Annotated in this window: 54 protein-coding genes and 1 tRNA gene; 27 read left to right on the forward strand and 28 right to left on the reverse strand. The window is 63.6% G+C overall.

Annotated features, from left to right (window positions below; translation table 11 throughout):
• Positions 1 to 216: 216 nt before the first annotated feature.
• Together aroQ and RBB42_RS10040 are read left to right on the forward strand one after the other, a co-directional pair.
• Positions 217 to 657, forward strand: coding sequence for a type II 3-dehydroquinate dehydratase (gene aroQ, locus RBB42_RS10035; protein WP_305971414.1), 441 nt, complete (start codon positions 217 to 219; stop codon positions 655 to 657).
• Positions 657 to 1421, forward strand: a complete 765-nt coding sequence (locus RBB42_RS10040) for a helix-turn-helix transcriptional regulator (protein WP_305971413.1) — start codon at positions 657 to 659, stop codon at positions 1419 to 1421. Before aroQ ends, RBB42_RS10040 begins: the two co-directional genes overlap by 1 nt.
• Before the next feature lie 519 nt (positions 1422 to 1940).
• On the opposite strand, the gene tsf is transcribed toward RBB42_RS10040, so the two are convergent.
• From tsf to RBB42_RS10110, 14 genes are all read right to left on the reverse strand, one after another.
• Positions 1941 to 2816, reverse strand: a complete 876-nt coding sequence (gene tsf / locus RBB42_RS10045; protein ID WP_305971412.1) for a translation elongation factor Ts — start codon at positions 2814 to 2816, stop codon at positions 1941 to 1943.
• Positions 2817 to 2941: 125 nt separating this feature from the next.
• Positions 2942 to 3718 (reverse strand): 30S ribosomal protein S2, encoded by a 777-nt coding sequence (gene rpsB, locus RBB42_RS10050; protein ID WP_305971411.1) that lies wholly within the window; start codon positions 3716 to 3718, stop codon positions 2942 to 2944.
• Between the two features lie 175 nt (positions 3719 to 3893).
• Positions 3894 to 4466: a hypothetical protein gene (locus tag RBB42_RS10055; protein ID WP_305971410.1), complete on the reverse strand. Its 573-nt coding sequence runs from the start codon at positions 4464 to 4466 to the stop codon at positions 3894 to 3896.
• 108 nt (positions 4467 to 4574) lie between these two features.
• Positions 4575 to 5264, reverse strand: a complete 690-nt coding sequence (gene phoB, locus RBB42_RS10060) for a phosphate regulon transcriptional regulator PhoB (protein ID WP_305971409.1) — start codon at positions 5262 to 5264, stop codon at positions 4575 to 4577.
• Between the two features lie 4 nt (positions 5265 to 5268).
• Positions 5269 to 6009, reverse strand: coding sequence for a phosphate signaling complex protein PhoU (phoU, locus tag RBB42_RS10065; protein WP_305971408.1), 741 nt, complete (start codon positions 6007 to 6009; stop codon positions 5269 to 5271).
• Complete coding sequence (gene pstB, locus RBB42_RS10070) at positions 6009 to 6806, reverse strand: phosphate ABC transporter ATP-binding protein PstB (RefSeq protein WP_305971407.1); 798 nt, start codon at positions 6804 to 6806, stop codon at positions 6009 to 6011. The genes phoU and pstB overlap by 1 nt, the downstream gene beginning before the upstream one ends.
• Before the next feature lie 30 nt (positions 6807 to 6836).
• Positions 6837 to 8168 (reverse strand): phosphate ABC transporter permease PstA, encoded by a 1332-nt coding sequence (gene pstA / locus RBB42_RS10075; RefSeq protein WP_305971406.1) that lies wholly within the window; start codon positions 8166 to 8168, stop codon positions 6837 to 6839.
• Positions 8168 to 9640, reverse strand: coding sequence for a phosphate ABC transporter permease subunit PstC (gene pstC / locus RBB42_RS10080; protein WP_305971405.1), 1473 nt, complete (start codon positions 9638 to 9640; stop codon positions 8168 to 8170). The genes pstA and pstC overlap by 1 nt, the downstream gene beginning before the upstream one ends.
• 106 nt (positions 9641 to 9746) lie before the next feature.
• Positions 9747 to 10787 carry a substrate-binding domain-containing protein gene (locus tag RBB42_RS10085; protein ID WP_305971404.1) on the reverse strand — a complete coding sequence of 347 codons (1041 nt, stop codon included), beginning with the start codon at positions 10785 to 10787 and terminating at the stop codon, positions 9747 to 9749.
• A gap of 306 nt (positions 10788 to 11093) precedes the next feature.
• Positions 11094 to 12134 carry an ATP-binding protein gene (locus RBB42_RS10090; RefSeq protein WP_305971403.1) on the reverse strand — a complete coding sequence of 347 codons (1041 nt, stop codon included), beginning with the start codon at positions 12132 to 12134 and terminating at the stop codon, positions 11094 to 11096.
• A complete protein-coding gene (locus RBB42_RS10095) occupies positions 12134 to 13312 on the reverse strand; it encodes a trans-sulfuration enzyme family protein (protein WP_305971402.1) in 1179 nt (392 codons plus the stop codon). The genes RBB42_RS10090 and RBB42_RS10095 overlap by 1 nt, the downstream gene beginning before the upstream one ends.
• Before the next feature lie 253 nt (positions 13313 to 13565).
• Entirely contained in the window at positions 13566 to 14087 is a 522-nt protein-coding gene (locus tag RBB42_RS10100) for a gamma carbonic anhydrase family protein (RefSeq protein ID WP_305971401.1), read from the reverse strand.
• Positions 14084 to 14734, reverse strand: a complete 651-nt coding sequence (gmk, locus tag RBB42_RS10105) for a guanylate kinase (protein WP_305971416.1) — start codon at positions 14732 to 14734, stop codon at positions 14084 to 14086. Before gmk ends, RBB42_RS10100 begins: the two co-directional genes overlap by 4 nt.
• Positions 14735 to 14742: 8 nt before the next feature.
• Entirely contained in the window at positions 14743 to 15621 is an 879-nt protein-coding gene (locus tag RBB42_RS10110) for a YicC/YloC family endoribonuclease (protein ID WP_306043524.1), read from the reverse strand.
• A 251-nt stretch (positions 15622 to 15872) separates the two neighbouring features.
• On the opposite strand from RBB42_RS10110, the gene RBB42_RS10115 reads away from it, so the two are divergent.
• Positions 15873 to 16538, forward strand: coding sequence for a PAS domain-containing protein (locus RBB42_RS10115; protein ID WP_305971399.1), 666 nt, complete (start codon positions 15873 to 15875; stop codon positions 16536 to 16538).
• Between the two features lie 109 nt (positions 16539 to 16647).
• On the opposite strand, the gene RBB42_RS10120 is transcribed toward RBB42_RS10115, so the two are convergent.
• Complete coding sequence (locus RBB42_RS10120; protein ID WP_305971398.1) at positions 16648 to 18018, reverse strand: class II 3-deoxy-7-phosphoheptulonate synthase; 1371 nt, start codon at positions 18016 to 18018, stop codon at positions 16648 to 16650.
• Between the two features lie 178 nt (positions 18019 to 18196).
• On the opposite strand from RBB42_RS10120, the gene RBB42_RS10125 reads away from it, so the two are divergent.
• Entirely contained in the window at positions 18197 to 19207 is a 1011-nt protein-coding gene (locus tag RBB42_RS10125; protein WP_305971397.1) for a GlxA family transcriptional regulator, read from the forward strand.
• Positions 19204 to 19698: a GNAT family N-acetyltransferase gene (locus tag RBB42_RS10130; protein WP_305971396.1), complete on the forward strand. Its 495-nt coding sequence runs from the start codon at positions 19204 to 19206 to the stop codon at positions 19696 to 19698. The genes RBB42_RS10125 and RBB42_RS10130 overlap by 4 nt, the downstream gene beginning before the upstream one ends.
• 1 nt (position 19699) lies before the next feature.
• Here RBB42_RS10130 and RBB42_RS10135 read toward each other — a convergent pair whose 3' ends face one another.
• Positions 19700 to 20575 carry a bifunctional helix-turn-helix transcriptional regulator/GNAT family N-acetyltransferase gene (locus tag RBB42_RS10135; protein WP_305971395.1) on the reverse strand — a complete coding sequence of 292 codons (876 nt, stop codon included), beginning with the start codon at positions 20573 to 20575 and terminating at the stop codon, positions 19700 to 19702.
• Positions 20576 to 20688: 113 nt separating this feature from the next.
• Positions 20689 to 21801 carry a PQQ-dependent sugar dehydrogenase gene (locus RBB42_RS10140; RefSeq protein ID WP_305971394.1) on the reverse strand — a complete coding sequence of 371 codons (1113 nt, stop codon included), beginning with the start codon at positions 21799 to 21801 and terminating at the stop codon, positions 20689 to 20691.
• Between the two features lie 179 nt (positions 21802 to 21980).
• Here RBB42_RS10140 and RBB42_RS10145 point away from each other — a divergent pair, with 179 nt between their 5' ends.
• From RBB42_RS10145 to RBB42_RS10180, 8 genes are all read left to right on the forward strand, one after another.
• Positions 21981 to 23165, forward strand: a complete 1185-nt coding sequence (locus tag RBB42_RS10145) for an ABC transporter substrate-binding protein (RefSeq protein WP_305971393.1) — start codon at positions 21981 to 21983, stop codon at positions 23163 to 23165.
• 96 nt (positions 23166 to 23261) lie between these two features.
• Complete coding sequence (locus RBB42_RS10150; RefSeq protein WP_305971392.1) at positions 23262 to 24047, forward strand: ABC transporter ATP-binding protein; 786 nt, start codon at positions 23262 to 23264, stop codon at positions 24045 to 24047.
• Positions 24044 to 24871, forward strand: a complete 828-nt coding sequence (locus RBB42_RS10155) for an ABC transporter ATP-binding protein (protein ID WP_305971391.1) — start codon at positions 24044 to 24046, stop codon at positions 24869 to 24871. Before RBB42_RS10150 ends, RBB42_RS10155 begins: the two co-directional genes overlap by 4 nt.
• 4 nt (positions 24872 to 24875) lie before the next feature.
• Complete coding sequence (locus tag RBB42_RS10160; RefSeq protein ID WP_305971390.1) at positions 24876 to 25247, forward strand: hypothetical protein; 372 nt, start codon at positions 24876 to 24878, stop codon at positions 25245 to 25247.
• Positions 25247 to 25630, forward strand: a complete 384-nt coding sequence (locus tag RBB42_RS10165; RefSeq protein ID WP_305971389.1) for a hypothetical protein — start codon at positions 25247 to 25249, stop codon at positions 25628 to 25630. Before RBB42_RS10160 ends, RBB42_RS10165 begins: the two co-directional genes overlap by 1 nt.
• 76 nt (positions 25631 to 25706) lie before the next feature.
• Entirely contained in the window at positions 25707 to 26717 is a 1011-nt protein-coding gene (locus RBB42_RS10170; RefSeq protein WP_305971388.1) for a branched-chain amino acid ABC transporter permease, read from the forward strand.
• On the forward strand, positions 26714 to 28006 hold the full coding sequence (locus RBB42_RS10175; RefSeq protein ID WP_305971387.1) for a branched-chain amino acid ABC transporter permease: 1293 nt from the start codon (positions 26714 to 26716) through the stop codon (positions 28004 to 28006). Before RBB42_RS10170 ends, RBB42_RS10175 begins: the two co-directional genes overlap by 4 nt.
• Positions 28007 to 28179: 173 nt before the next feature.
• Complete coding sequence (locus RBB42_RS10180; protein WP_305971386.1) at positions 28180 to 28413, forward strand: hypothetical protein; 234 nt, start codon at positions 28180 to 28182, stop codon at positions 28411 to 28413.
• 5 nt (positions 28414 to 28418) lie between these two features.
• On the opposite strand, the gene RBB42_RS10185 is transcribed toward RBB42_RS10180, so the two are convergent.
• Positions 28419 to 29039: a helix-turn-helix domain-containing protein gene (locus RBB42_RS10185; RefSeq protein WP_305971385.1), complete on the reverse strand. Its 621-nt coding sequence runs from the start codon at positions 29037 to 29039 to the stop codon at positions 28419 to 28421.
• Between the two features lie 81 nt (positions 29040 to 29120).
• Here RBB42_RS10185 and RBB42_RS10190 point away from each other — a divergent pair, with 81 nt between their 5' ends.
• The 7 genes from RBB42_RS10190 (at position 29121) to RBB42_RS10220 (ending at position 36900) form a co-directional block, all read left to right on the forward strand.
• On the forward strand, positions 29121 to 30644 hold the full coding sequence (locus RBB42_RS10190; RefSeq protein ID WP_305971384.1) for a class I adenylate-forming enzyme family protein: 1524 nt from the start codon (positions 29121 to 29123) through the stop codon (positions 30642 to 30644).
• Between the two features lie 54 nt (positions 30645 to 30698).
• Positions 30699 to 31343: a DsbA family oxidoreductase gene (locus tag RBB42_RS10195; RefSeq protein ID WP_305971383.1), complete on the forward strand. Its 645-nt coding sequence runs from the start codon at positions 30699 to 30701 to the stop codon at positions 31341 to 31343.
• The gene (locus RBB42_RS10200) at positions 31340 to 31708 is read left to right on the forward strand and encodes a potassium channel family protein (RefSeq protein ID WP_305971382.1); all 369 of its coding nucleotides are present in this window, start codon (positions 31340 to 31342) and stop codon (positions 31706 to 31708) included. Before RBB42_RS10195 ends, RBB42_RS10200 begins: the two co-directional genes overlap by 4 nt.
• Before the next feature lie 141 nt (positions 31709 to 31849).
• Positions 31850 to 33064, forward strand: coding sequence for a multidrug effflux MFS transporter (locus tag RBB42_RS10205; protein WP_305971381.1), 1215 nt, complete (start codon positions 31850 to 31852; stop codon positions 33062 to 33064).
• A gap of 162 nt (positions 33065 to 33226) precedes the next feature.
• Entirely contained in the window at positions 33227 to 34441 is a 1215-nt protein-coding gene (locus tag RBB42_RS10210; protein ID WP_305971380.1) for an NADP-dependent isocitrate dehydrogenase, read from the forward strand.
• 89 nt (positions 34442 to 34530) lie between these two features.
• The gene (locus tag RBB42_RS10215; RefSeq protein WP_305971379.1) at positions 34531 to 35151 is read left to right on the forward strand and encodes a YitT family protein; all 621 of its coding nucleotides are present in this window, start codon (positions 34531 to 34533) and stop codon (positions 35149 to 35151) included.
• Between the two features lie 222 nt (positions 35152 to 35373).
• On the forward strand, positions 35374 to 36900 hold the full coding sequence (locus tag RBB42_RS10220; protein ID WP_305971378.1) for a peptidoglycan-binding protein: 1527 nt from the start codon (positions 35374 to 35376) through the stop codon (positions 36898 to 36900).
• A 98-nt stretch (positions 36901 to 36998) separates the two neighbouring features.
• Here RBB42_RS10220 and RBB42_RS10225 read toward each other — a convergent pair whose 3' ends face one another.
• The 8 genes from RBB42_RS10225 to pdxH all read right to left on the reverse strand — a co-directional run bounded on the left by RBB42_RS10225 (position 36999) and on the right by pdxH (position 46627).
• Positions 36999 to 37253: an EF-hand domain-containing protein gene (locus RBB42_RS10225; RefSeq protein ID WP_305971377.1), complete on the reverse strand. Its 255-nt coding sequence runs from the start codon at positions 37251 to 37253 to the stop codon at positions 36999 to 37001.
• A gap of 475 nt (positions 37254 to 37728) precedes the next feature.
• Positions 37729 to 38019: a hypothetical protein gene (locus RBB42_RS10230; protein ID WP_305971376.1), complete on the reverse strand. Its 291-nt coding sequence runs from the start codon at positions 38017 to 38019 to the stop codon at positions 37729 to 37731.
• An 11-nt stretch (positions 38020 to 38030) separates the two neighbouring features.
• Positions 38031 to 41690 carry a vitamin B12-dependent ribonucleotide reductase gene (locus RBB42_RS10235; RefSeq protein WP_305971375.1) on the reverse strand — a complete coding sequence of 1220 codons (3660 nt, stop codon included), beginning with the start codon at positions 41688 to 41690 and terminating at the stop codon, positions 38031 to 38033.
• Between the two features lie 587 nt (positions 41691 to 42277).
• Positions 42278 to 44230, reverse strand: coding sequence for a DUF4214 domain-containing protein (locus RBB42_RS10240; protein ID WP_305971374.1), 1953 nt, complete (start codon positions 44228 to 44230; stop codon positions 42278 to 42280).
• A 171-nt stretch (positions 44231 to 44401) separates the two neighbouring features.
• Positions 44402 to 44478 (reverse strand) — tRNA-Pro (locus RBB42_RS10245).
• Between the two features lie 54 nt (positions 44479 to 44532).
• Complete coding sequence (locus tag RBB42_RS28105; RefSeq protein ID WP_371931809.1) at positions 44533 to 45357, reverse strand: DUF192 domain-containing protein; 825 nt, start codon at positions 45355 to 45357, stop codon at positions 44533 to 44535.
• Positions 45333 to 45860 carry a cold-shock protein gene (locus RBB42_RS10255; protein ID WP_305971373.1) on the reverse strand — a complete coding sequence of 176 codons (528 nt, stop codon included), beginning with the start codon at positions 45858 to 45860 and terminating at the stop codon, positions 45333 to 45335. Before RBB42_RS10255 ends, RBB42_RS28105 begins: the two co-directional genes overlap by 25 nt.
• Before the next feature lie 161 nt (positions 45861 to 46021).
• Positions 46022 to 46627 (reverse strand): pyridoxamine 5'-phosphate oxidase, encoded by a 606-nt coding sequence (pdxH, locus tag RBB42_RS10260; protein ID WP_305971372.1) that lies wholly within the window; start codon positions 46625 to 46627, stop codon positions 46022 to 46024.
• 159 nt (positions 46628 to 46786) lie between these two features.
• Between pdxH and fabI the strand changes: the two genes are divergently transcribed.
• From fabI to trpE, 6 genes are all read left to right on the forward strand, one after another.
• Positions 46787 to 47593: an enoyl-ACP reductase FabI gene (fabI, locus tag RBB42_RS10265; RefSeq protein ID WP_305971371.1), complete on the forward strand. Its 807-nt coding sequence runs from the start codon at positions 46787 to 46789 to the stop codon at positions 47591 to 47593.
• A 125-nt stretch (positions 47594 to 47718) separates the two neighbouring features.
• On the forward strand, positions 47719 to 48321 hold the full coding sequence (locus tag RBB42_RS10270; protein WP_305971370.1) for a LysE family translocator: 603 nt from the start codon (positions 47719 to 47721) through the stop codon (positions 48319 to 48321).
• A 69-nt stretch (positions 48322 to 48390) separates the two neighbouring features.
• On the forward strand, positions 48391 to 48909 hold the full coding sequence (gene gpt, locus RBB42_RS10275) for a xanthine phosphoribosyltransferase (RefSeq protein ID WP_305971369.1): 519 nt from the start codon (positions 48391 to 48393) through the stop codon (positions 48907 to 48909).
• Positions 48910 to 49043: 134 nt separating this feature from the next.
• Positions 49044 to 50240, forward strand: coding sequence for an aminotransferase (locus RBB42_RS10280; protein WP_305971368.1), 1197 nt, complete (start codon positions 49044 to 49046; stop codon positions 50238 to 50240).
• A 30-nt stretch (positions 50241 to 50270) separates the two neighbouring features.
• Entirely contained in the window at positions 50271 to 52115 is a 1845-nt protein-coding gene (locus RBB42_RS10285) for a peptidyl-prolyl cis-trans isomerase (RefSeq protein ID WP_305971367.1), read from the forward strand.
• A gap of 5 nt (positions 52116 to 52120) precedes the next feature.
• Positions 52121 to 53635 carry an anthranilate synthase component I gene (trpE, locus tag RBB42_RS10290; protein ID WP_305971366.1) on the forward strand — a complete coding sequence of 505 codons (1515 nt, stop codon included), beginning with the start codon at positions 52121 to 52123 and terminating at the stop codon, positions 53633 to 53635.
• 46 nt (positions 53636 to 53681) lie between these two features.
• Here trpE and RBB42_RS10295 read toward each other — a convergent pair whose 3' ends face one another.
• Positions 53682 to 54086: a SufE family protein gene (locus RBB42_RS10295; protein WP_305971365.1), complete on the reverse strand. Its 405-nt coding sequence runs from the start codon at positions 54084 to 54086 to the stop codon at positions 53682 to 53684.
• A 127-nt stretch (positions 54087 to 54213) separates the two neighbouring features.
• On the opposite strand from RBB42_RS10295, the gene RBB42_RS10300 reads away from it, so the two are divergent.
• On the forward strand, positions 54214 to 54720 hold the full coding sequence (locus RBB42_RS10300) for a hypothetical protein (RefSeq protein ID WP_305971364.1): 507 nt from the start codon (positions 54214 to 54216) through the stop codon (positions 54718 to 54720).
• A 28-nt stretch (positions 54721 to 54748) separates the two neighbouring features.
• Here RBB42_RS10300 and rnd read toward each other — a convergent pair whose 3' ends face one another.
• Complete coding sequence (gene rnd, locus RBB42_RS10305; RefSeq protein WP_305971363.1) at positions 54749 to 55906, reverse strand: ribonuclease D; 1158 nt, start codon at positions 55904 to 55906, stop codon at positions 54749 to 54751.
• Between the last annotated feature and the right edge of the window lie 232 nt (positions 55907 to 56138).

A 56138-nucleotide genomic window follows, 5' to 3' on the forward strand; every position in this document is an offset into this window, starting at 1 on the left:
CGCCCACGGTTGCTCAGAGCAGGTCGGTCGAAACGATACTCGATCTTGCCATCCCAAAATCTGATAATCAGTATTATGTAAATAATAAGCGTTCCGAGACGTCCCCCAAGCGTCCGCAGCGCAACGATTATCCGATAATCCAACCCGAAACCGATGCCGCGCTGGACAGAGACGCCGCAAATCTCATACCCGGACGTAAAGCTTCCGGAGTTGCGTATGACCTCGATCCTCGTCCTGAACGGACCGAACCTGAACCTACTGGGCACCCGTCAGCCCGAAATTTACGGCCACACGACCTTGGCCGATGTCGAGGCGATGTGCGTCGAACACGGCAAGGCGCGCGGGATCGACGTGACCTGCGCCCAGTCGAACCATGAAGGCGCGCTCGTGACCCACATCCAGGAGGCCCGCGGCACCCATGCGGGCATCGTCCTGAACGCGGGTGCCTACACGCATACCTCGATCGCGATGATGGATGCCATCAAGGGCGCCGAGATGCCGACCATCGAATTGCACCTCTCCAATGTCCATGCGCGCGAGGAATTCCGGCACAAGTCATTCATCGCACCTGTTGCAATCGGAGTGATAGCGGGTTTCGGCGCAAACGGGTATAAACTGGCTATAGACGCGCTGCTCGGCTTTCTGGAGACCCGGTGATGACACCTGAACTAAGAGACTACCTGATCGAGGTCACGAATGCCGAAGAGGTCCAGGATCTCTGGGAAAAGCACTGTGCCAAGATGGACAGTTACGGCTTCGACAGGCTGCTCTACGGGTTCACGCGGTTCCTGACGGCGACCAGTTTCGGCGATCCCAATGACTTCATCGTCCTGACCAACCACACGCCTGCCTACCGCAAGGGCTTCGTCGAAGACGGGCTTTACCGTCACGCCCCAATGGTTCGCTGGGCGCTGGAAAACGAAGGCCACTGCAGCTGGCGCGTCATGGCCGAACAGATCAACAAAGGCACGCTGGACGACAAGGCCGCCAAGGTGGTGGCCTTCAACCTGCAGCACAAGGTGCACGCTGGGTACACGATCAGCTTTCAGTCGGTCTCGCACCGGGCCAAGGGGGCGATCTCTCTGACCACGCGCGCCGAGATGAACCAGGATGAAGCAGACGCGGTCTGGGCCGAGCACGGTCAGGATATCGTTCTGCTGAACAACCTCGTACACCTCAAGATCCTCACCCTGCCCCTGCCCCTCGCTGGCCAGAACCTGACACCACGTCAGCGCGAGGCTCTGGAATGGGTTGGGGATGGCAAGACCATGCAGGACATCGCGCAGATCATGGGACTCACGCAGGCAACGGTGGAAAAGCACCTGCGTCTGGCGAGAGAGACCCTGAATGTGGAAACAACCGCCCAAGCCGTCGCCAAGGCCGCGTTTCACAACCAAATGTACATTCTTGAGGCACAGTAGCCACAAATGTCGGGAAATGGTGCACGGGCAAGACGTTAGCGACGTCTGTCCGCGTGATTCCCGCGTGAATTTTTCGCCTTTACCCTTTGGTCAGGAAATCCGTACTTCCCTAACCCAAGGTAAATTGCGATTGTTCACATGTTCCGTGAGTGGTGGCTTTGGCCATGGAACGAAGGAACCGTAACCCGCGTATTACCGGGCCCTGCGGAACCTCCGGTGTAAACCGGGCGCTGGTACGACGGAGGCAATTAGCGCCTTCCGTCGGCCAGCATCCTTTCGGGGTCCCTGGATCTCATCCCCAATGCCTCAACCGGGGACCCCGAATTCATCTCAAACTCAACCTATGCGGGATCTGACTCGGGCGCAAGCACGACACCAGTCCGATATTGAACACCGGCAAAGTCCCGCCTATCTCGCCCTGAAATCCCAGAAAACAAACAAGAAAAAGGCGCCGACCTTCGGTCCGGCGCCTTTCTCGATTCGCAACCGGCAGGGAGCCCCTGCCCTTTCAGGAGTGACTTAGCCCTGGGCGGCCTTGGCCACTTCGGCTGCGAAATCCTCTTCTTTCTTCTCGATGCCTTCACCGACCTGCAGGCGAACAAAGCCGACGATCTCTGCGCCGGCGTCCTTGGCGGCCTGCTCGACGGTCTTGTCGGTGTCCAGAGCGAAAGCCTGGCCCAGCAGCGTCACTTCGGCCATGAACTTCTTCATGCGGCCGACGATCATCTTTTCGATCACGGCGTCGGGCTTGCCCGATTCCTTGGCGATATCGATCTGGACCTGCTTTTCCTTCTCGACCACGGCCGGATCCAGCGAGGCTTCGTTCAGAGCGGCGGGGTTCATGGCCGCGATGTGCATGCCAACCTGCTTGCCGAACTCTTCCGAGCCGCCCTTCATGGCGACCAGAACGCCGATCTGGCCCATGCCGTCAGCGGCCGCGTTGTGGACATAGGCGGCCACGACGTCGCCTTCGACGGATGCCATGCGGCGCAGCGACATGTTCTCGCCGATCTTGGCGACAGCGTCGGTGATGCGTTCGTTGACGGCCTTGCCGCCCATGTCCGCGTCTTTCAGCGCCTCGACGTCCGCCACGTTCAGCGCGGTTTCGGCGATGCCGGCAACCATCTGCTGGAACTCGGCGTTCTTGGCAACGAAGTCGGTTTCCGAGTTGACCTCGACGGCCACGCCCTTGCCGCCGTCGACCTTGACGGCGACGAGGCCCTCTGCCGCGGTGCGGCCGGATTTCTTGGCCGCCTTGGCCAGGCCCTTGGTGCGGAGCCAGTCGATGGCCGCGTCAAAGTCGCCGTCCGTTTCGGTCAGCGCCTTCTTGGCGTCCATCATGCCTGCGCCGGTCATTTCGCGCAGTTCTTTCACCTGTTTTGCAGTGATCGCCATGTCTTGGCTCTCCTCATCGTCTCTTTGCAGGAGGTCGGGTGGCCCCGGCCGCCGGGGATCCCCCGGGCCTTGGCCACCCCTCATGTCACGGACCTGTATCGTTTTTGCGACACAGGCCCCGGGGATCAGCCCTCGGCGTTCTCGCCCGCGTCGGCCAGCAGTTCCTCGGCCGGTGCTTCCTCGAGCGCGCCCAGGTCGACGCCTGCCGCTTCCATCTGGCCGGTCATGCCGTCCAACGCGGCGCGGCTGACGAGATCGCAGTACAGCGCGATGGCGCGGGCTGCGTCGTCGTTGCCGGGAATGATATAGTCGACGCCCTCGGGCGAGCAGTTGGTGTCGACGACGGCCACAACCGGGATGCCCAGCTTGTTGGCTTCGGCAACGGCCAGTTGCTCTTTCTTGACGTCGATGACGAACAGCATGTCCGGCACGCCGCCCATTTCGCGGATCCCGCCCAGCGATGCCTGCAGCTTGGCCTGGTCACGCTCCATGTTGAGGCGCTCTTTCTTGGTGAGGCCTTCGGCGCCACCTTCCATCTGCTCGTCGATCTCGCGCAGGCGGTTGATCGACTGCGACACGGTCTGCCAGTTGGTCAGCGTGCCGCCCAGCCAGCGGTGGTTCATGTAGTACTGTGCACATTTCTCGGCGGCTTCGGCGATCGGCTGGGCAGCCTGACGCTTGGTGCCGACGAACAGCACGCGGCCGTTCTTGGCCACACATTCGCGAATGGCGTTCAGGGCAGCGTCCAGCATCGGGACGGTCTGCGTCAGGTCCATGATGTGGATGCCGTTGCGCGCACCGTAGATGAACTCGCCCATGCGGGGGTTCCAGCGCTGCGTCTGGTGGCCAAAATGAACGCCAGCTTCCAGCAGCTGACGCATGGTGAACTCGGGAAGAGCCATGCCTTCTATCCTTTCCGGTTTCAATCCTCGGCGGGGGATCAAGGCAACTGCCTCAACCGGTGGACCTTTGGGGATGTCTGTCCAATAGGCCCGCCCCCGCCTGCGGGGTTCGTGCCGCGCGCATTACAGCGGTTTCACAAGGGGCGCAAGGGGCAAAGGGCCCGGGTGGCCAAGGTCAGCGAAAGATCCCGTCCAGAAAGCCCCAACCGCTGTCATCCTCGATGTCGATGGGATCGGAATATCCGCCCGTCAGGTAACCGGTAAACCCTTCCTCCACATCCATCTGGCGCAGAATCAGCGTGCCATATTCAGACGGCCAGCCAACGCTCAGGGACTGTGCACCGTCAGGCAAAGTGCCGGCAAAGAACAGCCGCGATTCCCGAGGCAAAGAGACGTCCACGACCTCGTCCACCTGGATCTCTGTCACGCGGAGGGGCACCGTTTTTCCGTCGACCCGGATCGTCACCCTGTCCAGAACGTCCCCGGTTTCCGCCTCGATCCGTTCCTTGAATTCCTCTGCGGGCAGCGCGCGCAACTGGTCGACGGCATCGGAACGGTCGGTCTCGTTGGTATCCTCGACACCTTCGAGGTCGATCCCGGCCAGGACCGGTTCCATGCTCATGCGCAGGACAAGCGTGATCCGGCCATCCGGTGTCTCAAGATCGGCGATTGCCGGACGCACCTCATGCGCCTCTACCGCGCCAAGCGGAACCACGAAGGCCAGAACTGTCAGAAAGCCGCGTATCACGGAATGCATCCTCACCTGCTGCACAGCAGATAAGATGACGCGTTCACTTCGCAGATCAAGCGGTCAGTGGCGAGGACGGAGAAAAGGACACCGCCCTGCCCTTTTGCATCACCCCAAAGCATAACCGGCGCCGCGCACCGTGCGCAGCGGATCGTTTCCGCCATGCTGGCACAACGCCTTGCGAAGGCGCCCGATATGAACATCCACGGTGCGGGTGTCGACATAGATGTCGCGCCCCCAGACCCGGTCAAGCAACTGTTCGCGCGACCAGACCCGGCCGGGCTTTTCCATGAATGTCGTCAGCAGACGGAATTCCGTCGGCCCCAGTTTCAGCGCCTTGTTGTCACGCGTCACGCGGTGGGTTTCGCTGTCGAGCACGATGTCCTCGTATTCAAGGCGCAACCCGGCAGCGGCCGGACGCGCGCGCCGCAGCTGTGCGCGCACCCGAGCCATCAGTTCGATCACCGAGTAGGGTTTGACCACGTAGTCATCCGCCCCGGTTTCAAGCCCGCGCACCCGGTCCACCTCTTCGGACCGGGCCGAAAGCATGATGATCGGCACGCTGCGGGTGTCGGGGCGGGTCTTGATCTGGCGACAGACCTCGATCCCCGAGACGTTGGGCAGCATCCAGTCCAGCACGATGATGTCCGGGCTTTCCTCGTCGATCAGCACCAGCGCTTCTTCACCGTTCTCGGCCCGCGCGACGCGGAACCCCTCGGCTTCGAGATTGTAGGTCAGGACCTCCCGTTGCGCGGCTTCGTCCTCGACCACCAGGACTGTCGGCTGATCTGCGGCCATGTGATCAATCTCCGTTCTGATCCGCATCCGGCGCCAGGGCGGCGTCGGTCGATGTGCGGTCCGCCTTTTCCCGAGGCTCTTCCGGCTTGCGGCCGGTCGTCAGGAAAACGACCTGCTCGGCGATCGAGGTCACATGGTCGCCCATGCGTTCGATGTTCTTGGCGATGAAATGCAGGTGCATGCAGGCGGTGATGTTGCGCGGATCTTCCAGCATGAACGTCAGGAATTCGCGGAACAGCGTGTTGTACATCTGGTCCACGTCCCGGTCGCGCTCGATCACGTCCTCGGCCAGGGCTACGTCGCGCTGGATATAGGCGTCGAGCGCGTCCTTGAGCATCAGTTCGACCTCGCGCGCCATGCGGCGCAACGAGGGCGCCGTGCCGCCGATGGCCTGCATCTGCACCAGCACGCCGGTCCGCTTGGCGATATTCTTGCTGAGGTCACCCATGCGTTCCAGGTTGGCCGACATGCGCATGACCGACAGGACGATGCGCAGGTCCGATGCGGTCGGCGCCCGCAAGGCGATCACCCGGGCCGCCTCTTCGTTCAGGCTTTCCTCCAGCGCGTCGATGGCGGCATCGTTGCGGCGCACCAGATCGGCCAGTTCCTCGTCGCGGGTCTCCAGCGACTTGGCGGATTGCATGATGGCGGCCTCGACAAGCCCCCCCATCTTCATGATCTGGGCCTGGATGCCTTCCAGATCGCGGTCGAAGGCGCTGGCGATATGTTGATTGAGGTCTGACATTAGCCGATCCGTCCCGTGATGTAGCTTTCCGTCCGGCTGTCCACCGGGTTGGTGAAAATCTTGCCGGTGTCGCCAAATTCCACGAGGTTCCCCAGGTGGAAGAAGGCGGTCTTCTGGCTGACGCGCGCGGCCTGCTGCATCGAGTGGGTCACGATGACGACCGAGTAGTCCTGCCGCAACTCGTCGATCAGTTCCTCGACCTGGCTGGTCGCGATCGGGTCAAGCGCCGAACAGGGTTCGTCCATCAGCAGGACCTCGGGTTCGGTGGCCACGGCGCGGGCGATGCACAGGCGCTGTTGCTGGCCGCCCGACAGGCCGGTGCCCGGCGCGTCCAGACGGTCCTTGACCTCGTCCCAGATGGCGCCGCGGCGCAGGCTTTTCTCGACGATCTCGTCGAGATCCGCCTTGGACTTGGCCAGCCCGTGAATGCGCGGGCCGTAGGCGATGTTGTCATAGATCGACTTCGGGAACGGGTTCGGCTTCTGGAAGACCATGCCGACCTTGGCGCGCAGTTGCACCGGGTCGACCCGTTTGTCGTAGATGTCCTCGCCGTCGATCATGATGTCACCTTCGACGCGGCAGACGTCGATGGTGTCGTTCATCCGGTTCAGGCAGCGCAGGAAGGTGGACTTGCCACAGCCAGACGGGCCGATGAAGGCTGTGACGGTCTTGTCCTCGATGTCACAGTCCACGTCTTTGATGGCATGGGTGGTGCCGTAATAGACCTGCACCTTGCGGGCGCTGATCTTGATGTCCTGCTGGTCCACGTCTCTCTCCGTATGCGGTGCGTCGTACATTGTTACTCTCCTAGATCCGCTGCCCGGGCCTTACCAGCGGCGCTCGAAACGGCGGCGCAGAATGATTGCGATGATGTTCATGGTCAGCAGGAAGATGAGCAGGATGATGATACCGCCCCAGGCCTTTTCGTAAAACGCCTGATCCGCGCGCGCAGCCCAGGTGTAGATCTGCGCGGGCATGGCCGAGTTCGGGTCGGTGAAGCCGCTGATGAACCCATCCGGATAACCGCGGGCGACAAAGCCCACCATGCCGATCAGCAAGAGCGGCGCGGTCTCTCCCAGCGCCTGCGCCAGGCCGATAATCGTGCCGGTCAGGATGCCGGGCATGGCCAGGGGCAGAACGTGGTGGAACACCGCCTGCATCTTGGAGGCGCCCACACCCAGCGCCGCGTCGCGGATCGAGGGCGGCACCGCCTTGAGCGAGGCGCGTGTCGAGATGATGATCGTCGGCAGGGTCATCAGCGTCAGGACCAGGCCACCGACCAGAGGTGCCGATTGCGGCAGGTGCATGAACTGGATGAAGACGGCCAGACCCAGGATGCCGAAGACGATCGACGGGACGGCTGCAAGGTTCGAGATGTTCACCTCGATCATGTCGGTCCAGCGGTTCTGCGGCGCGAATTCCTCGAGGTAGATCGAGGCCGCGACACCGATGGGCAGCGACAGCAACAGCACCACCAGCATCATGAAGAACGAGCCCACCACAGACGCCCCGATGCCGGCGCCCCCGGGGTTGTCCACGCCGGAATCCGCACCGGTGATGAACCCCCAGTCAAACGCGGTGTGGATGATGCCGGCCTCGGCCAGCGCGTCCACGAGATCGAGATCGGCCAGCGTCAGGAAGCGGCTGTCCTGCAGGGTCTCGCGCTGCACGCGGCCTTTGAAATAGCCGTCCACGCGCGAGGCGGCGTTCAGCTTGAAAGCCACTTCCTCGCCCAGCTGATCGGGGTTTGCGGTGTAGTATTCCCGCAGCGTGCTGCCGATCTTGCCCATGATCCGTTCGATGGCCGCCTCGTCAAAGGCCACCTGCACATTCTCCGTCTCCAGCTTTTTCTGCAGGGCAGAGATGAAGTAGCCGGAATAGGCCTTGGTCTTGAACAGCTGGCCCTCGGCCTCGTCGAACTCTTCCTGCGTCAGGGTGAAATTGACGTCGACAACGGTCGTGGTGAAGGCCGGCAGGCCCGAGCGGACGATCGAGAATGCCAGAACGGCAAGAAAGAACAGGCCGGTGGCAATGGCGAGAATCCCGTAGGCCTGGAACCGTTTTTCCGCCGCGTTGCGCTTTTTCGTGCGCGCGTCTTCGCTCACCAGAGAGGTCTTGGCCCGGCGCGGCCGGGGCGTATCCATGCTTGCGTCGGTCATTAGTCGTACTGCTCCCGGTATTTGCGCACGATGTAGAGGGCGAAGACGTTCAGCCCCAGCGTCATGATGAAGAGGGTCATCCCCAGGGCGAAAGCCACCAGAGCCTCGGGCGAGGCAAAGTCGCTGTCGCCGGTCAGCTGGCTGACGATCTTGGCGGTCACGGTGGTCATTGCCTCGAAGGGGTTGAGGCTGAGCCGGGCGGCGGCCCCTGCCCCCAGCACCACGATCATGGTTTCACCGATGGCGCGCGAGGTTGCCAGAAGCACGGCCCCCACGATGCCCGGCAGGGCGGCGGGCAGGATCACTTGCTTGATGGTCTCGGACTTGGTTGCGCCCAACCCGTAAGAGCCGTCACGCATCGCTTGCGGGACCGCGTTGATGATGTCGTCACTGAGCGAGCTGACGAAGGGGATCAGCATGATGCCCATGGCGAGGCCCGCGGTGATCACCGCACGCTGGCCACCCATCCAGCCGGTCCCGTCGGGGCCGAAGACGCTCAGCAGCATCGGGCCGATGGTCAGCAGCGCAAAGAGACCGTAGACGATGGTCGGGATCCCGGCCAGCACCTCGAGCATCGGCTTGGCAAAGCTGCGCACCGGCTTCGAAGCGTATTCCGACAGGTAGACGGCGGCAAAAAGCCCGATCGGCACCGCCACGATCAGCGCGACCAGCGAAATGTACAAGGTCCCCCAGAGCAGCGGCAGAACGCCCAGGCTGGACGCGCCGCCCCGGCCGGAAAAGCTGGGCGCCCATTCCAGCAAGGTGAAGAACTCGCTGGCGGGATAAAGGCGGAAGAACTCGATGGTATTGCCGATCAACGAAAACAGGATGCCGACCGTGGTCAAGACCGCGATCGAGGCGGCCGCGATCAGCAACGCCATGACACCTTTTTCGACCGAGTTGCGGGCGCGGAACGCTTTGTGCGTCTCCTTGAGACCCCAGAGCGCGCCCAGAAGCGCGACCAGGATCACCGCGCCGGTCATGACCATGTTGCCGGTGCCGTTGACGATGCGGTATTTCTGCGCGGCGCGCAGGACCGGCTGCGTGATCTGGTTGGTCACGACCTGGTTGGCATCCTTCAGACGCTGCGTGACATCGGTGAAATCGGCACGCGCGTTGCGCGCGAATTCCTCTGTCATCACACCGGCTGCCACCGCGTTGTCGAGCCCCTCGGCGGTGCGGCGCACCTCGGACAGTACCAGCCCGCGGCTCGAACCCTCGGGGATGTCGCTGGCCGGGATCATGCCGGAAATCACGTTGGTGACGTAGAACGGCTGGGCCACGAGCCAGACGACCAACAGCAAGCAGGCCGGAACGACGGCCTTCAGCGCCACGTTCGACCCGTAGTAGGTCGGCAGCGAATGCAGGTGACGGCGGTCGCCCCCGGCGCTTTGCAACGCGCGGCCACGGCCGAGGAAATACCCCGCCGCCGCCAGCGCGAGCACGATCACGATGAGCCAGAAAACAGGCATGTGCCCCCCGAAGTCAGGTATGATTGAAAAGGTCCTAAAAGCATTGGGGGCGGCGGAATATGCCGCCCCCGCAGGCGTCAGGTGAAATCGACCCTCGAAGGGGTGATTACATGCCTTCGCCCATCACGACTTCGTCGGCGACCATCTGCTGGGTCTTGGCCAGCTCGGGGTCGGACACCAGGCCGTAGTTGGCGAGCGGGCCGGAGGGGCCTGCCAGCTCGTCAGCGACGAAGAACTGGGCGTATTCCTTGAGGCCGGGGATCACGCCGATGTGTGCCTTCTTGACGTAGAAGTACAGCGGGCGCGACACCGGGTACTCGCCCGACGCGATGGTCTCGGTCGAGGGCATGACGCCGGCCATGGTGGCGACTTTCAGCTTGTCGGTGTTGTTCTCGTAGAACGCCAGGCCGAACACGCCGATGCCGTGTGCGTTGGCGTCGATCGAGGCGAGGGTCTCGGTGTAGTCACCGTCGATGTCGACCGAACGGCCGTCGGTGCGGACCTCGAGGCAAGCGTCTTCGGCGTCGTCCTCGGACATGCCGGCCGCGATCATCGCGTCGTGGGCGCCGGTCATCTCGCAGCCAACCGCGATCACCTTCTCTTCGAACACTTCACGGGTGCCGTGCTTGGTGCCCGGGATGAAGGCCAGAATCTCGGCGTCCGGCAGATCGGCGTTGAAGTCCGACCACTTGGTGTAGGGGTTGTCGACCAGCTCGCCGTCGACCATGACCTTCGGCGCCAGGGCGTTGAAGATGTCTGCCTGGGTGAAGGCGTTGTAGGCCGGGCCGTCCTGCTGCGAGGCAAAGACGATGCCGTCATAGCCGATGCGGACTTCGATGATGTCGGTCACACCGTTTTCGGCGCAGGCCTTGATTTCCTTTTCGCGGATCTTGCGCGACGCGTTGGCCACGTCGGTGTGCTCGGTGCCGACACCCTGGCAGAAACGCTTCAGGCCAGCCGAGGAGCCGCCGGATTCCACAACCGGGGTCGGGAAGTCGGTGTTGGCACCAAAGGCTTCGGCCACGATCGAGGCGTAGGGCAGAACGGTCGAGGAACCGGCCACCTGGATGTTGTCACGGGCAGCAGCGGCGGTTGCCGAGACAGCTGCGATCGCCATGGCGGAGGCGGTCAGTTTAGCGAATTTCATGGATAGCTCCCTGAACTTAGGAATCAGTCATCCCCACGATGACCTTGGCCCGGACCGCTAAAGGCCCCGCGCTATGGTTTTGTGACGCTTCGGTAACAGTTTTATGACACCCGCCAGTTGAGGCCGATCAACCCCCTGTCAGGGCTGACGAATCGAACCCACCCGGCGGATCGGCAGCAAAGGCAACAGGCCGGACCCGACGTCAGCAAGGACCAAGCGACGCAAGCCACTGTTACATTCGGCGCCATCAAAAAGGCCCCCCGAATCGAAACGGAGGGCCGTATGGGCGGGAACTGTCGGGCCAGGTCAGCCCACGGGCAGGATGATCGTAAAACGGGTGCCTTGCCACTTTTTGCTGTCGATCCGGAGCCGTCCGCGGTGTCGGTTGACGATATGCTTGACGATCGCCAGCCCCAGCCCCGTGCCGCCCATCTCGCGTGAGCGGTGGTTGTCGACCCGGTAGAACCGTTCGGTCAGGCGCGGCAGATGGATAGGGTCGATCCCCGGGCCGCTGTCCTCGACGACCAGCGTCACGCCCTGCCCCTGCAAGCGCGAGACATAGTCAGCGGCCGACAGGCGCACCGTGACCGTCGTGCCTTCACCGCTGTACTTGATGCCGTTTTCGATCAGGTTTGTCAGGACCTGGCGCAACTGGTCCTCATCCCCGGGCACCATCACTCGCCGCCCCTCTGGCAGATCATGGGCCAGGGTCACACCGTTGTCCTCTGCCATCGGCGTCAGCCCCTGGATGGTCGAAAGCACCAGTTCCGCCAGGTCCAGCCGAGAGGTCGGGCGCACGCGCTCTTCGGCCTCGACCCGGCTCAGGGACAGCAGATCGCCGACAAGGCGGTTCATCCGGTGGGCCTCGGCCTCCATAATGTCGAGGAATCTCTGCTGCCCGGCGGGATCGTTGCGGGCCGGTCCCTTCAGGGTTTCGATGAACCCGATCAGGGCGGTCAGCGGCGTGCGCAGTTCATGGCTGACGTTGGCGACGAAATCACGCCGCATCTGCACCAGTTGATGCGCATGGGTCACGTCCTCGAACGAGACCATGACACCGCCGCCGGTGGGCAGGTTCACCGCACGCACGGACACGCGAAAGGTGGTGTCCTGACGACCGTCGTTGCCAAGGTAGTCGGTGGCACGTGGCGCCCCGTCGCGCAAGCAGTTCTCGATGGCGTCCAGCAATTGCGGCTGACGCAGCGCCGTCAGGAAATGCCGCCCGCCGATACCCGCGCCCAACAGGGCGCGGGCCGGTTCGTTCGCCGCCTCGATCCGTTCGTCGCTGCGGATCACCAGGGCGGGCATCGGCACCGCGTCGACGAAACCGGCGACGAAGTCGGACATCAGGCGGCGCCCCTTGCCGCGGCAAGCCCGTCGGCGAAACAGGCGATCAGGGCGTCAGGGTCTTCAAGGCCAACGGAGACGCGGAAGAACCCTTCGGACACCCCCATCTTTGCGCGCGCCTCGGGCGTCAGGGCCCGGTGCGAGGACGATGCGGGATGCGACAGCGTGGTGCCCACGTCGCCCAGCGTGGGTGCAAAGGCGATGCCGCTGGCGGCTTCGGCAAAGGCATTTGCCGCCGCACGCCCGCCCTCGATTTCAAAGCTGACCATGTGACCGCCCTGCCCCTTGAGCAGCGATTGTGCACGCGCTGCCTCGGGGTGATCGGGCCGGGTGGGATACAGCACCCGCGTTACGCCCTCGGCGCCGGAAAGGTAATCCGCCAGACGTTGCGATGTGTCCTGCGCGCGTGCATAGCGCAGCGCAAAGGTCGCAAGGCCCCGTTCGGCCAGCCAGCAATCAAAGGGGCTGGGCGTCATGCCCGTGGTGACGGCAAAGATGCGCATCCGCTCGGCCAGTTCCGGGTCTTTTGCCGCGACCCACCCAAGGGTGGCGTCGGAGTGGCCGGCCAGCAGCTTGGTCACCGAATGCAGAACGATGTCGGCGCCATGCTCGAAGGGCCGGATTCCCAGAGGCGTGGTAAAGGTGTTGTCCACCACCAGCAGCACGCCTCGTTCCGCGCAGACCTCTGCCACGGCGTCCAGGTCCGCAATGCGGATGGTCGGGTTCGAGACCACTTCGATCAGCACCATTCGGGTTTCCGGGCGGATCGCCTTGGCCACTGCGGTCGCGTCGGTGGCATCCACCAGCGTGGTCGCGATCCCAAGGCGCGGCAGATCCTCGGCCATCATGCGCAACGACCGGCCATACAATTGATCTGCACCGATCACATGTTCGCCGGTCTTGCACAGGCCCAGCAGGACCGCGCTGACCGCCGCCATGCCAGAGCCGAGCACAAGCCCCCCGCTGGCCCCTTCGAGCGCATCGATACGCTGCGCCAGGATATCCGCATTCGGGTGCCCCTCACGCGCGTAGGTATAGCCGGTTTCGCGGCCCTCGTACTGGGAGTCGAGTTCATCCGGAGAGGTCGATGCATAAACCACCGAAGGTGCAATCGGAGAAATCACCGGCGTCGAGAGAGAAGCGGGCCAACCGGCCGGACGTTGCAGGGTTTTTTTCATGTGTGGTGGTTCCTTTTGTCTGCGCCGACGCTGCTTAGCCCATCGTCCCGGCGTCGTCGATAGTCCCGGAGAGCCATCTCCGTTCGACGCAACGACAGGAATGCAGTCCAGATTTCATCCGCCCCGTCCCAAGCCGGAACAGACCGTTGCGTCGAAGGCGTGTCAGGATCGCCGGCCGGGCTGTCGTGCGGATGCACCAAGCTGTGAACGTACCACGCCGACCGACTGACGCCGTCTTTACGCCAACCGCTCTTCAGACCGGTTTCAGGCCAGCGGCAAAACGTGCCGCGTTGGCCTGGTAGCCAAGGGCGGATTTCTTCAGACCTTCGATGGCCGCCTCGTCCAGTTGACGAACAACCTTGCCCGGCATCCCCATCACCAGGCTGCCGTCGGGGATTTCCTTGCCTTCGGTCACGAGAGCGCCGGCACCGATCAGGCAATTCCGCCCGATCTTGGCGCCGTTGAGGATCGTCGCCCCCATGCCGATCAGCGTGTTGTCCCCGATGGTACAGCCGTGCAGCATGACCTTGTGCCCGATGGTGCAGCCCTTCCCGATCACCAGCGGATACCCCATGTCGGTGTGACAGACAGTGTTCTCCTGCAGGTTCGATCCTTCGCCGACACGGATTTCCTCGTTGTCGCCGCGCAGCGTGCAGCCGAACCAGACCGAGGACTTCGCCTCCATCACCACCTTGCCGATCAGGTTGGCATCCGGCGCGACCCAGGCGTCCGAGGCCAGTTCCGGGGCGATCCCGTCCAATGCGTACAGCGTCATGACAGTTCCTCGAATTCGGTTTGCAGGTGGCGGACGTGTTCAACCAGCGCGGGCTGTTGCGAGCGCCGCAGGCGGGTTGCGGTGACGATTGTCTTCAGACGGTCGAAGGTGGCGTCCAGATCATCGTTGACCAACACGAAGTCATAGCCATCCCAATGGCTGATCTCGTCCCAGCTTTTCTGCATCCGCTTGGCGATCACATCCGGCGCATCCTGTCCCCGGCTGACCAGCCGGCGGTGCAGTTCCTCGATCGACGGCGGCAGGATGAAGACCGACAGCGTATGCTGGCCAAGCGCAGAGTTGCGGATCTGCTGCGCCCCCTGCCAGTCGATATCGAACAGCACGTCGCAGCCCTGTCCGATCGCCTCTTCGACGGGTGCGCGGGGGCTGCCGTAGAAATTGCCGAACACATGCGCGTGTTCCAGCATGCCCTGCTCGGCGACCGACCGCTTGAAGCTTTCCTCGGTCATGAAATGGTAATGCTCGCCATCCACCTCGCCGGGGCGCGGCTTGCGCGTTGTGGCAGAGACCGAAAACCGCAACGAGGGGTCCCAGTCCAGCAGGCGCCGCGAGAGCGTGGATTTCCCCGCCCCCGAGGGCGAGGAGAGGATGATGAGCAAACCGCGGCGGGTCGTGTCGGGAGTCATGGTCAGGGTCACTCTACGTTCTGGACCTGCTCGCGCATCTGGTCGATCACGGTCTTTAGCGCCAGGCCCGCGCGCGTCAACTGCGTGTCGCCGGATTTCGAACAGAGCGTGTTGGCCTCGCGGTTGAACTCCTGCATCAGGAAATCGAACTTGCGTCCCACGGCCCCCTTGACCTCCAGCAGTTCGCGGGCGGCGGCGATATGGGCACGCAGCCGGTCGATTTCCTCGGTGATGTCGGATTTCACCGCGATCAGCGCCAGTTCCTGTGCCAGGCGCGCCTCGTCGACGCCATCGGCATTTTCGATCACGCGACGCAACTGTTCTCTCAGGCGCTCGGTCTGATGCGGCTGGCGTTCGGCCACGGCGGCCTGGGCCTCGTCCACCAGCTCCGCGATCTCGTCCAGTTGCTGGATCAGGATACGGGCAAGCGCGCTGCCTTCCGACCGGCGCATGGCGACAAAGCTGTTCAGCGCCAGGTCGAAGTCCGCCAGCAGCTCGGTGCACAGCGCCTTCGGGTCCGCCTCGGGCACCTCGGCAGTCAGCACGCCGCGCAGGGCCACGATCTCTGCCGCGGTTGACGGCGCCAGTGACAGCCCCTTGTCCATCGCGTCGCTTTCGATCCGCTGCATCGCGGCCAGGACGGCAGCCAGCTGCGCCTCGTCGACGCGCAGCCCGCCCTCGGTCTCTTCTGCGGCCAGCTTCAGCGAGATCTGCACGTTCCCGCGTTTCAGCCGTTCCGCACAGCGTGCCCGAACGCCGGCCTCCAGCCCTTCGATCCCGTCCGGAATGCGCAGTCGCAGGTCCAGCCCCTTGCCGTTGACCCCGCGCAATTCCCATGTCCAGCTGCGGCCAAGACCCTGGCCGTTCTGGCTGGCGAAGCCCGTCATGGATTGCCGCATCTCGCCTCTCCCCTCGTATTGCCAAAGGGGGTATCGGCAGACGCGTCCGGGCGCAAGCACCCTGCCGGTTCGTTAACCTTCGCTTTAGAAATAGGACGAATTTGAGGCGAACCTCTGCTAGTAATGATTTCGTAACCTTGATTAAGCAGGCTTGGTGGCAGGGGGCCCGCCATGCTGCACCGGACGACAGGAATTTTGGCATGTTGGGCAAAGGCGGAAGTGGCGAGGACGTCGTTTCAATGACGGATCGGGAAAAGATGCGGCGGCTGGCGCCACTGCGGCAGGTCGAGGCCTATTGGCACGGCCTTTGCGCCCGCGATGCCGTGCCGCTGCGCAGTCAGATCGACCCGCGCGGCATGGAGGACGCGCTGGAAAGCGCATTCCTGATGGAACGTATCGCGCCCACGATGGCAAAGATCCGCGTGGCAGGCACGCATCTCAACGACCTGATGGGCATGCAGATCGCCGGGATGCCCCTGTCCAGCCTGATCGCGCCCTCGGACCGTGAGCGTTTTGGCCAGGCGGTGGCAGAGCTTTTCGCCGGCCCCTGCATCGTCCGTATCGATCTCACCGCCGAAGGCGGGTTCGGCAAGCCGGACATGGAGGCCAACATGGTGCTTCTTCCGCTGCGCTCGGATTTCGGCGACCAGACCCGCGCGCTGGGCGCCCTTGTCAGCCACGGCCGGATCGGGCGTACGCCACGTCGCTTCGTGCTGCGCCATGTCGAGGTGACACCGGCCCTGACCGGAAAAGATGTCGTCCCAACGCATCGCCCCAAGGAAATCGAGCCAAGCCTGCGCGAGGACCCCGCACGTTTTGCCCCGCGGGCCAGCGAACCGAATGAAAGCACGCGCGCGCCGATCACGGAACGCGGCCACCTCAAGCTGATAGTCAAGAACGACTGAGACGGGCCGTCATCGTTCAGGGGACGCCCCGAAACACGAAGCGGCCCAAGTGAAATCGCCCCCGCAGTTTCCTGCGGGGGCGTTCCTCATTGCTGGGGCGTCAGCCTTCTCAGGCGCTGGCCGCTTCCTTTGCCTTCTCGCGACGCGCGACCAGTTCCTCGGCCACGAGGAAGGCAAGTTCCAGCGACTGCGAGGCGTTCAGGCGCGGGTCGCAGGCGGTGTGGTAGCGATCCGACAGGTCCTCTTCGGTCACTTCGCGGACACCGCCGGTGCATTCGGTCACGTCGAGACCGGTCATCTCGAAATGCACACCGCCCGGGGTCGTGCCCTCGGCCTCGTGAATCGAGAAGAACTCGCGCACTTCGCGCAGGATCGAGTCGAAGGGCCGCGTCTTGTAGCCGGTGGCCGACTTGATGACATTGCCGTGCATCGGGTCGCAGACCCAGGTCACGTTGGCGCCTTCTTCCTGGACCGCCTTGATGAGGCGGGGCAGGTTCTCACCGACCTTGCCTGCACCGAAACGCGCGATCAGGGTCAGCTTTCCTTCCTCGTTCTTCGGGTTCAGGCGTTGCATCAACACCTTGAGATCCTCGGCGGTGGTCGTCGGGCCGCACTTGAGTCCCACGGGGTTCAGCACGCCGCGAGCAAATTCCACATGCGCGCCATCCGGCTGCCGCGTGCGGTCGCCGATCCAGATCATGTGGCCGGACCCAGCCAGCCAGTTGCCCGAGGTCGAATCTCGGCGGCAAAGCGCCTCTTCGTACTCCAGCAGCAATGCCTCGTGCGAGGTGTAGAACTCTACCATCGACAGGGTGTGCGCCTGGGCCCCGGTCACGCCGGCCGCCTTGATGAAGTCCAGCGTGTCGGAAATCCGACCGGCCATCTCGCGGTACTTGGAGGCCTTCTCACCCTCGGTAAAGCCGAGCGTCCACTGGTGCACTTGGTGCACGTCGGCGTAACCGCCGGTCGAGAAAGCCCGCAGCAGGTTCAGCGTGGCGGCCGCCTGGGTGTAGGCCCGCAGCATCTTCGACGGATCGGGGATCCGGGCCTCGGGCGTGAAGTCCAGTTCGTTGATGATGTCGCCGCGGTAGCTGGGCAGTTCGACGCCATCCTTGACCTCGGTGGGCGCGGAGCGCGGCTTGGCGAACTGACCCGCCATGCGACCCACCTTCACCACCGGGACCTTGGCGCCATAGGTCAGGACCATGGCCATCTGCAGCATCACCTTGAAGGTGTCGCGGATCGCATCGGCAGAGAACTGGTCAAAGCTCTCGGCGCAATCGCCGCCCTGCAGCAGGAAGGCCTCGCCACGGCCGGCGGCGGCCAGGTGGCTTTTGAGTGTGCGCGCCTCACCGGCAAAGACCAGCGGCGGATACTTGGCCAACTGTGCCTCTACGGCATGCAGGGCCTCGGCGTCCGTATACTCGGGCATCTGAACCCGCGGCTTGGCACGCCAGTTCGTTTTCTGCCACTCGGTCATCTGTTTTCTCCGGTTGATCGTTTTCGAGCGCTAACGGAGAGGCTGTATACTCTGCGGCACTTCGCGTGACCAGCCGTGTTTTTCGCGACATGTCTTGACGCTGCTGATCACATCTGCCCATGTGCTTCGACAGATCTGCGGTCCGGCTGCCGCAGCACGATCAAGAAGGTGGCATCTCATGTTTCCCCCGCCTCAGCGCCAGGTCATCGAACTTGATACGGTTCCGGCCAAGCCTCGCCGTTTCGTCTTCGTCCTCCTCGACAATTTCACTCTGCTGTCCTTTGCCGCGGCGCTGGATTGCCTGCGCCTTGCCAACCGCATGTCGCAGAAGAACCTGTATGAATGGCGCGTCGTCAGCGAAGGCGGTGAAACGGCCAGCTGCTCCACCGATACGGTCTTTCAGCTCGACGGCGGCCTAGACGAATTGCACCGCGAAGACACCATCGTGATCTGCGGCGGGTCGGACGTGCAGAAGGCGACCTCGAAACGCCTTCTCAGCTGGTTGCGCCGCGAGGCCCGCAAGGGGCTGGTGATCGGAGGGCTTTGCACCGCAGCCTATACTCTGGCGAAGGCCGGGCTGCTGGATGGCAAGCGGGCGACGATTCACTGGGAGAACCAGGACAGTTTCGCGGAAGAGTTCGACGAGGTGGACCTGACCAAGTCGGTCTTTACCATCGACGGCAACCGGCTCACCACGGCGGGCGGCACGTCGTCCATCGACCTTTTCCTGCAGATCATCGCCAATGACCACGGCGAAGAACTGGCCACGGCAGTGGCAGACCAACAGATCTACTCCTCGATCCGGACCGACCAGGACACCCAGCGGCTGAGCGTGCCGACCCGCATCGGCGTTCGGCACCCCAAGCTGAGCCAGGTCATCCAGATGATGGAAAGCAACATCGAGGAACCAATCAGCCCATCGGTACTGGCCAAGGAAGTCGGCATGTCCACGCGCCAGCTTGAACGGCTGTTCCGGCGCTACCTCAACCGCTCGCCCAAGCGCTACTACATGGAATTGCGCCTGCAGAAGGCCCGGAACCTGCTAATGCAGACGGAAATGAGCGTGATCAACGTGGCGCTGGCCTGCGGCTTTGCCTCGCCTTCGCATTTCTCGAAATGCTACCGCGCGCATTACAAGACGACCCCTTACCGGGAACGCGGCGCCCAGTCCTCGCGCCTGTCGGTGTGATCCGGACCGCGCGCCTGCTGTTGCGGCGGGCGCGCCCAACGGACCTGGAGCCGTTGCACGCCGTGCTGTCGTATCCGCGCGCCATGCGGTATTGGGCGCACCCCGCACATGACGACATCACGCAAACGCTGGGCTATCTGCAAGGCCTCATCCACGACCGTCCCGACAGCGTTGACCTGGTGATCGAATATCAGGGAAGATGCATCGGCAAGGCGGGCATGTGGCGGGCGCCGGACTTTGGCTACATCCTGCATCCCGACCACTGGGGCAAAGGGCTGGCCTTCGAGGCCCTCTCGGCGCTCTTGCCGGAACTGGCCCGGCAACGGCCGGATCTGTCAAAGCTGACCGCCGAGATCGACCCGCGCAATACCGCTTCTGCCCGGTTGCTGGGGAAACTCGGATTCACCCACCTGAGAACCGAGGAAAAGAACTTTCTCTACGGTGGATGGGAATGGTGCGACAGTGCCTACTACGAACGCGACCTGACCTGATTCACAGGTGTTTCTCAAAGAAAACATCCGGATACGGATCGTCGTTGAAGCGCGGAATTTCGCGCCACCCGGACTTTCGGTAAAAGCGCACCGCCTCAGGCAGCGCGCTGTTGGTGTCCAGTCGCAGAGTCCTGATCCCAAGCCCTCGCGCCTCGTCCTCGATGGCCTGCATCAGAAGGTCGGCCAGTCCCATGCGCCTCGCCGAAGGCGCGACCCAGACACGTTTGACCTCGGCATAACCCTTGTCCGTGCCCTTCAACCCGGCACAGCCGATTGCCAGGCCGTCCAGAACCGCCAGCAGGAAGGCGCCACGCGGTGGTTCCATGTCCCGCGCTTCGGGATCGGCGGATAAGTTGACGTCAAACCCGCCTGAAAACCGCTCGGCAAGCTCTGCGTAGTAGGTGGCAAGACAATGCTGCGCGCGCGGGTCCGACGGCGGCACGCGCTGGATTGCGGTCCGATCGAATCCCAACGCCGTGGCGACAAGATCCATCGCCTGCAAGAGCGCCTCGGGATGGGGATGTCGGGACAGGATCGCCCCCGCCTGCGCGTCAGAGAGTGCCTCGTATGCCGCGAATTCCGTCTTCCCGGCAGGGGTCAGCTGGGCTTGTCGGCGGCGTGCATCACTGTCTGAAGCCGTGACCGTGACCAGCCCCTCGTCCTCCAGCCCCCGCAGAAGGCGGCTCATCAGGCCGGAATCGAGCTTGAGGTGCGCCCGGATCTCTGCCACGTCCGACACCCCGTTACCGATCGCATGCAGAACCCGTGCAGGACCAAGCGGACGCCCTCGGCCAAGGAAAGAGGAATCAAGCGCCCCGACCTCCGAGGTCACGGCGCGATGAAAACGGCGGGTGCGGGCGATGGCGTCGATGGTCATGCAGGCCTCGATATTTTTTCTGACTTTTGTCAATCAAATGATCCACCGTCCAGACGAAAAACAGCCCCGAAGGTCATCCGGGGCCGTCTCTTCTCGGACTATCGTGAAAGACTTCAGCCGTCCGAGGACGGCACCATCCGGTAAAGTGCCCCGTTACCGACGCTGAGGAACCAAAGCCCACCGTCCGGCCCTTGGTCCACGTCGCGGACCCGCAGGGTCTCATCGCTCTCGATCCGTTCGACTTCGGCAAGAGGGTCGCCGGACAAGCGCGAGATGTAGTCGAACTTCAACGACCCGATGAACGCATTTCCGGACCAGTCCGTCACGTTTCCGTCGTAAAAGGTCATACCCGAGGGCGCGATGGACGGATCCCAGTAGTAGACCGGCTGCGCCATGCCTTCTTTCTGCGTGCCCTCGCCGATCTTGCTGCCATTGTAATTGACGCCGTAGGAAATCACAGGCCAGCCATAGTTCGTACCGGCCGCGATCCGGTTCACTTCGTCGCCGCCGCGGGCCCCATGTTCCACGGCCCAAAGCTGGCCCGAGCCATCCAAGGCCGCGCCCTGCGGGTTGCGATGGCCAAAGGACCAGATCTCGGGCAGTGCCCCCTCCGCATCCACGAACGGATTGCCCGGCGCCGGGGCCCCGTCGCGTGTAATGCGCAACACCGAGCCATTGTGCATCGAGAGGTCCTGCGCCTTGGGGCCATCGCCCCGATCGCCCACGGTCACAAAGAGATGCCCGTCCTCGGCCTCGACAAGGCGCGAACCGAAATGGCGTCCGCCGCGCGTGCCTTCGGCGATTTCGAAGATCGTCTTACCCTCCTCCAGCCGGGCGCCGTCCGCGGACAGGCGGGCTTTGAACACGGCTGTTCCGGTGCCCCGACCCTGCTTGCGCGCGTAAGTGAAGAAGACCTCGCGGCTGGTCTCGAAATCACGAGGGACCATGACGTCCAGGAGGCCACCCTGACCGCTGTCCACGACGTCCGGCGTCCCCTCGACCACCGTCGAACTGCCATCTTTGATCCGCAGGAGACGCCCCCCGCGCTCGGTGACGAGGATGGTGCCGTCCGGCAGAAAATCGAAGGCCCAGGGAATGTCCAGCCCTTCGACCACGGGAAGGATTTCCATCGGCCCGGCCTCTGTCTGGATAGGCGAGGCCTGAATGGCGCCACCCATTCCGATCACGCCACCCGCCAGGATTGCCACCAGTGAATTCCGTTTCATTGCGCTACTCCCTTTGCCCAAGGCGTGAACCCCCGGACAGGGAATTGGTTCCGGGGCGCGGCAGAGCCAGACTGACTTGGCGTCCGCCTCCCGGCGTTCGGCGCGTGGGGCCTTTTCTTTTCGGAAAACGATGCTTAGGCTTCCGCCAGGACATCAAGATCCAACATGGGAGTTATCAAATGAAGAAATTGCTGATGGCCACGACGGCTGCCGCTCTGACCGCTTCGGCCGCCTATGCCGAAAGCCACGCGAGCGAAGCCAAGATCGGTATCATCCTCGGTTTCACTGGTCCGATCGAATCCATCACGCCGGCGATGGCCGATGCAGCCGAACTGGCGTTGTCCGAAGTCAACGACTCGGGCAAGTTCCTGGACGGTGTCATGCTGGCCCCTGCCCGCGCGGACTCCACCTGCATCGATGCCGCAGCGGCCACCGCAGCGGCTGAACGCCTTGTCTCCGAAGGCGTCGTGGGCATCATGGGCGCCGACTGTTCCGGTGTGACCGGCGCGATCCTGTCGAATGTGGCCGTGCCGAACGGCGTCCCGATGGTTTCACCCTCGGCGACCTCGCCGGCACTCTCGACCGCCGAAGACAACGGCCTGTTCTTCCGCACCGCCCCGTCGGACGCACGCCAGGGCGCCGTCATCGCGGAAATCCTTGCTGAAAAGGGCATCACCGAAGTCGCGGTGACCTACACCAACAACGACTACGGCAAGGGTCTGGCAGATGCCTTCGCATCGGCCTTTGACGGAACCGTGACGCTTTCCGCGCCGCATGACGACGGCAAGGCAGACTATTCGGCCGAGATCGGCGCGCTGGCCTCGGCCGGTGGCGAGGCCCTCATGGTCTTCGGCTACACCGACCAGGGCGGCAAAGGCATCATCCAGGCCTCCTACGACACCGGTGCATTCGACACCTATGTCATGGCCGACGGCATGTTCGGGTCCAACCTGTTCTCGGAACTTTCCGACGCACTGGAAGGCTCCTACGGTACCGTGCCCTGGGCGACCGGCGCGGGCGCAGAAGCCTTCGAGACGATCACCGCAGCTGCCGGTGTCGACCCGACCAGCTCCTTCACCCGCGAGTCCTATGACGCCGCGGCGCTGATGGCGCTGGCGATGATGAAGGGCGGCGCCGCCACCTCCGACGCCATCGCAGCCAACCTGCTGGACGTGGCCAACGCCCCGGGCGAGCCGATCCTGCCGGGTGAACTGGCCAAGGCGCTGGAGATCCTCGCCGAAGGTGGCGAGGTCGACTATGTCGGCGCCTCGGGTGTCGAACTGATCGGCCCGGGTGAAGCCGCCGGGACCTACCGCCACTACACCATCACCGGTGGTGCCGCGGAAACCGTCGAGTTCAAGTAACCGACACCATGCAAAAGAGCAGCTGGGCCAGTCCCCGCTGCTCTTCCTGCTTTACGGGGGTGCCGTTCGCGGCACCGCCTTTCGGGGGCTATCCAATTGATAAAGGTGGACAACCTGCACCGGCATTTCGGTGCTTTCCGGGCCGTTGACGGTGCCTCGCTAGAGATTGCCACGGGATCGATCACCGGGCTTGTGGGACCGAACGGCGCGGGCAAGACGACGCTCTTCAACGTGATCGCGGGCGCCCTGCCGCCGACCAGCGGCACCGTCACGATGGACGGTGAGGACATCACCGGCCTGCCGCCGCACGAACTGTTCCACAAGGGCTTGCTGCGCACCTTCCAGATCGCACATGAATTCCACTCGATGACCTGCCGCGAGAACCTGATGATGGTGCCGGGCGGACAATCGGGCGAGACGTTGTGGAACACCTGGTTCGGGCGCAAACGCATCGCCGACGAGGAACGCGCCCTGCGGGCGAAGGCCGACGAGGTGCTCGACTTCCTGACCATCTCGCACCTCGCCGATCACCCGGCAGGCGCGGTCTCCGGTGGCCAGAAAAAGCTGCTGGAACTTGGCCGAACCATGATGGTCGACGCCAAGATCGTCTTCCTCGACGAGGTTGGCGCCGGGGTGAACCGGACCCTCCTGAACACAATCGCGGACACCATCGTTCGGCTCAACAAGGAGCGAGATTACACCTTCTGCGTGATCGAGCACGACATGGATTTCATCGGACGCATCTGCGACCCGGTCATCGTCATGGCCGAAGGCAAGAAGCTGGCCGAGGGCACGCTGGACGAGATCAAGGCCAACGAGCATGTGATCGAGGCCTATCTGGGCACCGGGCTCAAGAACAAGGACCAGGTGGCAACCGTATGAGCGACAACCCATACCAGAACGACCGCGGCAACAAGGACGCCTCGATCACCCGGCCCGGCAAACCCAGCGAGATCGACTCGACCAAGCGTTCGGGGCCCATGACGGAGGCGCCCGGCGGGCCATACCTGATCGGCGACACGATGACCGGCGGCTATGGCAAGGGGCCCGATATCCTGCACGATTGCACCATTGCCGTGGACAAGGGCGAGATCGCGGTCATCGTCGGCCCCAACGGCGCGGGCAAATCGACCGCGATGAAGGCCGTTTTCGGCATGCTGGACGTGCGTTCGGGCGCGGTTCGGCTGGACGGGCACGACATCACCCAGCTGACCCCGCAGGACCGTGTGGCGCAGGGCATGGGGTTTGTGCCTCAGACCTCCAACATCTTCACCTCGATGACCGTCGAGGAAAACCTGGAGATGGGCGCCTTCATCCGTCTGGATGATTTCACCAGCACGATGGAACAGGTCTACGAACTGTTTCCCATCCTCAAGGAAAAGCGCCGCCAGCCGGCGGGCGAACTGTCGGGCGGTCAGCGTCAGCAAGTGGCCGTGGGCCGTGCTCTGATGACCCAACCCAAGGTGCTGATGCTGGACGAACCCACCGCCGGTGTCTCGCCCATCGTGATGGACGAACTGTTCGACCGGATCATCGAGGTGGCCCGCACCGGCATTTCGATCCTCATGGTGGAGCAGAACGCACGCCAGGCACTGGAGATCGCCGACAAGGGCTATGTCCTCGTGCAGGGGCGCAACGCCTATACCGGGACAGGCAAGGAACTGCTGGCCGATCCCGAGGTGCGCAAGAGCTTTCTGGGGGGCTGAGGCGATGCGGCCCCTCACCCAGGCGGCCTTGTGGTCCCTCGCCCTGCCTGCGGTCCACGCACCCGCCCACGCTGCGGTGGATACCTTCGACTGCACTCTCAGCCGGGACAGCACCCGCATGAAGCTGCGGTTCGACCTCGACCCGGCGAGTTTCGCGCCGCCTGTCGATCCGGCCGATCCTCCGCGCCGGCGCGTCAGCCGCGTCCGCATGGGAGAAGCTGAGTTCGAGGCCGAGGCAATCCTGGGCCAGGACGGCTCTCACGGGTTTTGGGCCGCGACGCGGGGCGCGTTGATGACGGTGGCGCCGGACGGCACGGCCCGCATGAGCGATCACGGGGAACGCCCCTGGCAGGGGCAATGCAAGGAGATCGGGTAATGCAGAAACTGGTACTGGCCCTCGCGCTGGCAGGATGCGCGGGCGCGTCCCTGGCCGATATCATCGAAACCCCGGGCGCCTCCCTAATGTCCTGCAACTACACCGTGGAATGTTTCGACGAAGAGGCCTGCACCTTTGCGCAGTTCGGACATGACGTCGACCTGCCCAAGCAAATGCCTGGCGAGGCCGAACTGGTCCTGGGCACGGGCCCGGCGATGGGCACGGCCCAGGTGGTGAACGACGTGCTGGTGATCTTTGCGCACGATGGCTACGGCAGCTACCTGCTCAGCCAAACGCCCGAAGGACTGGCCAAGCTGAGCGTGCAGTTCGCCGATCCGCTGACCGTCGTCACCTATCACGGCGAATGCGTGGTGACCGAGTGACCGCTCGCAATCCCATCAAGACCATGACAAGAGCCGCCGGGCCAACCGCGCGGCCGACCAACGAGGGCAACGACTGATGGATTTTCTCAACGCCATCGTGGCGCTATCCAACTTCGTGATCATCCCGGCGATGGCCTATGGCAGCCAGCTGGCGCTTGGCGCGCTGGGGGTCACGCTGATCTATGGCATCCTGCGGTTTTCGAATTTCGCGCACGGCGACACGATGGCCTTCGGCACGATGGTGGTGATCCTGTTCACCTGGCTTTTCCAGTCCTGGGGCATCAGCCTCGGCCCGCTGCCGACCGCGCTCTTGGCGATCCCTTTCGGCATCGCGGGCACCGCCGCGCTGGTACTGATCACCGACCGGGGCATTTATCGGTTCTACCGGGGGCAAAAGGCGAAACCCGTGGTCTTCGTGATCGTCTCGATCGGCGTGATGTTCATCTACAACGGGCTGACCCGATTTATCCTGGGCGCCGACGACCAGCGTTTTGCCGATGGTGAACGGTTCATCATCAATGCCCGCGAATTCAAGCAGATGACCGGGCTCGACGAAGGTCTGGGCATCAAGACCACGCAGGGTCTGACCGTGGTGACGGCCATCATCGTCGTGGCGCTGCTGTTCTGGTTCCTGAACCGCACGCGCACCGGCAAATCCATGCGCGCCTATTCCGACAACGAGGACCTGGCGCTGTTGTCGGGGATCAACCCGGAACGTGTCGTCATGGTGACATGGCTGATCGTGGCGGCACTGATCACCGTGGCGGGCACGCTTTACGGGCTCGACAAGTCATACAAGCCCTTCACCTACTTCCAGCTTCTGCTGCCGATCTTTGCCTCGGCCATCGTCGGCGGTCTGGGCAGCCCGCTGGGCGCCATTGCCGGCGGTTTCGTCATCGCCTTTTCCGAGGTGGCGATCACATATGCCTGGAAAAAGGTGCTGGTCTACCTGATGCCCGAGGCGCTGGAGCCCTCCGGCCTCGTCCAACTCATGGCCACGGAGTACAAGTTCGCGGTCAGCTTCATGATCCTCGTGGTGGTGCTGCTCTTCAAGCCCACGGGCCTGTTCAAGGGGAAATCGGTATGAGCCAGTCGATCCGCACATATGCGCTTTTCGCGCTCGTCGCGCTGCTGATCATCGGCACGGGCCTTCTGCAGGGTTGGGACCTTGCCCTCGTGATCCTGAACATGGGGCTGGTCAGCGCGATCATGTCGCTGGGGGTGAACCTGCAATGGGGCATCGCCGGGCTGTTCAACGTCGGTGTCATGGGCTTTGTCGCGCTTGGCGGCATGGCCGTCGTGCTGGCCTCCGTGGATCCGGTGGCAGAGGCATGGGCCGCAGGCGGCGCCCGCGCGATCCTTGCTCTGGTCCTTGGGGCCGCCACCATCGTCGCCACGGTCCTCGCCTGGAAAAAGACCAAGAACCGCTGGCTGACCGCCGCCATCCTGATCGCGGGTTTCGTGATCTACCGCATGGTGCGGGACCCGGGCGTCGACGCCATCGAGGCGGTCAACCCGGCAGGCACCGGTTTCCTTGGCGGCCTTGGCCTGCCGGTGGTGATCGGCTGGATGGTCGGCGGGCTGCTGGCGGCAGGCGCGGCATGGATCATCGGCAAGACGGCCCTCGGCCTGCGTTCGGACTACCTGGCCATCGCGACGCTGGGGATCTCCGAGATCATCATTGCCATCATGAAGAACGAGGAATGGCTGACCCGCGGCGTCAAGAACGTCACCGGCCTGCCGCGCCCGGTGCCCGATGCCATCGACCTGCAGAACGATCCCGGCTTCGTCGAACGGGCCGCGAACCTTGGCTTTGACCCGACCGCCGCCTCGACTCTCTACATCAAGATCGGCTACGGGCTGATGTTCGCCGCGGTGCTGATCATCCTTCTCGTGCTGGCGCAACTTGCACTGAACTCGCCCTGGGGCCGGATGATGCGCGCGATCCGCGACAACGAGACCTCGGCCCGCGCGATGGGCAAGGACGTCACCTTCCGCCATCTGCAGGTCTTCATCCTTGGCTCGGCGATCTGCGGCATCGCCGGCGCCATGATGACCACGCTGGACGGGCAGTTGATCCCGACGTCTTATCAGCCGCTGCGCTATACCTTCCTGATCTGGGTGATGGTGATCGTCGGCGGTTCGGGCAACAACCTGGGCGCGGTCCTGGGCGGTTTCCTGATCTGGTTCCTCTGGGTGCAGGTCGAGGTACTTGGTCCCGGCTTCATGACCTGGATCACCGGCGCGCTGCCGGACGACTCGGGCCTCAAGGCGCACCTTCTCGACAGCGTGCAACACATGCGTCTGCTGACGATGGGAGTAATCTTGCTGTTGGTGCTGCGCTTCTCGCCGCGGGGATTGCTGCCGGAACGCTGAGGCACATTGCCTGAACCGGCAAAGGCCCGCATCGCGTGGTGCGGGCCTTTTTCTTGGGCCCCCGCGACGACGATCCCATGCTAAAGTCGTAGGACCTGCGGCAGCCTGACCACTATCACCACGTCACGAAAAAGATACATTTGATATTTGGCGGACACGAAGGAGTGACCAAGATGGACTGGCACGAGCTTTCAGCCAACTGGGATAGCATGTTCGGCAAACTCAAACGCCGTTTTCCAGCGATCGACCGGAACAGCCTGTCCAGGGCGCCCCGGGACCGCCGGGAGCTGACGCATCATATCGCGGACATGCATGAATTGACCCTGCACGAGGCACATGATGCCCTGGAGGAATTCATGGACCGCGAAGCGCTGGCACGGCGGGCGAGCGAACTCGAAAGCCGCTAGGCAGTTCAGGCCAGCGACGTCACCCAGAGGATCGTCGCATCCTCTGGTGAGACCGAAACGACGTTGTGCCCCATCGTGGCGTCGTAGTAGGCGCTGTCGCCGCGCTTCATCTCGATGGGTTCATAGAACTCGGTGTAGAGCGTGATGACCCCGGTGAGGACAAAGAGAAATTCCTCGCCGTCGTGACGCACCCAACCGTCGAACTCCTCCATCCGCCGCGCACGCACACGGGCACGGTAAGGCAGCATCTTTTTCCGGGTCAGGGTCTCGGCCAGCAGGTCGTGTTCGTAGGTGGCTGTCGCGTGGCGCTGGCCCTCGCCCGAGCGTGTCACGACCATGCGGCCATTGACCTTGTCCTGCTGCGGCGGCGTGAAAAGCTGCGGCACAGTGATCTCAAGCCCGACTGCAAGTTTCTTGAGCGCGTCATAGGTGGGCGACATCTGCCCGTTCTCGATCTTGGACAAGGTGGATCGTGCCAGGCCGGCCTGTCGCGCTGCCTGTTCCAGCGTCCAGTTGCGTTCCTTGCGCAGATCGCGCACGCGCTGACCCAGATCGAGCGGTTCGGCCTGGGGTGTCTCGCCGCTGTCACGGGCGATGCTGATGAGGGTCTTTGGATCACGCGACATGGGCTCTTGCTATAGGCCGCGCCCCTTCCTTGTGCAAGCGCCCCTCTTGCAGGTCCCCGCGCCGCGGTCTAGGCGATGGGCATGACCCTGGATGCCTCGCTTTTCGACGAGGGGCGCTTTGACCCCTGCCCCGCTCCGTTCAACCTGGCTAAGCATGTGTTGACGGCAGGGGCCGCCACCCCCGACAAGATCGCCCTGTCGGTGGTCAAACCCTCGGGCGCTCAGCGTTGGTCCTATGGAAAACTGATTGCGGCGGTGCGCGGGACGGCGACCGGCCTCTTGCAGGCGGGACTGGAACCGGGGGACATCCTGTTGATGCGGTTGGGGAACACGGTGGATTTCCCGATCGCCTACCTTGGCGCGATCGCGGCCGGCGTGGTGCCGGTGCCGACATCGTCACAGCTGACCGCGCCGGAAGTGACCCGGATCATCGAGCATCTTGCACCAAAGGCCATTCTTCGTGCCGAAAACATCCCCTGCCCGGAGACCGGTCTTCCGGTCTTCGGACCTGGGGCCTACGAGTCCTGGCACGATCTGCCGCCGACGGACTACCAGATGGGGGATCCGGACAGGCTGGCCTATATCATCTACACTTCGGGCACATCCGGCACGCCCCGTGCGGTGGGTCATGCCCACCGCGCCATCTGGGCGCGGCAGATGATGATGGAGGGTTGGTATGGCCTGCGCGCCGAAGACCGCCTGCTGCATGCCGGCGCCTTCAACTGGACCTATACACTTGGCACCGGGTTGATGGATCCCTGGACACTGGGCGCCACGGCGCTGATCCCGGCGGCGGGCACCGATCCGGCGCAACTGGCGCTCTTGATGAAACGGTTCGAGGCGACGATCTTTGCCGCCGCGCCGGGTGTCTTTCGACAGGTGCTGAAATTCCCGGTGCCCGAGATGCCCGCCTTGCGCCATACGCTCGCCGCAGGCGAAAAACTGTCCGAGGCGTTGAGGGATCGCTGGCGCGAGGTCACGGGAACGGAAATCTACGAGGCCTACGGCATGTCGGAGTGCTCCACTTTCATCTCTTCGGCCCCCGGTCGGCCTGCCCTGCCCGGCACGCTGGGCCGGCCACAACCGGGCCGCCGCGTCGCGATCCTGGGCGAGGACGCCGCGCCAGTCCCCTTGGGGACCGAAGGCACGATCGCCATCGACCGTCATGACCCCGGCCTGATGCTGCGCTATGTCGGCGCGCCCGAGGCAACGGCAGAGAAATTCTGCGGTGACTGGTATCTGACCGGCGACCAGGGCGCGATGGATTCCGAGGGAAACATCACCTATCTTGGCCGTGACGACGACATGATGAATGCGGGCGGCTACCGCGTCTCGCCGCTGGAGGTGGAGGCGGCGCTTGCGGATCTTCCGGGGATCATCGAACTGGCGGTGACGGATATCGCGGTCAAGGAGGACGTGCGCATCGTTGCCGCTTTCTATACAGCCGATGCGGAACTGGACGAAGGGGCCCTGAAAGCCGCAGCCGCGGAACGGTTGGCCCGCTACAAGTGCCCGCGCGCCTTCATCCGCATAGACACGCTGCCACGCAATTCGAACGGGAAACTGCAACGCAAGGCGCTCAAGGATCACGTGCTGGACGGTTAAGGGCAATCGCCCTGGCCGAACAAACCGTGTAATCAGTAGCTCAGGGAGGCTATCATGATCCAGCTCGACATCTTCTCCGACCCGATCTGCCCCTGGTGCTACATCGGCAAGGCCTACCTTGACCGCGCACTGGAGGCGAACCCGGACCATCCGTTCCAGGTCCGCTGGCTGCCCTTCATGCTGAACCCGGAGATGCCCGCCGCCGGCATGGACCGGCGCGCCTATCTCGAAGGCAAGTTCGGTGGTCGGGAGGGCGCGGTGCAGGCTTATCTGCCGGTCGAGGAACACGCGGCCAAGGCCGGTTTGACCATGCACCTGGACCGGATCGAAAAGACACCGAACACCGTCGACGCCCACCGTTTGATCCACTGGGCAGGGATCGAGGGGCGGCAGACACCCATCGTCTCGGCGCTGTTCCGAGCGTATTTCGTCGAGGGGCGTGACATCGGCGAGGCAGAGGTGCTGGCCGATGTGGCCGACAGCCTCGGCATGGATGCCAGCCTGGTGCTGCGTCTGCTGGCCTCGGACGAGGACCGGCGAGAGATCGTGGAACGCGATGCGGCAGCGCGCGGCATGGGCATCAACTCGGTCCCGACCTTCATCGTCGCGGGGCAGCACGCGGTCCCGGGTGCCCAGCCGCCGGAGCTATGGAACCGGGTCATCGAAGAATTGCGCACCGGCGTCGATCCCGAAGCATGACGCGGCTGCGCTTTCTGACGCTTGCGCTGACGCTGGCGGCGATCATCGCCGCCGGCACGGTCTTTTTCCGCCTGGTCGAGGGGTGGTCCTGGCTGGACTCCTATTTCTTTTCTGTCGTGACCCTGTCGACCGTGGGCTATGGCGAACTGGTGCCCCAAACACCTGCGGGCAAGATCGGCACGACGGTCTTCATCCTGCTGGGGTTGGGCATCTTCGCCGTGGCGATCCAGCAATTCGGGGTCTTTGCCATGCGCAAGCGTGAGGAACATACCGAATGGCTCATCGCGCGCCTGGGCAGCGACACGGATGCCGCCAACAGGGATGACTCGCCCGAAAGCATCGAAAAGGCGTCAAGAGAGCAATAGTTTCCCGCTCCGAGTGCACGAACGGCCTTCGGTCTGTGCGTCAGATCACCGAACTTGGCCTTACAATCGCGGACTGTTCGGATATAGCTGGGAGTTCGAGGAAGGGCGGTTTGGCCCTTTTTCCCGAGTCCCGAGGTTTCCATGTCAAGTCTTCCCAGTAGAGGCGAGTTCATCGCCATTGTTGCGATGCTTTTTGCCAGCATTGCCTTTTCCATCGACGCCATGCTGCCCGCATTCCCCGAGCTGACGGCGCAATTCTCGCCCGACGATCCGAACCGGGTGCCGCTTATCGTCACGATCTTCATGCTGGGCATGGGAATGGGCACCTTCTTTACCGGTCCGTTGTCGGATGCGTTTGGACGCAAGGCCGTGGTGCTGGGAACCGCCGCCCTGTATATCCTGTCCGCCCTCGGCGCGCTGCTGGCGCAGAGCCTGGAAATGCTGCTGTTCGCACGCTTCATGCAGGGGCTTGGCGCCGCCGGGCCCCGTGTCGTGGCGCTGGCCATCGTGCGTGACCTTTATTCCGGGCGGGCAATGGCGCGGATCATGTCCTTTGTCATGGTGATCTTCACCATCGTTCCGGCGCTTGCCCCGACGCTGGGGGCCGGACTGATCTGGTTTGGCGGTTGGCAATCGGTGTTCTGGGCCTTTGCGATCTTCGCGACGCTGTCCAGCGGCTGGTTGGCGCTGCGCCTGCCAGAGACCCTGGCCGTCGAAGACCGGCGCCCTTTCCGCTTTGGCGCACTGAACGAGGCGCTGCGCGAAATGGTGTCACATCAGGTCGTCCGGCAATCCATGATCGCCCAGATGCTGTGCTTTGGCGCGCTGGTGGTGATGATCTCGAACATCCAGCCGATCTATGACACCTTCTTTGACCGCGCGGGCAGCTTTCCCCTGTGGTTCGGCGGGATCGCCATCCTTTCAGCCTCGGCCAGCCTGTTGAACGCGGCTCTCGTGATGAAGATCGGCATGCGCAGGATGGTGACGATCGTCCTGACGGTCGAGGTCATTCTGAGCGCATCGATGACCTTGGTCCTGCTTGCCGGCATCGAGGGAACCGCGCTGTTTGCCTGTTTCGTGATCTGGCAGACCTCGATCTTCTTCATGATCGGCCTGACGATGGGCAATCTCAATGCCCTGGGGATGGAGCCGATGGGCCATATCGCGGGGCTGGCCGCCTCGGTCATGGGGGCGCTTGGCACGGTCGGGGCGGTCATCCTTGCGGTGCCGGTCGGTCTTGCCTTTGACGGGACACCGCTGCCCGTGGTCGCCGGGATCCTGGTTTTTTTGGTCGGTGCGCTCTGGATCATGGCCCGAATGGCCAGCCGCGAAGAGATGCAACAACCGGCCGAGTAAGCCGCCGCATCCAGACATCGCCGCCCGATTGGGCGGCGATCCTGTTTCGTCACAGGCTCACAAGACGAATTCCCGTTTCCGCCCCCTACCGCCATTGGTCCCCCGGGCAGTGATCGGCTAGAGAGGCAGGGAACTGCCGCCAGCCAACATGGGAATCGTAGGATGACGAAGATCAAGGTCGACAACCCGATCGTCGAGATGGACGGGGACGAGATGACCCGCATCATGTGGGATTTCATCAAGCAAAAGCTGATCCTGCCCTACCTGGACCTCGACCTGCTGTACTACGATCTGGGGATCGAAGAACGCGATCGGACCGAGGACCAGATCACCATCGACGCCGCCGAAAAGACCAAAGAGGTCGGCGTGGCCGTCAAATGCGCCACGATCACCCCGGACGAACAGCGCGTCGAGGAATTCGGCCTGAAAAAGATGTGGAAATCGCCGAACGGGACGATCCGCAACATCCTCGGCGGTGTGGTGTTCCGCCAGCCGATCATCTGCCGCAACGTGCCGCGCCTCGTGCCCGGCTGGACCTCTCCGATCGTCGTCGGACGCCATGCATTCGGCGATCAGTACAAAGCCACGGATTTCCATTTCCCCGGCGCCGGCAAGCTGACGATGAAATGGGAAGGCGCCGACGGCGAGGTGATCGAGCGCGAGGTCTATGACGCGCCGGATGCGGGCGTCTACATGGGCATGTACAATCAGGACGCCTCGATCCGCGACTTTGCGCGCGCCTCGCTGAACTACGGTCTGAACCTTGGCTGGCCGGTCTACCTGTCGACCAAGAACACCATCCTCAAGGCCTATGACGGCCGCTTCAAGGATCTCTTCCAAGAGGTCTACGAGGCCGAGTTCGAGGAGAAGTTCAATGAGGCCGGTATCTGGTACGAACATCGCCTGATCGACGACATGGTCGCCTGTGCCCTGAAATGGAACGGGAAATTTGTTTGGGCCTGCAAGAACTACGATGGGGATGTCCAATCCGATACCGTGGCCCAGGGGTTCGGCAGCCTTGGCATGATGACCAGCCAGTTGATGACACCCGACGGCAAGATCGTCGAGGCCGAGGCGGCACATGGCACCGTCACTCGTCACTACCGTCAGCACCAGGCCGGACAGTCGACCTCGACCAATTCTATCGCCTCGATCTATGCTTGGACCGGCGGTCTGAAGCACCGCGCCAAGCTGGATCAGAACGTCGCCCTGCGGGCCTTTGCCGAAACGCTGGAACGCGTCATCGTCGAGACCGTCGAAGCCGGCCACATGACCAAGGACCTGGCGCTGCTTGTCGGCCCAGACCAGGGCTGGCTGACCACGATGGGCTTTCTCGAAAAGATCGACGAGAACCTCAACAAGGCTCTGGCCGGTTGATGCCCGTTTCACGGGCAAGTGGTGCGGGCGCAGAAATATCTGCGCCCGTTTGACTTGCCAAAGGCGATGCCGACGGGCATCGGACCTGCATGACCATTCTGTCTCAGCCCCCTGCCGACCGTCACAGCCTCTGGGAAGATGCCCTGGGCTTGATCGTTGGCACCTGCATGATGGCGCTGGCGATCATGTTCCTGACATCCAGCGCGCTGATCACCGGACAGATCGCGGGCCTTTCGCTGATCGTCAGCTATGCGGCGGGATGGTCCTTTGGGGCGGTTTTCTTCGTTCTGAACCTGCCTTTCTACATTCTTGCCGTCCGGCAGATGGGGTGGCGCTTTACCCTGCGCACCTTTGCCGCCGTCGGTCTCTTGTCGCTGCAGACCGAGTATCTGCCCACGGTCCTGCGGCTGGAGCCAGTTCATCCGTTGGTCAGCGCCGTGCTCTTTGGCCTGCTGGCCGGGTTGGGCCTGATCGTGCTGTTCCGGCACGGTGCAACGCTGGGCGGCGTGGGAATCGTGGCGTTGTGGTTGCAGGATACGCGCGGCATTCCCGCGGGAAACGTGCAGTTGGGATTTGACCTCTGTGTCTTTGCCCTGGCGCTGGCGATCTTCGACTGGATGACCGTGGCAGTGTCGCTGACGGGCGCGGTGATCCTGAACCTGATGGTGACGATCAACCACCGCCGCGACCGTTACGTGGCCCGGTCCTGATCATGGCTTAAGGAGCGTTTGAAAAACGTTTTTTCAACGGCTTGCCTGCGCCTCTTCACCCATCTCCAGCGCCCTTAAACGCCCCCGGCCTTCAGCTCCGGTGGAAAAAGGGTTGCACCGCTGCTGCACCGTCACCTGCCAAACCCATCGTTGGCTTGGAAAAATCCGCCCCAACGGGCTATGACTTGGGTTGCTGCCACGCGACAGGCCCCGGAGTCCCTCATGAAATCTGCTCTTTTTTCCCGTTTCCTCCTGCCCGCGCTTCTTGCCTCCGCCTCGCTTGCGCCGCAGACCGGCCAGGCGGGTGAGATCACAACCGCGCCGAGCGCGCATTTCGACTGTGCGGCGACGCTGACAGGCACGATCCAACCCGGCGATCTTGAGCGAATCCAGTCACTTGACATGCGCGCTTTTGCCAATGGGGACCGACCGCTCTGCCTGGACAGCCCCGGCGGTTCCTTTGGTGAGAGCCTCAGGATCGCGGATTTCCTGCATGATCGCGGTATCCCCACCGCTGTCGATGACGGTGCGGAATGCCTGAACGCCTGTGCGCTTGTCCTGCTGGGTGGCAGCCGCCTGACGCGCGACGCCGGGCCGGTGCCGAACAAACGGATGCATCTGAACGCAAATGTGGCATTTGGGGGCCTGCACCTGCCCATCGCACAGCAGACCTATACTCCCGACCAGGTGGCCGAGGTCTATGGCGCCGCAATGCAGGCAGCGAGTGCATTCACCGCGCGGCTCGACACGCTCGACATTCCCACCGATCTCGCCGCCCAGATCCTTGCCCTGACCAGCAACGAACAATTGGCAGTCGACCGCGTGGACGAGGCCCGCGCCCTTGGGCTACAACTCGAAGGCTTCGAGGCCCCCAGCAGCCTGAGCGACACGATGGTGACGCGCTCCTGCATCCAGTCCAACCGGGATTTCGACCCGGATCACACCAGCCCGGGGCGGTCCGTCTACGATCACCGTGTTCTGCGCGAACAGGGTGCGACGGCGCATCGCAAGGCAACATACATCGTCGAGGCGATCATCGACGGCGTTCCGTCCTGGCTTGGTTGCCAGGTGGAACTGAACACTTCCCCGCCCGCCGAAGGACAGACTGCCGCCGCGCTGCGTCTGCGCACCAGTCCGGAATGGACCTCGGGCGGCAATCCGACGCTCTTTCAGGTGCACAAGGCCCTTCTGCCGCAAGACTGGACCGGCGTGCCTTTTCGCGATTTCTGGAAGCTTATTCCAGAGAACCAGACCCTTGCCGAGGCGCGCAAGATGACCGCGCCGGATGCCAGTTCTTCGATCATCGTGTCACCCGTGCGCAACCTGCCGGCCACCACGCTGGGCACAGAAGCAGCACTTGGCCTGCTGTTCGACGACCGGCAGGAAATCCAGAACCGCCTGACGCTCTTGGGGTTTGACACCCGCGGCGCCGACGGGATCTTTGGCCCCGGAACCCGTGACGCGATGCGCGAATGGCAACGGAGCAACGGGCTGGAGCCGACCGGGTTCCTGGATCGTACGCAACTGGACATGCTGAACCGGCAGAGCGCCTCGCTCTACGGCGTCTTTGCCGAGGAACAGCGGCGCGAGGAAGAAGAACAGGAACGGCTGCGCAACGCCCCTGCCCCGGTCTTCAACCCGCCGGCCTCGGCCGATGCGCCCGCGCCGGAACCAGAGGGGCAGCGCGTCCGGGTCTGCCAGCGGACGATCTTTGGCGAGCTGGTGAACTGCCGGATCGAATTCCGCTGACCTGGTGACCCGGTGATCTGCAAAGAAAAACGCGCGGCGACCAGGGGCCGCCGCGCGCCGGTGTCATGCCCCGGGGACAGGGGCATGGTCCACGCCGATCAGGCGTCGTTTGCCGGGATCAACCCGTCGGCACGGGCCGTGTCCAGCTCTTCGGCGCTCAGCAGGCCGTCGCCATCTGCATCCGCCTGAGCATAGTCATCCTGCGAGACGTCCGGGTACATGACCTGCACCTCTTCCAGCGACACCATGCCGTCACCGTCGGTGTCGAGCGCCACGTCGCCCTCCATGTCCTGCGCAAAGGCGGGAAGGGTGAACAGGGCCAGTGCGGCGCCGGTCAGGATCTGCGTTTTCATAGTCTTTCCTCCATGAGTGGTTGGTTGGAAGTGAGCCAAACATGGGACGAGTTTTTCCCCGCTTCGAGGTCTTGCGGCCAGCCGCTTGAAAACACGCGGCAAACTGCCGGAAATGCTGCTTCGCGCAAGCGGACCTTGGCCGGCGCCAAGCCGCACGCGGGACCCCGCATACAGGGCACGCGCATTCCGGCATGACACCGCCGAAGACGCACTCCGTGGGTCATTGGCGGGAACCTGCCCGCGCCGATGTCAGGGAAAAGAAAGGGGGCGTCCCTTTGGGGAAAGGACGCCCCGAGTTTCGCGTACAAGGCTCATCTGATTCACCGCCCGTGTCTTTTCTGCCTGCGGCCTTGTCAGCGTCTGGGGCCAGCGCACCGGCCCCTGGAACGGATGGCGGGACGGGACTCCCGGACCACCCTAACCACGCGGGGTCACTGGCAACGTGTCCCCGCATCACCCCCCCAGGGGTGTCTCTTCAGGCGCTCCGCCGGTCCTCGACCGGCAGGGCGCCAAGCGTCCGGAAATAGGCAATGCCCGTGGTCATGTCGAAGCGGTGGACTGTCAGGTCGAACCCGCTGCCGTCATGCGCGGTGGCCCTCAGGGGCGCCTCGCTGCGCATTGCCGTCCCGATGAAGCGCGTGGGCATTGCAAAGGACCCGGCGCCGCGGTGATCCGGACCGTCCGGGATCACGTTGACCGTGAGGGTCATCGGATCGCTGAGAATGCCATCCCATTCAAGCACGCAGTCCATCCGGAAGGACGCCATTCTATCGCTCCTCAGCTGCAGCCCGAGGTCGCGCCGCAGGTGTTGCACTTCATGCAGGTGCCGTTGCGCACCAGCGTGTAGTTGCCGCACTCGCCGCAGGCTTCGCCCTCGTAGCCCTGCATCTTGGCCTTGGTGACCGCCGTCATGGCCATCGCCGAGGAGGCCGATCCGCCGGACTTCGGTCCTGCAGCGGTGGCGGGCACCAGGGTCCGCAGCACTTGATCGGGGTCTGTCCCAGCTTCCAGCGCGACAGTCGCCTGGCCACCCTGCAGCACCACCAGTTCCTGCGGCAGACGCTTGCGCAGGTAGCCGGTCGAGCTGATCTGCTTCAGCACTTCCAGGCTGCGGCTGGCGGCGGTTTCCGACAGTTCCTGGACGTTCGACACGCCCTCTTCCTCGCCCCGGCCAAGGTCGTCAAAGCTGGCGCCCTCGGGTTTGACATGGGCCAGGTCGGTACGGTCAAGGTAGGACACGGCCAGTTCGCGGAAGATGTAATCAAGGATCGACGTGGCGTTCTTGATCGAGTCGTTGCCCTGCACCATGCCCGCCGGTTCGAACTTGGTGAAGGTGAAGGCGTCGACGAATTCCTCCAGCGGCACGCCGTATTGCAGGCCGACCGACACGGCGATGGCGAAGTTGTTCATCATTGCACGGAAGCCGGCGCCTTCCTTATGCATGTCGATGAAGATCTCGCCAAGGTTGCCGTCCTCGTATTCGCCGGTCCGCAGGTAGACCTTGTGACCGCCGACGATCGCCTTTTGCGTATAACCTTTGCGACGCTCGGGCATCTTGGTGCGGCCGGCGCGGGCCACTTCCTTGATCACGACCTTTTCGACGATCTTCTCGGCCAGGACCTGTGCCTTTTCGTGCTGCGAGCCGCTTTCCAGCACTTCCGCCGCCTCGTCGTCATCCTCGACCAGCGCGGCCGCAAGCGGCTGCGACAGTTTCGAACCGTCACGGTAGAGCGCGTTCGCCTTGACCCCCAGCGACCAGCTGAGTTCATAGGCCTTCTGGCAATCCTCGATGGTCGCATCGTTGGGCATGTTGATCGTCTTGGAGATCGCGCCCGAGATGAAGCTTTGCGCCGCCGCCATCATGGTGATGTGGCTGTCGACCGAGAGGAAGCGCTTGCCCTTCTTGCCGCAGGGGTTGGCGCAGTCGAAGACCTTGAGGTGTTCCTCTTTCAGGTGCGGCGCCCCTTCCAGGGTCATGGTGCCGCAAACGTGGTCGTTCGCGGCCTCGATGTCGGCCTTGGAAAAGCCCAGGTGCCGCAGCAGGTCAAAGCTGGGATCGACCAGTTTCTCCGCCGGAATGCCCAGGACGTCACAGCAGAACTCTTCGCCCAGCGTCCACTGGTTGAAGACAAAGCGGATGTCAAAGGCCGAGGCCAGCGCGCTTTCCACCTTCTCGATCTGCGCCGGGCCGAAGCCGTGGCCGATCAGGGCGGTGTGGTTGATGCCCGGCGCGTTGCCCAGCGTCTGGTGGCCCACTGCATAAGAGATGATCTCTTCGATCTGGCTGGATGTGTAGCCGAGGTTCTCCAGGGCGCCGGGGACAGACCGGTTGATGATCTTGAAGTAACCGCCGCCGGCCAGCTTCTTGAACTTCACCAGGGCGAAATCGGGCTCGATGCCGGTGGTGTCGCAGTCCATCACCAGGCCGATGGTGCCGGTCGGCGCGATGACCGAAACCTGAGCGTTGCGGTATCCGTGCTTCTCGCCAAGGCTATAGGCCTCGTCCCAAGACGACATGGCCAAGTGCACCAGGGCCTCGTCCGGGCAGTTCACAAGATCCAGCGGCACCGGCTTGACCGCCAGCTTGTCATAGCCTTCCGACGCGCCGTAGGCAGCGTTGCGGTGGTTCTTGATGACACGCAGCATGTGCTCGCGGTTGCGCTCGTAGCCCGGGAAGGCGCCCAGCTCACCGGCGATCTCTGCCGAGGTCGCATAGGATGTGCCGGTCATGATCGCGGTGAGCGCACCGCAGAGCGCACGGCCCTCGTCCGAGTCGTAGCCGTACCCCATGTTCATCAGCAGGCCGCCGATGTTGGCATAGCCCAGACCCAGCGTCCGGAAATCATACGACAGCTGCGCGATTTCCTTCGACGGGAACTGTGCCATCAGAACCGAGATTTCCAGCGTCAGGGTCCACAGGCGCGTGGCGTGGATATACCCCTCGGCGTCGAAACGGCCGTCCTTGAGGAAGGTCAGCAGGTTCATCGAGGCCAGGTTGCAGGCCGTATCGTCGAGGAACATGTACTCGGAACAGGGGTTCGAACCGCGGATCGCGCCGTCTTCCGGGCAGGTGTGCCAGGCGTTGACGGTGTCGTGGAACTGGATGCCCGGATCGGCACAGGCCCAGGCCGCGTGACCCACCTGCTCCCAGAGGTCGCGCGCCTTGACGGTCTTGGCGACCTTGCCGTCGGTGCGACGGATCAGTTCCCAGTCGGCGTCGTCCTTGACCGCCTTGAGGAAGGCATCCGTGACGCGGATCGAGTTGTTGGAATTCTGGCCCGAGACCGAGGCGTAGGCTTCGGAGTCCCAATCCGTGTCGTAGGTCGGGAACTCGATCGAGGCATAGCCCTGCCGTGCGTAGTCGAGCACGCGCTTGATGTAGGTCTCGGGGATCATGGCGCCCTTGGCCGCACGGATGGCCGCCTTCAGGGTCTCGTTGCTCTTGGGATCATATGCGTCGGCTTCATCGCCGTCCCAGACACGGATCGCCTCGAAGATGCCGTTCAACATCTTCTCGTGCATCTTCGAGCCGGCGACGATGGACGCCACCTTCTGCTCTTCCTTCACCTTCCAGTTGATGAATTCTTCGATGTCCGGGTGATCGGCGTCGCAAATCACCATCTTCGCTGCTCGACGGGTCGTTCCGCCGGACTTGATCGAGCCCGCGGCGCGGTCGCCGATCTTGAGGAACCCCATCAGGCCGGAGGACTTGCCTCCGCCTGACAGCGCCTCGCCCTCGGCACGCAGGGAGGAGAAGTTCGTGCCGGTGCCAGAACCGTATTTGAACAGGCGCGCCTCGCGCACCCACAGATCCATGATACCACCCTCGTTCACCAGGTCGTCCTGAACCGACTGGATAAAGCAGGCATGCGGCTGCGGATGCTCATAAGCCGACTTGGATTTCACCAGCTTGCCGGTTTTGTAATCGACATAGAAATGGCCCTGGCTGGGACCGTCGATGCCATAGGCCCAGTGCAGGCCGGTGTTGAACCACTGCGGGCTGTTCGGCGCGGCCATCTGGGTGGCCAGCATGTAGCGCATCTCGTCGAAATAGGCCTGGGCGTCTTCCTCGGTCGTGAAATAACCGCCTTTCCAGCCCCAGTAGGCCCAGGCGCCTGCCAGACGATCAAAGACCTGGCGCGCGCTGGTTTCTCCGGTGCGCGGCGTGTCCTTCGACGCCGGGACAGAGCGCCACAGGAATTCCGGCACGCCTTCTTCCTTGACGCGCTTCAGCTCGGTCGGAACCCCGGCCTTGCGGAAATATTTCTGTGCGATCACGTCGCTGGCCACCTGGCTCCAGCCCGCGGGCACTTCCAGCTGATCGAGCGCAAAGACAGTGGTGCCGTCAGGGTTACGGATTTCCGACTTGGTGATGACAAAGTCGATTTCGGCGTAAGCGTCCTGACCGGCCTTGGTGAATTTGCGTTCGATTTTCATCCCGGATGCCCTTAAAGTGTGTCCCGTTTTTTCGTGCCGGTCGGCAAGGCAAAGGACAAAGGCACCCTCCCGCTGTTGCCACGCGGGCCGAGGTCCACGCCCCGTTCAGATCCATGTTGTGCTTGTCTGTCCCTTGCCGTCGCCCACTACATCTAGTGGCTGTCGCGATCGGCCTACACAAAATGGCCCTGACGAACCGGAGTCGTCAACGCGTTTTTTTACGATATCTACATATATTTTGTGTTGACCAAACGGCACTCTACTAGGGGCGGTAGAGGGTCTCCGATTCATCCCGGATCTGTTAATAATTTCCGCATTCCCGCAAACCGTGGAAATACAAAGAGAGACGGCAGTTTATGCACAAATGCTTGTGGAAAACTTCGCGGATGACGGCCTAAATGGTTAATCTTTGTTAACTTCTCGGATGACCACCGATGTTGCAGTTCGAACACGCACAACACGCCAATTCGGGGAACAGCGCCCCAGCCCCACCACATCTAGTGTGGTGACCGATTCTTTGGCAGGCGCCAAAGAGAGGCGCCCGGGCCGCTGGCCCGGACGCTTGTGGTCGTGGCAGAACGCTGTGCTCAGACCAGGATCATCTCGCCCGAGACCTGCGCCAGTTGCGTATCTTGCAGCGTGACGGTCACATCCTGGTCCATGAAAACCACATCGTCCCCCTGCTGCATCATCAGTCCGATGGCCGCACCCGCATCCGGGTAGCCAAAGGCGGTGAAATCCAGCATGTCCCAGGACTCCAGGTCGGTCACGATGTGGCTGCTGCCCGTGTCGGTGCCAAAGACGAAGGTGTCCGACAGGTAGCCGCCCGACAGGGTGTTGGTGCCCCCGTTGCCCGCAATCACGTCATTGGTGCCCTGGGCATCGACCCAGTCTTCCAGGTCCGAAGCGCTGCGCATCTGCATTTCGGGGCTTTCCGAAAAGCCCAGAAGCACATCGGCCCGGGATGCACCTGCCTCCAACTGGCCGACCCAATGCGCCAGACCACCGGGATCCGCGCCGCGATCAAGGGTGTTCTGGTACATCGCCCGAACGAAGTCCTCGTTTGTACCGCCGCCAAAGACGGCGTTGAACTCGGGCGAATTGGCGAAACCGTTTGCCGCCGCGCTCAGGCCGAAAGAGCCCGACCCGATTCCGGTCGCCCAGGATTCAAAGCCGGGACCATCCGGGTTGCGGTCAAACGCGGTGACATACAGGCGATAGATCTGGCCTGTAATCCCTTCGATATCGCCGGAAAACATGCCATCGCCGAAGATCATGTCATCGCCACCACCGCCGCCGATGTTGTCCGCGCCCATGTTGCCGAACAGCATGTCGTCGCCTCCTGCCCCGCGCAGGATGTCATCGCCGCCGTCACCATAGGCCACGTCGGCCATGATCCCGGTCTGGGCATTGGGCAAACCCTGGTCGCTGTCCGACCAGGACCCGGTGTGTATCTCGTCGTTGCCCGCGCCACCGTGGATCGTGTCCATTCCGTCGGCCATCGCGTCAAAGGTCGATCCGGTCGCCTCTGCGGTGCGGCTGTCGCCGTCACCGGTCAGGATCTCGTCGCCCGCGCCGCCCATGATCATGTCGTTTCCGGCACCACCCGCGATGCCGCCGTCATAGTCGGCCAGCGTCAGCCCCCCCGAGGCGCCCGCATCGGCGGTGTTGGGACCATTGACGTCCATCTGGCCCGAATCCAGCATGTCGTCGCCGGCGTTGCCCTCGAGGATGTCGGCGCCAAGGCCGCCCATAAGCGAGTCATTGTCCGCACCGCCGGTGATCGTGTCGTTGCCCGCCAGACCGTCGACGATGTCATCCCCGGGCCCGGCGTCGAACATGTCGGGGTTGGGGGTCAGGACAACCGTGTCACTTGCGGTGTCGCGGTGCTCTGCCAAGACGGCAAGGGCCTCTGCCCGGGTGGCGACCTCGATGTCCCCAGCTGCGGCCGGTAGGATGCCGATATAGCCGTTCGTGCCGCCGGCGACCTCACCGCCCGTGCCCATGCCGATACCATCTGGAATCTCGACTCCGTGCAGCACGATCTCACGCAGTTCCAGCGGCATCAGGTCGGAAGCAAGGTAATCGGTCATCGTGACCGGGCTGAAGAAGTTGCTGTTGTCGCCGAGGTCATAGCTCTGGACGAAGGAGATTCGTCCCGAGGCGTCCGCCATCGGCATCATGCCGTCCATCGACAGCGGCAGGATCACGTCGCCATACTTGCCTACCCCTTCGAGTACCTCGACCATGCCATCACGGTCCAGGTCGTCCGCGATGGTTGGTGCCACGGAATCGATCGGCGCGCCCGTCTCGTCGAAAAGACCGTGAATGTGTTGTGCATGGGTCTGCGACGGTGTCAGCCCGGTGGCCGAGATCGCGACATTCAGATAGGCCGAGCCATCGTCGTCGGTGACCATCGCCAACACTGCGGTGCCCTCCACACCCGAACTGTTCAGCGCGCCCAGATCTACGGTCCAGAAGGCATCCGCCTGATCCAGAAACGTTTCGAATGAATCGTAATTTGAGGCCAAGTGGGCCATGAAAACTTCCTCCTGTCGCTTTTCGCGTGACCAGAGTCACGATTCAGGAAACAGAAAGTTTCATTGATCCGGGGAATTTCAGGTCGGCCGAGGCGCCAGAGGCCTTGATCGCGTCGGGATCGATAGCGCCGCGCGGAAAGAGTCCATTTAGAATCAGTAAATTACAGGAAGTGGTCGGGGCGGCGAGATTCGAACTCACGACCTTCTGTACCCAAAACAGACGCGCTACCAGGCTGCGCTACGCCCCGACGGTCCGTGCGGTCTAGCCGCACGGAGCGGGCTTGAAAAGCCCCTTTTGCAGATCAGCAGGGCCAGGCGGCGCGGCGGATCGCCGGGTGACGCATTTGCGCCCCTTCCTTGATCCCCAGCATACGGGCGTAGCCGCCGTTGATCTCAAGGACAAACTGGATCTGTTCGCCTCCGGGGATCGACGTCTCGTCATGCGGCTTGGCGTTCTCATGCACATGGACGACCACCCCCCGGCTATCCGCAAAGATGATGTCAAGCGGGATGAAAGTGTTCTTCATCCAGAAGGCCACCGGCTGCGGCGCCGGGTAGATGAACAGCATGCCCTTGCTTGCCGGCATGGACTTGACGTTCATCAGCCCCTGCGCCCGGCTGTCGGGCGTATCGGCCACATCCACGTTGAAACGGGCCAAGGCGTGACCGCCGCGCACATAAAGCGTGTCCTCACGGCACGCGCCGACGCGGTTGTCCGGGTCCTTTACCTTGGTCGGCTCCGGCGCGGCATCGGCCAGCGGTTCGTCGCCGATGGGCAGGATCGGGTCGATCAGTGGCGGCTTTTCATCGGACGGTTCCTGTGCCGGTTCGGGCTCGCGGGCCTCTTCTGCGGGGGCCGAGGGATCGGGGGTCACCCGCGCGACGGGTTCGCCTTTGTCCGGGGCATCCGGAACGGGATCAGGCACGGGCGCTTCGGCGGCGGGATCTGCCGGCGCCGGGCCGTCCTCGACCGGGGCGGCGTCCGGTTCCGTGTCCGGAGCCGCTTGGGCCGCCGGTGGCGGCGGCGCGGTTTCCTGTTCCAGAATGACAGAGCCTTCGTCCTGGCTCCAGGCGGGCCACGCAACCAGCGTGGCGACCATACTCAACGCGACAAGGCGCTTTCCCATGCGTTCACTTCCATCGCCATGCGTCCGCGCTTGCCCTCGACCACGCGAATTGCCAGGGCCTCGCCCGGTTGCAGATCCGCGAGGCCCGAGCGGCGCAAGACCTCGATATGAATGAACACATCTTCCGGTTTTCCGAAGACATTTGCAAACCCGAAACCCTTGGCCTTGTCGAACCACTTGACGCGCGCCGGTTCCAGCGGCGCCTGGGCCATGATCTCGGGATCGAGTTGTTCGAAATCCGCAAGCGGCGCGCTTTCCGGGGCTTCGGGCGGTTCCACCTTCAGCACCTGTGTCGCCTGAACACCCCGTTCCGTGCGCTGGACCGTGATTTCTATGCGGGCGCCGTCCGCGACCGAACTCTGTCCGAAATTTCGCAGGACATTGGCGTGCAGAAGAATGTCCGGACCCCCCGTGTCCGAAATCACAAATCCGAAGCCTTTGACCGGGTCAAACCATTTCACCCGTCCAGAGATCGCCTCGTTTTCAGTATCCTCTCGTGTCAACGTCGTTCCCGATTGTACAAACTTATCCCCATTAGAATTCTTGAAACAAAGCCCTCTCGCAGCGCAAGCCCGGAGAATTGTCCTTTTTTGTGTCAGATAGGTGGGCGATGCCCTAAAAATCCCGGTGAACAGGCCAGTTATTTGCCTGATTCCAATATGGTTCACGGATTGAGACGGTCAACAGTCCAGGAGGAGGACATATCCTTTCGCGCCCAGCGAAACCTGTCGTGGAGGCGGAACGCCCCGTCTGCCCAGAACTCGATTTCTACCGGACGGATTCGATAACCGCCCCAGAAAGGCGGGCGCGGCGGGTTGGCCCCATGCCGGGCGGTGACACGAGCCACCTCGGCCATGAGAGCGGCGCGGCTGTCCAGCGGACGGCTCTGACGGCTGGCCCAGGCGCCAAGTCGGCTCTTGATGGAGCGCGAAGCATAGTAATCGTCGGCCTGCGGCCCCTCTTCCTTTTCGACAAGACCGCGCACACGCACCTGCCGGCGCAGGGATTTCCAGTGCATGACGAAGGCCGCCTTGCCCGCCTGGTCGATCTCGGAAGCCTTGGCGCTTTCGTAGTTGGTATAAAAGACGAAGGCATCCGCCTCGATATCCTTGAGAAGGACCATCCGCGCATTGGGCAGACCGTCTGCGTCTACCGTCGACAGCGCGATGGCGTTGGGATCGTTGATCTCCTTGTCCTCAGCCTCTGCCAGCCAGTTGCGGGCGATCTGAAAGGGGTCGTCGCCTGCGAAAATCCCGCTGCGGTCGCTCATCGTCGTGCTCTCCTTCTGTCCGTTCCGGGCCGGACGCGCCGGAAATGTGACCTGTGTCGTGCCGGATGCAAGCCCCGTTTTGGGTACACGGCAGGCTTGATGGTCCCGGACCGATCGCCTAAAGGTCGCTCCATCGACGATCTGGCGGAAAGGGCGCTCATGTCAAACCAGTTGATGGCGGGAAAACGCGGTCTGATCATGGGCCTGGCCAATGACAAGTCAATCGCCTGGGGCATCGCGAAGGCCTGTGCCGACGCCGGCGCCGAACTGGCCTTTTCCTACCAGGGCGAGGCGTTGAAGAAACGCGTCGATCCACTGGCCGGGCAATTGGGATCGGATTTTGTCCTGCCCTGCGACGTCAGCGACGAGGACTCGATCGACGGGCTGTTCGACGGACTTAAGGAACGCTGGGACAGTCTGGATTTCATCGTCCACGCCATCGGCTTTTCGGACAAGTCCGAACTGCGCGGTCGGTATGTCGATACGTCCAAGGACAACTTCGCGATGACGATGGACATCTCGGTCTACAGCTTCACCTCCGTGATGCAGCGGGCCGAGAAGATGATGACCAAGGGCGGCAGCGCGGTCACGCTGACCTACTACGGCGCCGAACGGATCATGCCGCACTATAACGTCATGGGTGTTGCCAAGGCCGCGCTGGAAGCATCGGTCCGCTACCTGGCCGAGGACCTGGGCAAGGACGGCATTCGCGTCAATGCCATCAGCGCCGGGCCGATCAAGACGCTCGCCGCCAGCGGCATCGGCGATTTCCGCTACATCATGAAGTGGAACGAATACAACTCGCCCTTGCGCCGCAACGTGACGATCCAGGACGTCGGCAATTCCGCGCTCTACCTGCTGTCCGATCTGGGCGCGGGCGTGACCGGAGAGACGCATCACGTCGACGCGGGCTATCACGTCGTCGGCATGAAAGCGGTCGACGCGCCGGACATCACCAAGGGCTGAGCGCCCTGCCCGCCTGACAGACAGGACTGGAAAGAAACCCGGCCCCGGCACCCGTCCCGGGGCTTCTTCGTTTGACATCGGAACGGTGCTCTGACGTTCTGATCCCGTGATGGGAAGGAGCCGCCATGACCTGGACACATCTGCTGGCCTTCAACCTGACCCTGCTGGCCGCGATGGCGGCTCCGGGACCTGCCCTGCTCTATGCGCTGCGCCAGTCGATCGCGGGCGGATTCCGCACCGGGGTTGCGACGGGCACGGGCCTGGGCCTGATGGCCGCCTGCTGGACCGGTGCCGCGCTCCTGGGGCTGGAGGTGATCTTTGCGCTCTTTCCCTTTGCCTACGGCGCCATGAAACTGGCCGGCGCGCTATATCTCATATGGATTGCCTGGAGCCTTTGGCGCGATGCGCGCAAGCCGGTGGCAGACAGCGCGCGGCCCGGCGCAAATGCCTTTCTGGGCGGGCTTTTGGTGAACCTGCTGAACCCGAAATCGGTGCTGTTTGCCGCCTCCGTCCTAATCGTGATCTTTCCCGCCGACATGGGTCTTGGGGGCAAGGCACTGATCGTGGCCAATCATTTCCTGGTCGAGGTGACGGTCTACGGGCTGTTCGCCGCGCTCCTGTCCACTGCGCCCGCCCGTGCCGGTTACCTGCGGGCCAAGCCGGTGATCGACCGGGTGGCGGCGGCCCTGCTTGGGGCTTTGGGGCTGCGGCTGTTGCTGTCGCGGTAACGAGCGCTTGCCCCGTGCTGTGCCGCTGACGTATAGGCTCTGTCCACAGCGCTTGCCGAGGAGAATGCCATGACCGACCGCCTGCCCCACGAAAAAGGGTTCCACGTCAGCTGGGACCAGTTGCACAGGGATGCGCGGGCGCTGGCCTGGCGGCTGCAGGGACAGGGGCCGGACAACGGTTACTGGAAAGCGGTGGTGGCCATCACCCGCGGCGGCATGGCGCCGGCGATGATCGTGGCGCGGGAACTGGACATTCGCACCGTCGATACGATCAGCGTCAAGAGCTACCACTCGGGCGGCGGCAAGGCCGATCAGCGGCGCGAGGCACAGGTGCTGAAATCCCCGGATGCCGAGCTGGTCGGCGAAGGCGAAGGCGTTCTGATCATCGACGACCTGGTGGACAGCGGCAAGACGCTGGAACTGGTTCGCAGCATGTACCCAAAGGCACATGTGGCGACGGTCTATGCCAAGCCGCAGGGCCGCCCGCAGGTCGACACCTTCATCACCGAGGTCAGCCAGGACACCTGGATCTTCTTCCCCTGGGACATGGCTCTGCAATACGTCAAACCCTATCGCGGCGACGATTGAGCGCGTGATCCAAAGGCGCGCCTGACGGCGCCCTCTCACTCTTGGGGGCAAGGCCCCCGAACCCCGGCGAGGGCGCTGCCCTCGCGCTCCCGAAGTATTTCCGGCCCAAAGAACCACATGGATGGAGCACGCGGATGGTCACGCGCACCGAGGCAACCTTTTTCCCGCCCATCCCCGAGGCGCAACGCTGGCTGAAAGGGATGGACTTTCCGCCGGAGCGCCCGCTGATCAACCTCAGCCAGGCGGCACCTGCGGATCCGCCACCCGCGCCCATGCGTGCCGCGATGGCCGAGATGCTGGAGGATCCGGCCAGCCACTTGTACGGTCCAGTGCTGGGTCTGCCCGCGCTGCGCGAGGCCTTGGCGGAGGATTGGGCGCGCCAATATGGCGGCACGGTCGCGGCGGCCCAGGTCGGCATCACGGCGGGCTGCAACCAGGCCTTTGCTGCCACCATCGCAGCCACCTGCGGCGAGGGTGACGAGGTGATCCTGCCGGTGCCCTGGTACTTCAATCACAAGATGTGGCTGGACATGAGCGGGGTGCACGCAGTGCCCCTGACCTGCGGCAAAGACCTCGTGCCTGACCCGGAGGCCGCGCGCGCGCTCATCACGCCGCGCACCCGGGCCATCGCGCTTGTCACCCCCAACAACCCTTGCGGCGTGGAATACCCGGCGGAGGTGCTGGAGAGGTTCTACGACCTCTGTGCAGAGGCCGGTATCCGCCTGATCGTCGATGAAACCTATCGCGATTTCGACTCGCGCAGCGGGGCACCGCACGGATTGCTGGCGCGCAAGGGTTGGGACAGCGTCCTGGTGCAGCTCTACAGCTTCTCCAAGGCCTACCGGCTGACCGGCCACCGTGTCGGCGCCGTCATCGGCCAGCCCGAGTTGCTGCACCAGATCGAGAAGTTTCAGGACACCGTGGCGATCTGCGCCCCTTCTCTGGGCCAGCGCGCCGCTCTCTGGGGGATTGAAAACCTTGGCCAGTGGAAGGCCGAACAGCGCGCCGAGATACTGGATCGCCGTGCCGCGATCGAGGACTGTTTCGCGCCGCTGGCCGCGCGCGGCTGGCGGCTCTTGGGCTGCGGCGCCTATTTCGCCTATATCGAACATCCCTTTGCCGAAGGCTCTGCCACGTTGGCGCCGCGGCTGGTGCGCGAGGCGGGCGTGCTGATCCTGCCGGCCACGATGTTCACGCCCGAGGGCGACCCCAGCGGCGACCGGCAGTTCCGGGTCGCCTTCGCCAATACGGACCGCGCCGGGATCGCCGAGTTCGCGCGCAGGCTGGCGCAGGTCGACGGGCCTCTTGCAGCCCCCGGGGGAGCCGCATAGACAGGGGCAAACCGACAGCGGGAGGTCGAGATGGCGGACAAGAAGAGCGGCGTGGGAAAGTACCTGGTCTGGGGTCTGCTGGGCCTTTTGCTACTGGGTCTCGGCGGCTTTGGCGCCACCAATTTCTCGGGCACGGTGCGGTCGATAGGCAAGGTCGGCGAGGCCGAGATCTCGACCAATGACTATTTCCGGGCGCTGCAGAACGAGATCCGCAACATCCAGCAGCAGAGCGGACAGGCGCTCTCCTTCCAGCAGGCGCAAAGCCTTGGCCTGACACAGCAGGTGCTGAGCCAGCTGGTCGTCACCGCCGCTCTGGAGAACGAGGCCGACACGCTGGGCCTGTCCATCGGCGACACCCGCCTTGCCGAGGATCTGCGCCAGATCCGCGCCTTTCAGGCGGTTGACGGCAGCTTCAACCGTGAGGCGTACAGGCTGACCCTGGAAAACGCGGGCCTCACGGAACGCGAGTTCGAGGAAAAGCTGCGCAATGAAAGCGCCAGCTCGCTGCTGCAGAGCGCCGTTCTGGCCGGTATCCGACTGCCCGACTCCTATGTCGACACGCTGATCGGCTATACCGCCGAACGTCGCAGCATCACCTGGGCCGTGGTCGGGGAAAGCCAGCTGGACCTCGACATCGCCGCGCCGACCGAAGAGGACCTGCGCACGCACTACGATGACAACATCGACAAGTTCACCCGCCCCGAGACCAAGCGCCTGACCTATGCCTGGGTGACGCCCGAGATGCTGGTTGACAGCGTCGAAGTGGACGAGGACAGCCTGCGCGCTGCCTATGATGACCGCAAGGACGAGTTCGACCTGCCCGAGCGGCGGCTCGTGGAACGGCTCGTCTTCAACGACACCGCCGCCGCCGAGGCCGCGCTGGCGCGCATCACCTCGGGAGAGATCGGCTTTGGCGACCTTGTCGACGAACGTGGGCTGGCGCTTGAAGACACCGACATGGGCGATGTCACCCGCGCCGACCTGCGCGATGCGGCGGACGCGGTCTTTGACGGCGAGGTTGGCCAGGTGGTCGGCCCCGCGCCAACACCGCTTGGTCCGGCCCTTTTCCGGATCAACGCCGTCCTTCCAGCCCAGTTGACACCGTTCGAGGATGCGATCCCCGGCCTGCGCGGCGAACTTGCGCTGGACCGCGCGCGTCGGGTGATCGACGCCCAGGCCCAGGGGTACGACGACGAGCTTGCCGCGGGTCTCACGCTGGAGGAACTGGCGGAGACAACCGATCTTGACCTGGGAGAGATCGGATGGACCGGCGACAACGACGAGGGCATCGCGGGCTACCCTGCCTTCCGCGATGCGGCTGAAGCCGCGAAAGACGGGGATTACCCGGCCATCGCCACCCTTGGCGACGGCGGTGTCTTTGCCTTGCGGCTGGACGAGGTCGAGCCCCCCGCGCCCTTCCCCTTCGACGAGGTGCGCGAGCAGGTCGAGGCCGACTGGCGCGAGGTGCAGAAGGCGGACGCGTTGTTGAAACAGGCCCAGGCATTGGCGGGTCAACTGGGCGAAGGCGCCACCTTCGAGGGCCTGAACCTGACCGCCCAGACCGAAGAGGCGCTGACCCGGACCTCTTTCGGCGCGGTGCCGCGTGCAGTCTTGGAAGCGGTCTTTGACATGGAGCCCAACCAGGTCCGCGCCGTCAGTACCGGCGCATCGGCTGTCGTGGTCCGTCTGGATGAGATCCTGGACGTCGATCCCGAAGACGAACAGGCCAAACAACTGGCACAATTGTTCCGCGACCAGGCGGCACAAGCCGTGGCTCAGGACCTGTTCCGCGCCCTCGCCTCGGACATCCAGGACCGCGCCGGCGTGGACCTCGACCAGGCGGCGATCAACGCCGTTCACGCCAACTTCCAGTAGAGACGATGGTACAACTTATCCCTTCCTTCGACGGCTTCGCCGCGGCCTACGAGGCGGGCCGCAACCAGGTTGTCTATGCCCGCCTGGCTGCCGATCTCGACACGCCTGTGTCGCTGATGCTGAAGCTGACCGGTGCAGCGCGCGATGCCTTCATGCTGGAATCCGTGACCGGCGGCGAGGTGCGCGGGCGGTATTCGATTATCGGGATGAAGCCGGACCTGATCTGGCAATGCCACGGTGACCAGAGCCGCCTCAACCGCATGGCACGCTTCGATCCCGACGCCTTCGAGCCGCAGCAGGACGATCCCCTGACCGCACTGCGCGCGCTGCTGGCCGAAAGCCGCATCGACCTGCCCGACGACTTGCCACAGGCTGCGGCCGGCCTGTTCGGCTACCTGGGCTACGACATGATCCGGCTGGTCGAACACCTGCCGGATGTGAACCCTGATCCGCTGGGCCTGCCCGACGCGCTGCTCATGCGGCCCTCGGTCGTGGCGGTGCTGGACGGGGTCAAGGGCGAGGTGACGGTGGTCTCTCCCGCCTGGGTGCAGGACGGGCTGTCGGCGCGCGCCGCCTATGCGCAGGCCGCCGAACGAGTCATGGACGCGGTGCGGGACCTGGAACGCGCCCTGCCTCAGGCCTCGCGCGATCTGGGCGACGCGGCAGACCTGGGTGAACCGGTCTCCAATTTTGCCCATGACGCCTATCTGTCGGCGGTGGACAAGGCCAAGGAGTACATCCGCGCGGGCGACATTTTTCAGGTGGTGCCATCACAGCGCTGGACGCAGGACTTTCCCTTGCCGCCATTCGCGCTCTACCGCTCGCTTCGGCGCACCAACCCGTCGCCGTTCATGTTCTACTTCAACTTTGGCGGGTTCCAGGTCATCGGCGCCTCTCCCGAGATCCTCGTACGAGTCTTCGGCAACGAAGTGACGATCCGCCCGATTGCGGGCACGCGTCCGCGCGGCGCCACGCCCGCCGAGGACAAGGCGCTGGAAGAGGATCTGCTGGCGGACCAGAAGGAACTGGCCGAACACCTGATGCTGCTGGACCTTGGCCGCAACGACACCGGCAAGGTGTCGAAAATCGGCACCGTCCGACCGACCGAGAAATTCATCATCGAGCGCTACAGCCACGTCATGCACATCGTGTCGAACGTGGTCGGCGAACTTTCCGAGGATCAGGACGCGCTCTCCGCCCTGCTGGCGGGGCTTCCTGCGGGCACCGTCAGCGGCGCCCCGAAGGTCCGTGCGATGGAAATCATCGACGAGCTGGAACCGGAAAAGCGCGGCGTCTATGGCGGTGGCGTCGGTTACTTCAGCGCCGGCGGCGACATGGACATGTGCATCGCCCTGCGCACGGCATTGGTGAAGGACCGCAAACTATACATCCAGGCGGGCGGCGGCGTGGTCTACGACAGCGACCCCGAGGCCGAGTACCAGGAGACGGTGCACAAATCCAATGCGATCCGGCGCGCCGCGGCAGATGCGGCGCGTTTCACCGGCGACGGCAACGGTTGAACCGGGGCAGCGGGCTTCCTCGGTTTGCGGCAATCGCCGCCGCAGCCTAAGCCGCCGCCTCCTGGCGAATCCTCTCGATCATGGCGCGCAGCCCGTTTGATCGCTGCGCCGACAGGTGCTCGTGCAGCCCCAGCCGGCCCAGTTCCGCGCGCGCGTCGACGCCGGGCACCTCGGACAGTGGCAAACCGTCGTACAGACGGTGCAAGAGCGCGATCAGCCCCTTGACGATCAGCGCGTCGCTGTCGCCCTGGAACCGGAAAACTTCGTCCTCGGGCGTCATGTGCAGCCAGACTTGGCTGGCGCAACCTTCGACCTTGGTGGCGGGCACTTTCAGTGCTTCGGGCATCGGCTCCATGTCCTTGCCCATTTCGATCACCATGCGGTAGCGGTCCTCCCAGTCCTCCAGGAACTCGAAATCCTCGACCACGTCTTCGAATGCTGCCTGTGCCATTCTGACCTCCGTTTGCCGCAGACCTAGGCAGAGCCGCGACAAAGGTCCAGCCCCCAACCGGCGCGAGGTTCTTTTCAACGGCGCAGTTCTGCGCTAACCCTCCGTGAAATCTGCTTGGGGGCGTAACATGTTCAAACCGGTATCCACCCTCGTACTTGCGGCGATCCTGCTGACAAGCTGCGGTGTAGTACGCGACAGCCGCCTGAACCCGGTGAACTGGTTCGGGCGCAGCGAGTCGCGCCCAGTGGCCACGGTCAACGAAGAAGTGAACACCCTGATCCCCCGCGCGCGCGAGTCGATCTTTCGCGAGGAAAAGGACACCACCTATCGCGGAACCGACATGGGCGAAATCACCGAACTGGTGATCGAACGCCGCCCCGGCGGCGCCATTGTCCGCGCGACCACCGTTGCCGACTACCAGGGCGCCTTCGACGTCAAGCTGGTCAAGATCGAGGAGGAAAGCGGCGAAGGCACGCTGACCTACGCCTTTCGCGGATTGCAGCCGCGCGGCGCCAAGGGACCGGCCCAGTCACGGACCCATACGGCGGCCGTCTGGCTGACCGACAACGAACTGCTGGACGTGCGCCTGATCCAGGTCAAGGGCCGGCATAACGTGCGCAGCGCGCGCCGCTGAGCGGCGCAGCCCGCTCGCTTAGCGGCGGTCAGAGGTCGATGACCTTGACCGCCTTGCCCCGGGCCCCCAGAGCGATCTCACCGTCACAGAGACGCAGGGCATCCTCTCCGAAAACTTCTCGCCGCCAGCCGGTCAGCGCGGCCACGTCGCGCTGGCCTGCCGCGATGGCATCCAGGTCCGAGGCCGGCGCGATGAGCTTGGACGCGACGCCGTAGCTCTCGGTCTTGGCCTTAAGGAGAACGCGCAGAAGGTCGGAGAGAGCCGGGTTCACCTGCAGTTTCTCGCGGTCGTTCACGACATTGGGCAGGTTCTCCTTGGGGCATTCCTGCCCAGCGGCGACGGCCGCAAGGATTCCGTCGGCGATGGCGCCCTTGCGCGCCTCACGCAGCAGCAAACGCGACCGGCCCAGATCATTCATGTTCTGCGGTTTTGTCGAGGCCAACTCGACAAGAGCATCGTCCTTGAACACCCGGTTGCGCGGGATATTGCGTTCCTGCGCATAGGCCTCTCGGAAGGCCGCAAGCTCGCGCACGATGGCCAGGAAGCGGGGCGAGTTCGACCGCGTCTTGACCCGTTTCCAGGCATCCTCGGGATGGGTCACATAGGTCTGAGGATCGGTCAACACCGCCAGTTCCTCGGCCACCCAGCGGGCGCGGCCGGTCTCTTCCAGCTTGGCGTTCAGGAATTCGTAGATCTGGCGCAGGTGCGTGACATCCGCCAGCGCATAGGTCTTTTGCGCGTCGGTCAGCGGGCGTCGCGACCAGTCAGTGAACCGCGAACTCTTGTCGAGCTGCTGCTTGGCGATCCGCTTGACCAGCGTTTCATAGCCGACCTGTTCCCCGAAACCGCAGACCATCGCGGCCACCTGCGTGTCGAAAAGCGGCTCTGGGATCACGCCATGATCGACGTGGAAGATTTCCAGATCCTGCCGCGCCGCATGGAAGACCTTGACCACGTCCTTGTTCTGGAACAGCGCCATCAGCGGGTCCAGCGAAAGATCCCCTTCCAAAGGGTCGACCAGCACTGCATCCGCGTCATCCCGGCCCGGCAAGGCCAGCTGGATCAGGCAGAGTTTGGAGTAATAGGTCCGCTCCCGCAGGAACTCCGTATCCACGGTCACGTAAGGAACAGAGGCAGCTGCCTCGCAGAAGGCCGCCAGCTCTTCCGTCGTCGTCAAGGTTTTCATGCGGGCTCCGGCTGGATTCACGGGCCAGGTAAGGCCCGCTCCGTGAAAGGTCAGGCAAGGTCATGGCGCCGATGGGCCCCTTGCGTCCGGCCACCATAGAACAATCCCCGGGGACATTCAAAGCCCGTCTGGCAAGCCGCACGCCGGATGGCAACCCATCATGAATCGTGATCCGATGCGATCCAAACATTCATTTCAAGAATGAAGGCGGCGCGCCTATCTGCCTGTCATC

Origin of the sequence: Mameliella sp. MMSF_3455, from assembly GCF_030733205.1 — a bacterium.
Classification (GTDB): Bacteria; Pseudomonadota; Alphaproteobacteria; order Rhodobacterales; family Rhodobacteraceae; genus Antarctobacter.

Excerpts from the sequence above, each read along its gene's own strand:
- RBB42_RS10135 (WP_305971395.1), bottom strand. The coding sequence starts at position 20,575 with ATGACCATCGACGCCATCGCCCGCACCCGCCGTTTTCATCGCGCCGTG.
- phoU (WP_305971408.1), bottom strand. The coding sequence starts at position 6,009 with ATGTCAGACCTCAATCAACATATCGCCAGCGCCTTCGACCGCGATCTG.
- RBB42_RS10225 (WP_305971377.1), bottom strand. The coding sequence starts at position 37,253 with ATGAAAACGCAGATCCTGACCGGCGCCGCACTGGCCCTGTTCACCCTT.
- RBB42_RS10185 (WP_305971385.1), bottom strand. The coding sequence starts at position 29,039 with ATGTCGCGTGATCCAAAGACCCTCATCAGCATCGCCCGTGACAGCGGC.
- tsf (WP_305971412.1), bottom strand. The coding sequence starts at position 2,816 with ATGGCGATCACTGCAAAACAGGTGAAAGAACTGCGCGAAATGACCGGC.
- pstA (WP_305971406.1), bottom strand. The coding sequence starts at position 8,168 with ATGACCGACGCAAGCATGGATACGCCCCGGCCGCGCCGGGCCAAGACC.
- trpE (WP_305971366.1), top strand. The coding sequence starts at position 52,121 with ATGGTACAACTTATCCCTTCCTTCGACGGCTTCGCCGCGGCCTACGAG.
- RBB42_RS10280 (WP_305971368.1), top strand. The coding sequence starts at position 49,044 with ATGGTCACGCGCACCGAGGCAACCTTTTTCCCGCCCATCCCCGAGGCG.
- pstB (WP_305971407.1), bottom strand. The coding sequence starts at position 6,806 with ATGTACGACGCACCGCATACGGAGAGAGACGTGGACCAGCAGGACATC.
- RBB42_RS10210 (WP_305971380.1), top strand. The coding sequence starts at position 33,227 with ATGACGAAGATCAAGGTCGACAACCCGATCGTCGAGATGGACGGGGAC.
- RBB42_RS10195 (WP_305971383.1), top strand. The coding sequence starts at position 30,699 with ATGATCCAGCTCGACATCTTCTCCGACCCGATCTGCCCCTGGTGCTAC.
- RBB42_RS10160 (WP_305971390.1), top strand. The coding sequence starts at position 24,876 with ATGCGGCCCCTCACCCAGGCGGCCTTGTGGTCCCTCGCCCTGCCTGCG.
- aroQ (WP_305971414.1), top strand. The coding sequence starts at position 217 with ATGACCTCGATCCTCGTCCTGAACGGACCGAACCTGAACCTACTGGGC.
- RBB42_RS28105 (WP_371931809.1), bottom strand. The coding sequence starts at position 45,357 with ATGGGAAAGCGCCTTGTCGCGTTGAGTATGGTCGCCACGCTGGTTGCG.
- RBB42_RS10235 (WP_305971375.1), bottom strand. The coding sequence starts at position 41,690 with ATGAAAATCGAACGCAAATTCACCAAGGCCGGTCAGGACGCTTACGCC.
- RBB42_RS10170 (WP_305971388.1), top strand. The coding sequence starts at position 25,707 with ATGGATTTTCTCAACGCCATCGTGGCGCTATCCAACTTCGTGATCATC.
- RBB42_RS10190 (WP_305971384.1), top strand. The coding sequence starts at position 29,121 with ATGACCCTGGATGCCTCGCTTTTCGACGAGGGGCGCTTTGACCCCTGC.
- phoB (WP_305971409.1), bottom strand. The coding sequence starts at position 5,264 with ATGGCCGCAGATCAGCCGACAGTCCTGGTGGTCGAGGACGAAGCCGCG.
- RBB42_RS10215 (WP_305971379.1), top strand. The coding sequence starts at position 34,531 with ATGACCATTCTGTCTCAGCCCCCTGCCGACCGTCACAGCCTCTGGGAA.
- RBB42_RS10085 (WP_305971404.1), bottom strand. The coding sequence starts at position 10,787 with ATGAAATTCGCTAAACTGACCGCCTCCGCCATGGCGATCGCAGCTGTC.
- fabI (WP_305971371.1), top strand. The coding sequence starts at position 46,787 with ATGTCAAACCAGTTGATGGCGGGAAAACGCGGTCTGATCATGGGCCTG.
- RBB42_RS10205 (WP_305971381.1), top strand. The coding sequence starts at position 31,850 with ATGTCAAGTCTTCCCAGTAGAGGCGAGTTCATCGCCATTGTTGCGATG.
- RBB42_RS10110 (WP_306043524.1), bottom strand. The coding sequence starts at position 15,621 with ATGACGGGCTTCGCCAGCCAGAACGGCCAGGGTCTTGGCCGCAGCTGG.
- RBB42_RS10230 (WP_305971376.1), bottom strand. The coding sequence starts at position 38,019 with ATGGCGTCCTTCCGGATGGACTGCGTGCTTGAATGGGATGGCATTCTC.
- RBB42_RS10095 (WP_305971402.1), bottom strand. The coding sequence starts at position 13,312 with ATGAAAAAAACCCTGCAACGTCCGGCCGGTTGGCCCGCTTCTCTCTCG.
- RBB42_RS10240 (WP_305971374.1), bottom strand. The coding sequence starts at position 44,230 with ATGGCCCACTTGGCCTCAAATTACGATTCATTCGAAACGTTTCTGGAT.
- RBB42_RS10270 (WP_305971370.1), top strand. The coding sequence starts at position 47,719 with ATGACCTGGACACATCTGCTGGCCTTCAACCTGACCCTGCTGGCCGCG.
- RBB42_RS10100 (WP_305971401.1), bottom strand. The coding sequence starts at position 14,087 with ATGACGCTGTACGCATTGGACGGGATCGCCCCGGAACTGGCCTCGGAC.
- RBB42_RS10090 (WP_305971403.1), bottom strand. The coding sequence starts at position 12,134 with ATGTCCGACTTCGTCGCCGGTTTCGTCGACGCGGTGCCGATGCCCGCC.
- RBB42_RS10295 (WP_305971365.1), bottom strand. The coding sequence starts at position 54,086 with ATGGCACAGGCAGCATTCGAAGACGTGGTCGAGGATTTCGAGTTCCTG.
- RBB42_RS10175 (WP_305971387.1), top strand. The coding sequence starts at position 26,714 with ATGAGCCAGTCGATCCGCACATATGCGCTTTTCGCGCTCGTCGCGCTG.
- RBB42_RS10180 (WP_305971386.1), top strand. The coding sequence starts at position 28,180 with ATGGACTGGCACGAGCTTTCAGCCAACTGGGATAGCATGTTCGGCAAA.
- RBB42_RS10220 (WP_305971378.1), top strand. The coding sequence starts at position 35,374 with ATGAAATCTGCTCTTTTTTCCCGTTTCCTCCTGCCCGCGCTTCTTGCC.
- RBB42_RS10165 (WP_305971389.1), top strand. The coding sequence starts at position 25,247 with ATGCAGAAACTGGTACTGGCCCTCGCGCTGGCAGGATGCGCGGGCGCG.
- pstC (WP_305971405.1), bottom strand. The coding sequence starts at position 9,640 with ATGCCTGTTTTCTGGCTCATCGTGATCGTGCTCGCGCTGGCGGCGGCG.
- RBB42_RS10145 (WP_305971393.1), top strand. The coding sequence starts at position 21,981 with ATGAAGAAATTGCTGATGGCCACGACGGCTGCCGCTCTGACCGCTTCG.
- RBB42_RS10125 (WP_305971397.1), top strand. The coding sequence starts at position 18,197 with ATGTTTCCCCCGCCTCAGCGCCAGGTCATCGAACTTGATACGGTTCCG.
- gmk (WP_305971416.1), bottom strand. The coding sequence starts at position 14,734 with ATGACTCCCGACACGACCCGCCGCGGTTTGCTCATCATCCTCTCCTCG.
- RBB42_RS10285 (WP_305971367.1), top strand. The coding sequence starts at position 50,271 with ATGGCGGACAAGAAGAGCGGCGTGGGAAAGTACCTGGTCTGGGGTCTG.
- gpt (WP_305971369.1), top strand. The coding sequence starts at position 48,391 with ATGACCGACCGCCTGCCCCACGAAAAAGGGTTCCACGTCAGCTGGGAC.
- rnd (WP_305971363.1), bottom strand. The coding sequence starts at position 55,906 with ATGAAAACCTTGACGACGACGGAAGAGCTGGCGGCCTTCTGCGAGGCA.
- RBB42_RS10120 (WP_305971398.1), bottom strand. The coding sequence starts at position 18,018 with ATGACCGAGTGGCAGAAAACGAACTGGCGTGCCAAGCCGCGGGTTCAG.
- RBB42_RS10200 (WP_305971382.1), top strand. The coding sequence starts at position 31,340 with ATGACGCGGCTGCGCTTTCTGACGCTTGCGCTGACGCTGGCGGCGATC.
- rpsB (WP_305971411.1), bottom strand. The coding sequence starts at position 3,718 with ATGGCTCTTCCCGAGTTCACCATGCGTCAGCTGCTGGAAGCTGGCGTT.
- pdxH (WP_305971372.1), bottom strand. The coding sequence starts at position 46,627 with ATGAGCGACCGCAGCGGGATTTTCGCAGGCGACGACCCCTTTCAGATC.
- RBB42_RS10115 (WP_305971399.1), top strand. The coding sequence starts at position 15,873 with ATGACGGATCGGGAAAAGATGCGGCGGCTGGCGCCACTGCGGCAGGTC.
- RBB42_RS10155 (WP_305971391.1), top strand. The coding sequence starts at position 24,044 with ATGAGCGACAACCCATACCAGAACGACCGCGGCAACAAGGACGCCTCG.
- RBB42_RS10140 (WP_305971394.1), bottom strand. The coding sequence starts at position 21,801 with ATGAAACGGAATTCACTGGTGGCAATCCTGGCGGGTGGCGTGATCGGA.
- RBB42_RS10040 (WP_305971413.1), top strand. The coding sequence starts at position 657 with ATGACACCTGAACTAAGAGACTACCTGATCGAGGTCACGAATGCCGAA.
- RBB42_RS10300 (WP_305971364.1), top strand. The coding sequence starts at position 54,214 with ATGTTCAAACCGGTATCCACCCTCGTACTTGCGGCGATCCTGCTGACA.